Annotated in this window: 49 protein-coding genes (2 of these 49 only partly in view); 40 read left to right on the forward strand and 9 right to left on the reverse strand. The window is 57.1% G+C overall.

Annotated features, from left to right (window positions below):
- From PQR63_RS15980 to gcvH, 9 genes are all read left to right on the forward strand, one after another.
- Positions 1–414, forward strand: the 3' end of a protein-coding gene (locus PQR63_RS15980) for an ABC transporter permease (RefSeq protein ID WP_408168985.1). It extends 561 nt beyond the left edge of the window; the window shows 414 of its 975 coding nt (coding positions 562–975); its start codon lies beyond the left edge, outside the window; it ends in the stop codon at positions 412–414.
- A 29-nt stretch (positions 415–443) separates the two neighbouring features.
- Entirely contained in the window at positions 444–1,379 is a 936-nt protein-coding gene (locus PQR63_RS15985; RefSeq protein WP_408169101.1) for an ABC transporter permease, read from the forward strand.
- Positions 1,376–2,392 (forward strand): ABC transporter ATP-binding protein, encoded by a 1,017-nt coding sequence (locus PQR63_RS15990; protein ID WP_408168986.1) that lies wholly within the window; start codon positions 1,376–1,378, stop codon positions 2,390–2,392. Before PQR63_RS15985 ends, PQR63_RS15990 begins: the two co-directional genes overlap by 4 nt.
- Positions 2,385–3,389 (forward strand): ABC transporter ATP-binding protein, encoded by a 1,005-nt coding sequence (locus PQR63_RS15995; protein ID WP_408168987.1) that lies wholly within the window; start codon positions 2,385–2,387, stop codon positions 3,387–3,389. Before PQR63_RS15990 ends, PQR63_RS15995 begins: the two co-directional genes overlap by 8 nt.
- Before the next feature lie 66 nt (positions 3,390–3,455).
- On the forward strand, positions 3,456–5,033 hold the full coding sequence (locus PQR63_RS16000) for an ABC transporter substrate-binding protein (RefSeq protein ID WP_408168988.1): 1,578 nt from the start codon (positions 3,456–3,458) through the stop codon (positions 5,031–5,033).
- 25 nt (positions 5,034–5,058) lie between these two features.
- Positions 5,059–6,402, forward strand: a complete 1,344-nt coding sequence (locus PQR63_RS16005) for an acyl-CoA thioesterase/bile acid-CoA:amino acid N-acyltransferase family protein (protein WP_408168989.1) — start codon at positions 5,059–5,061, stop codon at positions 6,400–6,402.
- On the forward strand, positions 6,399–6,920 hold the full coding sequence (locus PQR63_RS16010; RefSeq protein WP_408168990.1) for a CMD domain protein: 522 nt from the start codon (positions 6,399–6,401) through the stop codon (positions 6,918–6,920). The genes PQR63_RS16005 and PQR63_RS16010 overlap by 4 nt, the downstream gene beginning before the upstream one ends.
- A 23-nt stretch (positions 6,921–6,943) precedes the next feature.
- The gene (locus tag PQR63_RS16015) at positions 6,944–7,534 is read left to right on the forward strand and encodes a peroxidase-related enzyme (protein WP_408168991.1); all 591 of its coding nucleotides are present in this window, start codon (positions 6,944–6,946) and stop codon (positions 7,532–7,534) included.
- A 28-nt stretch (positions 7,535–7,562) separates the two neighbouring features.
- Positions 7,563–7,940: a glycine cleavage system protein GcvH gene (gene gcvH / locus PQR63_RS16020; RefSeq protein ID WP_408168992.1), complete on the forward strand. Its 378-nt coding sequence runs from the start codon at positions 7,563–7,565 to the stop codon at positions 7,938–7,940.
- 99 nt (positions 7,941–8,039) lie between these two features.
- Here gcvH and PQR63_RS16025 read toward each other — a convergent pair whose 3' ends face one another.
- Positions 8,040–10,115 carry an ATP-dependent helicase gene (locus tag PQR63_RS16025; protein ID WP_408168993.1) on the reverse strand — a complete coding sequence of 692 codons (2,076 nt, stop codon included), beginning with the start codon at positions 10,113–10,115 and terminating at the stop codon, positions 8,040–8,042.
- A 461-nt stretch (positions 10,116–10,576) separates the two neighbouring features.
- Between PQR63_RS16025 and PQR63_RS16030 the strand changes: the two genes are divergently transcribed.
- Positions 10,577–10,858, forward strand: a complete 282-nt coding sequence (locus PQR63_RS16030; protein ID WP_408168994.1) for a hypothetical protein — start codon at positions 10,577–10,579, stop codon at positions 10,856–10,858.
- Between the two features lie 537 nt (positions 10,859–11,395).
- Entirely contained in the window at positions 11,396–12,955 is a 1,560-nt protein-coding gene (locus PQR63_RS16035) for a diguanylate cyclase domain-containing protein (protein WP_408168995.1), read from the forward strand.
- On the opposite strand, the gene PQR63_RS16040 is transcribed toward PQR63_RS16035, so the two are convergent.
- Positions 12,940–13,827 (reverse strand): LysR family transcriptional regulator, encoded by an 888-nt coding sequence (locus tag PQR63_RS16040; RefSeq protein WP_408168996.1) that lies wholly within the window; start codon positions 13,825–13,827, stop codon positions 12,940–12,942. The genes PQR63_RS16035 and PQR63_RS16040 overlap by 16 nt on opposite strands.
- 114 nt (positions 13,828–13,941) lie before the next feature.
- Here PQR63_RS16040 and PQR63_RS16045 point away from each other — a divergent pair, with 114 nt between their 5' ends.
- The 4 genes from PQR63_RS16045 to PQR63_RS16060 all read left to right on the forward strand — a co-directional run bounded on the left by PQR63_RS16045 (position 13,942) and on the right by PQR63_RS16060 (position 16,598).
- A complete protein-coding gene (locus tag PQR63_RS16045) occupies positions 13,942–14,448 on the forward strand; it encodes a GlcG/HbpS family heme-binding protein (RefSeq protein WP_408168997.1) in 507 nt (168 codons plus the stop codon).
- 17 nt (positions 14,449–14,465) lie between these two features.
- Positions 14,466–16,052 (forward strand): MFS transporter, encoded by a 1,587-nt coding sequence (locus PQR63_RS16050; RefSeq protein WP_408168998.1) that lies wholly within the window; start codon positions 14,466–14,468, stop codon positions 16,050–16,052.
- 15 nt (positions 16,053–16,067) lie between these two features.
- Positions 16,068–16,283 (forward strand): DUF2970 domain-containing protein, encoded by a 216-nt coding sequence (locus PQR63_RS16055; protein WP_408168999.1) that lies wholly within the window; start codon positions 16,068–16,070, stop codon positions 16,281–16,283.
- A 102-nt stretch (positions 16,284–16,385) separates the two neighbouring features.
- The gene (locus PQR63_RS16060; RefSeq protein WP_408169000.1) at positions 16,386–16,598 is read left to right on the forward strand and encodes a hypothetical protein; all 213 of its coding nucleotides are present in this window, start codon (positions 16,386–16,388) and stop codon (positions 16,596–16,598) included.
- 30 nt (positions 16,599–16,628) lie between these two features.
- Here PQR63_RS16060 and PQR63_RS16065 read toward each other — a convergent pair whose 3' ends face one another.
- Both PQR63_RS16065 and PQR63_RS16070 read right to left on the reverse strand, forming a co-directional pair.
- On the reverse strand, positions 16,629–17,315 hold the full coding sequence (locus PQR63_RS16065; RefSeq protein WP_408169001.1) for a GntR family transcriptional regulator: 687 nt from the start codon (positions 17,313–17,315) through the stop codon (positions 16,629–16,631).
- A 95-nt stretch (positions 17,316–17,410) separates the two neighbouring features.
- Entirely contained in the window at positions 17,411–18,691 is a 1,281-nt protein-coding gene (locus PQR63_RS16070) for a C4-dicarboxylate transporter DctA (protein WP_408169002.1), read from the reverse strand.
- Positions 18,692–18,940: 249 nt separating this feature from the next.
- Between PQR63_RS16070 and PQR63_RS16075 the strand changes: the two genes are divergently transcribed.
- The 11 genes from PQR63_RS16075 to PQR63_RS16125 all read left to right on the forward strand — a co-directional run bounded on the left by PQR63_RS16075 (position 18,941) and on the right by PQR63_RS16125 (position 31,833).
- The gene (locus PQR63_RS16075) at positions 18,941–20,194 is read left to right on the forward strand and encodes an allantoate amidohydrolase (protein WP_408169003.1); all 1,254 of its coding nucleotides are present in this window, start codon (positions 18,941–18,943) and stop codon (positions 20,192–20,194) included.
- A 42-nt stretch (positions 20,195–20,236) separates the two neighbouring features.
- Positions 20,237–21,880: an HAL/PAL/TAL family ammonia-lyase gene (locus tag PQR63_RS16080; protein WP_408169004.1), complete on the forward strand. Its 1,644-nt coding sequence runs from the start codon at positions 20,237–20,239 to the stop codon at positions 21,878–21,880.
- A gap of 87 nt (positions 21,881–21,967) precedes the next feature.
- Positions 21,968–23,770 (forward strand): methyl-accepting chemotaxis protein, encoded by a 1,803-nt coding sequence (locus tag PQR63_RS16085; protein ID WP_408169005.1) that lies wholly within the window; start codon positions 21,968–21,970, stop codon positions 23,768–23,770.
- A 237-nt stretch (positions 23,771–24,007) separates the two neighbouring features.
- A complete protein-coding gene (locus tag PQR63_RS16090) occupies positions 24,008–25,096 on the forward strand; it encodes an ABC transporter substrate-binding protein (RefSeq protein WP_408169006.1) in 1,089 nt (362 codons plus the stop codon).
- A gap of 3 nt (positions 25,097–25,099) precedes the next feature.
- Positions 25,100–25,966, forward strand: coding sequence for an ABC transporter permease (locus PQR63_RS16095; RefSeq protein WP_408169007.1), 867 nt, complete (start codon positions 25,100–25,102; stop codon positions 25,964–25,966).
- Between the two features lie 12 nt (positions 25,967–25,978).
- Positions 25,979–26,776 (forward strand): ABC transporter permease, encoded by a 798-nt coding sequence (locus PQR63_RS16100; RefSeq protein WP_408169008.1) that lies wholly within the window; start codon positions 25,979–25,981, stop codon positions 26,774–26,776.
- Positions 26,777–26,785: 9 nt separating this feature from the next.
- Entirely contained in the window at positions 26,786–27,619 is an 834-nt protein-coding gene (locus PQR63_RS16105; protein WP_408169009.1) for an ABC transporter ATP-binding protein, read from the forward strand.
- Positions 27,620–27,650: 31 nt separating this feature from the next.
- Positions 27,651–28,904 carry a sulfite dehydrogenase gene (gene soxC / locus PQR63_RS16110; RefSeq protein WP_408169010.1) on the forward strand — a complete coding sequence of 418 codons (1,254 nt, stop codon included), beginning with the start codon at positions 27,651–27,653 and terminating at the stop codon, positions 28,902–28,904.
- A gap of 43 nt (positions 28,905–28,947) precedes the next feature.
- The gene (locus PQR63_RS16115) at positions 28,948–29,481 is read left to right on the forward strand and encodes a c-type cytochrome (protein WP_408169102.1); all 534 of its coding nucleotides are present in this window, start codon (positions 28,948–28,950) and stop codon (positions 29,479–29,481) included.
- A 43-nt stretch (positions 29,482–29,524) separates the two neighbouring features.
- A complete protein-coding gene (locus tag PQR63_RS16120) occupies positions 29,525–30,466 on the forward strand; it encodes a TauD/TfdA dioxygenase family protein (RefSeq protein ID WP_408169011.1) in 942 nt (313 codons plus the stop codon).
- Positions 30,463–31,833, forward strand: a complete 1,371-nt coding sequence (locus tag PQR63_RS16125) for an LLM class flavin-dependent oxidoreductase (RefSeq protein ID WP_408169012.1) — start codon at positions 30,463–30,465, stop codon at positions 31,831–31,833. Before PQR63_RS16120 ends, PQR63_RS16125 begins: the two co-directional genes overlap by 4 nt.
- A 112-nt stretch (positions 31,834–31,945) precedes the next feature.
- On the opposite strand, the gene PQR63_RS16130 is transcribed toward PQR63_RS16125, so the two are convergent.
- A complete protein-coding gene (locus PQR63_RS16130; protein WP_408169013.1) occupies positions 31,946–33,292 on the reverse strand; it encodes an MFS transporter in 1,347 nt (448 codons plus the stop codon).
- A 174-nt stretch (positions 33,293–33,466) separates the two neighbouring features.
- Here PQR63_RS16130 and cyoA point away from each other — a divergent pair, with 174 nt between their 5' ends.
- The 7 genes from cyoA (at position 33,467) to PQR63_RS16165 (ending at position 40,549) form a co-directional block, all read left to right on the forward strand.
- Positions 33,467–34,468 (forward strand): ubiquinol oxidase subunit II, encoded by a 1,002-nt coding sequence (gene cyoA / locus PQR63_RS16135; protein WP_408169014.1) that lies wholly within the window; start codon positions 33,467–33,469, stop codon positions 34,466–34,468.
- Between the two features lie 105 nt (positions 34,469–34,573).
- Positions 34,574–36,577 carry a cytochrome o ubiquinol oxidase subunit I gene (gene cyoB / locus PQR63_RS16140; protein ID WP_408169015.1) on the forward strand — a complete coding sequence of 668 codons (2,004 nt, stop codon included), beginning with the start codon at positions 34,574–34,576 and terminating at the stop codon, positions 36,575–36,577.
- Positions 36,570–37,205: a cytochrome o ubiquinol oxidase subunit III gene (cyoC, locus tag PQR63_RS16145; protein ID WP_408169016.1), complete on the forward strand. Its 636-nt coding sequence runs from the start codon at positions 36,570–36,572 to the stop codon at positions 37,203–37,205. Before cyoB ends, cyoC begins: the two co-directional genes overlap by 8 nt.
- Positions 37,202–37,672: a cytochrome o ubiquinol oxidase subunit IV gene (gene cyoD, locus PQR63_RS16150; RefSeq protein WP_408169017.1), complete on the forward strand. Its 471-nt coding sequence runs from the start codon at positions 37,202–37,204 to the stop codon at positions 37,670–37,672. The genes cyoC and cyoD overlap by 4 nt, the downstream gene beginning before the upstream one ends.
- A gap of 148 nt (positions 37,673–37,820) precedes the next feature.
- Entirely contained in the window at positions 37,821–38,567 is a 747-nt protein-coding gene (locus PQR63_RS16155; protein ID WP_408169018.1) for an SURF1 family protein, read from the forward strand.
- A 55-nt stretch (positions 38,568–38,622) separates the two neighbouring features.
- The gene (locus PQR63_RS16160; protein WP_408169103.1) at positions 38,623–40,023 is read left to right on the forward strand and encodes an ATP-binding protein; all 1,401 of its coding nucleotides are present in this window, start codon (positions 38,623–38,625) and stop codon (positions 40,021–40,023) included.
- Positions 40,013–40,549 carry a response regulator transcription factor gene (locus PQR63_RS16165; protein ID WP_408169019.1) on the forward strand — a complete coding sequence of 179 codons (537 nt, stop codon included), beginning with the start codon at positions 40,013–40,015 and terminating at the stop codon, positions 40,547–40,549. The genes PQR63_RS16160 and PQR63_RS16165 overlap by 11 nt, the downstream gene beginning before the upstream one ends.
- 26 nt (positions 40,550–40,575) lie before the next feature.
- Here the strand turns inward: PQR63_RS16165 and PQR63_RS16170 are convergent, their stop codons facing one another.
- The gene (locus tag PQR63_RS16170; RefSeq protein WP_408169020.1) at positions 40,576–42,684 is read right to left on the reverse strand and encodes a hybrid sensor histidine kinase/response regulator; all 2,109 of its coding nucleotides are present in this window, start codon (positions 42,682–42,684) and stop codon (positions 40,576–40,578) included.
- Positions 42,674–44,191 (reverse strand): ATPase domain-containing protein, encoded by a 1,518-nt coding sequence (locus PQR63_RS16175; protein ID WP_408169021.1) that lies wholly within the window; start codon positions 44,189–44,191, stop codon positions 42,674–42,676. Before PQR63_RS16175 ends, PQR63_RS16170 begins: the two co-directional genes overlap by 11 nt.
- Before the next feature lie 357 nt (positions 44,192–44,548).
- Between PQR63_RS16175 and PQR63_RS16180 the strand changes: the two genes are divergently transcribed.
- Entirely contained in the window at positions 44,549–44,983 is a 435-nt protein-coding gene (locus tag PQR63_RS16180; protein ID WP_408169022.1) for a response regulator, read from the forward strand.
- Positions 44,984–45,140: 157 nt separating this feature from the next.
- Entirely contained in the window at positions 45,141–46,247 is a 1,107-nt protein-coding gene (locus PQR63_RS16185) for an ATP-binding protein (protein ID WP_408169023.1), read from the forward strand.
- 34 nt (positions 46,248–46,281) lie between these two features.
- Here the strand turns inward: PQR63_RS16185 and PQR63_RS16190 are convergent, their stop codons facing one another.
- Both PQR63_RS16190 and PQR63_RS16195 read right to left on the reverse strand, forming a co-directional pair.
- A complete protein-coding gene (locus PQR63_RS16190) occupies positions 46,282–46,527 on the reverse strand; it encodes a hypothetical protein (protein WP_408169024.1) in 246 nt (81 codons plus the stop codon).
- Between the two features lie 144 nt (positions 46,528–46,671).
- Positions 46,672–46,869: a hypothetical protein gene (locus PQR63_RS16195; RefSeq protein ID WP_408169025.1), complete on the reverse strand. Its 198-nt coding sequence runs from the start codon at positions 46,867–46,869 to the stop codon at positions 46,672–46,674.
- A 292-nt stretch (positions 46,870–47,161) separates the two neighbouring features.
- On the opposite strand from PQR63_RS16195, the gene PQR63_RS16200 reads away from it, so the two are divergent.
- The 5 genes from PQR63_RS16200 to glgB form a co-directional block, all read left to right on the forward strand.
- Positions 47,162–47,389 (forward strand): dodecin, encoded by a 228-nt coding sequence (locus PQR63_RS16200; protein ID WP_408169026.1) that lies wholly within the window; start codon positions 47,162–47,164, stop codon positions 47,387–47,389.
- Positions 47,390–47,767: 378 nt separating this feature from the next.
- Positions 47,768–49,333 carry a glycogen synthase GlgA gene (gene glgA / locus PQR63_RS16205; protein WP_408169027.1) on the forward strand — a complete coding sequence of 522 codons (1,566 nt, stop codon included), beginning with the start codon at positions 47,768–47,770 and terminating at the stop codon, positions 49,331–49,333.
- 24 nt (positions 49,334–49,357) lie between these two features.
- The gene (locus PQR63_RS16210; RefSeq protein WP_408169028.1) at positions 49,358–52,879 is read left to right on the forward strand and encodes an alpha-1,4-glucan--maltose-1-phosphate maltosyltransferase; all 3,522 of its coding nucleotides are present in this window, start codon (positions 49,358–49,360) and stop codon (positions 52,877–52,879) included.
- 1 nt (position 52,880) lies between these two features.
- Positions 52,881–56,351 carry a maltose alpha-D-glucosyltransferase gene (gene treS / locus PQR63_RS16215; RefSeq protein ID WP_408169029.1) on the forward strand — a complete coding sequence of 1,157 codons (3,471 nt, stop codon included), beginning with the start codon at positions 52,881–52,883 and terminating at the stop codon, positions 56,349–56,351.
- 44 nt (positions 56,352–56,395) lie between these two features.
- On the forward strand, positions 56,396–57,671 hold the 5' portion of the coding sequence (gene glgB / locus PQR63_RS16220) for a 1,4-alpha-glucan branching protein GlgB (RefSeq protein WP_408169104.1). It continues 1,058 nt past the right edge of the window; only the first 1,276 of its 2,334 coding nucleotides appear in the window; it begins with the start codon at positions 56,396–56,398; the stop codon falls past the right edge of the window.

A 57,671-nucleotide genomic window follows, 5' to 3' on the forward strand; every position in this document is an offset into this window, starting at 1 on the left:
CTGATCTTGCCGGCGCTGAATTTGTCGCTGTTCAAGATTTCACTGGTGATTCGCCTCACGCGCGCCAATGTGCGTGAAGTACTGCCGATGGATTTCGTCAAGTTTGCGCGCGCCAAAGGCCTGGCGCCGCTACGCGTGGTAATGATGTACGTACTGCGCAATACGCTGATTCCGCTGGTAACGATTCTCGGTCTGGAGTTCGGCTCGACCATCGCCTTCGCTGTCGTGACGGAAAGCATCTTTGCCTGGCCCGGTGCCGGCAAGCTGATCCTCGATAGCATCAATGCGCTGGATCGTCCGGTGATTGTGGCGTACATGATGGTGATCGTGTGCCTGTTCGTGACACTGAACCTGATCGTCGACGTGTTGTATAAAGTACTGGATCCGCGCGTGCGGGTGGAGGTCAAGGCATGAGCGAGATTTCAGCTCCGAAAGCTACGCCGATGACGCAGGAGGAAGTCCGCGCCAAAGTGGCCGCCCTGTCGGCATTCCAGACGCCGCGCCGCGAGTCGCCATGGCGACGCGTGATGCGTGGTTTCCTGGCGTCGAAGACGGCCATGTTCGGTTTGGCGGTCGCTGTTTTGCTGATGATCGCCGCGCTGGCGGCACCTTGGCTGACGCCGCAAAATCCCTATGATCTGATGCAACTGGACGTGCTTGATGCGCGCTTGCATCCGGGCAGCGCTAACGGTCTTGGCACATTTACCTATTGGCTGGGCACGGACGGGCAGGGGCGCGATTTGTATTCCGCGATTCTCTATGGCCTGCGCATCAGCGTCGGTATCGGCGTCGGCTCTGCATTGCTGGCGGGTGTGATCGGGACGCTGATCGGTTTGCTCGCAGCGTATGCAGGTGGCAAGGTTGATGCGCTCCTGATGCGGTTCGCTGATCTGGTGCTGTCCTTCCCGTCGATTCTGGTATCGATGCTGATCCTCGCCTATCTGGGCAAGGGTATCTTCAACGTCATGGCGACGCTGGTGGTGCTGGAGTGGGCTTATTACGCCCGCACCGCCCGCGGTCAGGCGCTGGTCGAACGGCAGAAAGAATACGTTGAGGCTGCGCGTGGATTGGGCGTATCGGGCTGGCGCATCATGGTGCGGCATATTCTGCCGAACTGCCTGCCGCCTTTGATCGTCATCGGTACCTTGCAGATCGCGCGCGCCATCACGCTGGAGGCGACCTTGAGCTTTCTAGGCCTCGGCGTGCCGATCACGGAGCCGTCGTTGGGCCTGCTGATTTCCAACGGTTATCAATACATGCTGTCCGGCGAATACTGGATCAGTTTTTATCCCGGCATCGCCTTGCTGGTCGTAATCGTGGCGATCAATATGGTCGGCGATCGTCTGCGCGATGTCATGAATCCAAGGTGGCAGAAATGAGTGCATCCAACTCTGTGCCGACGCTTGAGGTACGTAATCTTCGTACGCACTTTTTTACTCCCGGCGGCGTTTTGCCGGCGGTCGACGATGTCTCATTGAAGCTGGAGCGCGGTCGCATTCTCGGCCTGGTGGGTGAATCAGGATCCGGTAAGACCGTGACCGGTTTTTCCATTCTCGGTTTGCTGGATGCCCCGGGACGTATTGTCGGTGGACAGATTCTGTTCAAGGGACAGGATCTGGTGACGCTGGACAAAAAGTCGCTGCGCAGTCTGCAGGGTAATCGCATCGCTATGATCTTCCAGGATCCGATGATGACCCTGAATCCGGTTCTGCGTGTCGAAGCGCAGATGATCGACGCCGTACTCGCGCACAGTAAGGTCAGCCGCGACCAGGCACGCCAACTGGCGCGCGATACCCTGGGCATGATGGGTATCGCCAGCCCGGATGAGCGATTGCAGGCTTATCCGCACCAATTGTCCGGCGGCATGCGTCAGCGCGTGGCCATCGCCATCGCCATGCTGCACAAGCCCGACCTGATCATCGCCGACGAACCGACCACAGCATTGGACGTGACGATCCAGGCGCAGATTCTGTCGGAAGTGCAAAAGCTGGCGCGCCAGCATGGCACTGCGCTGATCTGGATCACACACGATCTCTCGGTGGTGGCGGGGCTGGCGGACGATGTCGCCGTCATGTATTCCGGCCGTATCGTCGAGCAAGGCAAAGTGTCCGACGTGCTCGACCAGCCGCTGCATCCTTACACGCAAGGTCTGATCGGCAGCCTGCCGAGCAACAACCGCCGTGGCGAACGCCTGCGCCAGATCCCTGGCCTGACGCCGAATTTGCTGCACCTGCCGCCGACTTGCGCATTTGCCGCACGTTGCGAACGCGTCAGCGAACAATGCCTCACGCGTCCGGAAATCACGGAGCCGCTGAAGGCGCATTTCGCGCGCTGCTTCCATCCGGCGGTGCCGCTGGATGCTGCCAATACAGTGGAGCTACGCCATGGATAAAGTAATCCCTTTGGTGGAAGCGCACCAGGTCGGAAAACGTTTCGGAGAACGCAAGCCACGGCCGTTTGAATCACAACTGATCGCACGCGGCTGGATGCGTCCGGCTGCGGTCACGCAAGCACTCGACACGGTCGACCTGCACGTTATGCCCGGCGAGGTAGTCGGTCTGGTAGGGGAGTCCGGTTGCGGCAAGTCGACGCTGGGCCGCATCGTCAGTGGGCTGCTGTCGCCGTCGTCCGGGCAGGTGCTGGTTGATGGCGTTGATCGCAATCAACTCAGCGCACGCGAACAGCACGCCACGCGCCGCAAGGTGCAGATGATTTTTCAGAATCCCTACGCCAGCCTCAATCCGCGCCTGCGCGTCGATGAAATCGTCGGCGAAGCTGCGCTGATCCACGGCATGACCGACAAGGCCGGACTCGACGATTACGTCAGTGCGCAACTGCTGCGTGCCGGGCTTGATCCTGAACTGCGTGATCGCTATCCGCATCAGTTCAGCGGCGGCCAGCGTCAGCGTATCGGTATTGCGCGCGCGCTGGCGGTACAGCCTCAGATGCTGGTGGCAGACGAGGCAGTGGCGGCGTTGGATGTATCGATTCAGGCGCAAATCCTCAATCTGTTCAGCGACTTGCGTGAACAGCTTGGATTAACCTACCTGTTCATCAGTCACGATCTCGGCGTGGTCGAGCACGTCTCCGACCGCGTGGTCATCATGTATCTGGGCCGTATCGTCGAGAGCGCCGCCGTCGACGAGCTGTTTGCGCGACCGAATCACCCGTACACCCAGGCATTGCTGGCGGAAGTGCCGCGTTTGCAGTCACGCAACAAGTCGTTCACGGCAATCAAGGGCGAGATCCCGAGTCCTTTGAATCCACCGCAGGGCTGCCATTTCCATCCGCGCTGTCCGCATGCCATGCCGCGCTGCCGACAGGAGGCACCGGCGCTGAAAGAAGTCGCGCCGGGACACTTGAGCGCATGTCATTTGAACGATCAGTAAAGCATTGCAGCAAGCAACATCGATAACAAGCTTATTCCATATCCACCACTACCGAGGATGATGAACATGAAGAAAACCGTACTTTCCAGCCTGCTGGCCGTCGCGCTTCTGGGAACCGCAGCCGTCAATTCAGCCAGCGCACAAACGCTGAACATCGCATTCGCCGATCCGCTGTCCTCGCTCGATCCACAACTGAACAACCACGCCGGTGACCGCTCCGTCGACCTGCACTTTTGGGATTTGCTGGTCGAGAACAATTACAACAAGCTGCAACCAGGCCTGGCTGTCAGCTGGAAAAACATTGATCCGAAAACCTGGGAATTCAAGTTGCGTCCCAACGTCAAGTGGCAGGACGGCAAGCCGTTCACCGCAGATGACGTAATCTTCTCCTATCAACGCGCACGCGCCGTTCCGGGTAGCGTGGCGACTTTCGCCGGCTATCTGCGCACTGTGGAATCGGTGACCGCCAAAGATCCGCTGACCTTGATCATCAAGACCAATATTGCCAATCCAGACCTGCCGCTGAACCTGGCATCCGTGCATATCGTCAGCAAGCACGTTGGAGAGAAGTCGCAAACCGAGAACTACAACAGCGGCGCCGCCATGGTTGGCAGCGGCCCGTACAAGTATGTTTCCTATACGCCGGGCGACCGCGTCATCATGGAACGCAACAATGACTACTGGGGCCAGAAGCAAATCTGGGAAAAGGTTAATTACCGCTACATCAACAACGCCGCTGCACGTACCGCCGCGCTGCTGTCGGGTGACGTCGATGTGATCGACAAAGTATCGGTGTCGGATCTGGCCAAGTTGAAGCAATCGCCGAACGTCAAGGTGTTCCCATACAACGGCCTGCGCGTGTTGTTGCTGCAACCAAGTTTCCATGAGGGCCCGAGCCCGTACATTACCGACAACAACGGCAAGCAGCTGGACAAGAATCCATTGCTGGATGCCCGTGTGCGCAAAGCATTGTCGCTGGCGATCAATCGTAAGGCGCTGGTTGACCGCATCCTGCAAGGCGCAGCGACCGAAGCCAATCAATGGATGCCGGCTGATACCTTTGGCTACAATCCTGACATCAAGAACATCCCGAACGATGTGAACCAAGCCAAGAAGCTGCTGGCTGATGCCGGCTTCCCGCAAGGCTTCAAGCTGACCATCCACGTACCGAACGACCGCTATCCGCAAGCACCTGAGACCATGCAAGCCGTGGCGCAATTCTGGACTCGCATCGGTGTGAAGACACAAGTAGAAGTATTGCCATGGGCCTCGTACTCAGCACGTGCCAACAAGAATGAGTTTGCCGTCAGCGTGCTGGCATGGGGCAACGGCACCGGTGAAGCCAGCTATGCGCTGGTGAACGTGTTGGCGACTGTCGACGCCAAGAAGGGTCTGGGCGCTTCCAACTGGAATCATTACAGCAATCCGGCTATCGACAAGGCGCTGGCCGATTCGACTGCAGAATTCGATGCAGCCAAGCGTGAAGCGATCCTGCGCAATGCAGCCAAGATCGTCTCCGACGACGCCGGCGTCATTCCGCTGTATCACTATCAAAACATCTGGGCGGCAAAGAAAGGCTTGAAGGTCACACCGGCCAGCAGCGATCGCACCACCGCGATGATGGTGACGCAGGACAAGAAGTAATTTTTGCAATCGAGGAAGTAACAGTATGGCTACCTTGAATGTTTCCGTTACGCCCGCCGATGACCTGATCGATGTGCCGCGCCGCATCGTCGTCACCGGCGCGGTGCCGGGCGAGCTGGTGCAGGTTTCCAGCAGCACCTTGCGTGCCGGCGCCAACTGGCAGAGCAGCGCGCGCTTTGTCGCCGATGCGGCAGGTCACGTCGATCTGTCGCTGGCGCCGGCGGTGGAAGGCAGCTATGCCGGAATTTCGGCGATGGGCTTGCTGTGGTCACAACAGCCGGAGCAAGAGGGCAAGCGCGAGCAGTTTCATCCGGACGTGCAACAGCCGTTGATGACGACTGTGCATGCCAGCGCCGCCTGCGGAGAGGCCGACACCGTTCTGGTGCAGCGTCTTTGCGCCGACGGCGTGACACGCAGGGAAGTGCGCGAGCAGGGGCTGGTGGGCACGCTGTTTATGCCACCAGTATCGGCCGGTTCGGGACCTCATCCAGCCGTCATGATCCTTAATGGTTCGGGCGGCGGCATCAACGAGCCGCGTGCTGCTTTGTATGCGTCGCGTGGCTATGCGGCTTTTGCGCTGGCATATTTCAAGGCTCCGGGATTGTCGGACTACATCTCCAATACGCCGCTGGAATATTTTGAAAAAGGCCTGGACTGGCTGCGTACCACCGTCAAGCCTCTGCACGATTTCGTCGCCATCAGCGGCCAGTCGCGCGGCGGCGAGCTGGTGCTGTTGCTGGGTGCTACCTTCCCGGAAAAGGTCTCGGCTGTGCTGGCGTATGTTCCTAGTGCGCTAGTGCACAGCGGCCAGAACGCCTGCGATCCGGCCGTCGGACGGGAAGGCCCGACCTGGCTCTTGAACGGCAAGCCACTGACTCACCAATGGGAAAACAACCGTCACGCCAGTTGGGTGCCGTTTGACGAAGGCCCGCCGCCGCATCGTCATGCACTGGCCATGCTGACTGCCTTGCAGGACAAAGATGCAGTGGCGAAGGCGCGCATCCATGTGGAAAACATCCAGTCTCCGGTGTTGCTGTTCTCAGCGACCGACGACGGCTCATGGCCGTCCAGCGTGTATGCGCGGATGGTCAGCGACAAGCTGGTGGAAGTCGCACATCCGCATGCGGTGGAGTGGCACGATTATCAGGACGCAGGTCATGCGATTCTGTTTCCGTATGTGCCGACGACGCAGATCAGCTACGCCCATCCGGTTTCCAAACGCATCAGCACCGGCGGCGGATTGCCTGCCGCCAACGCGCATGCCGACCATCACTCATGGCAGCACGCGCAGCAATTTTTACGGAATGCCATTGCTCAGAAAAAACTGAAACAAGAGCGGGCATCCCTCACTCGAAAGGAAGTTTCATGACAACGCAAGTGGAATACAACATCGACAACGATGTCATCGACAAGCTGGTCGGCTTGCAAGCCGGCAGCAATCTTCACGCCTTGCGTCACCAGCGCGAGAAAGTTGCAGTGGCAACCCAAGGCAGCTACGACACACTGTTTGATCCGGCGCTGGAAGGTATTGGTCTCGACGAACGCCTGCTGGTTGCGCTGTATGCCTGCCGTCTGGCCGGTGCGACGGATGTGGCGGCGCATTACCGTGCGCGTCTGGAAGCGCTGCCTGCGGATGCCGCACAACTGGCCGTCGCCGCCTCCGGTGAACCGGAGCAATTACCGGCAGGTCGTCTGCGCGCGATGTTGATCTTTACTCGCGCCTTGACCGAACGCCCGGTCGAAGGCGACAAAGCCGCGCTGCATACCTTGCCTGCCGCAGGCATCAGCACGCCCGCAGTAGTGGCCTTGTCGCAACTGATCGCCTTCGTCTCCTATCAGATCCGCGTTGTCGCCGGTCTGAAGGCGATGAAATTGGCAAGTAACTGAGCTGCACTGAGATCGGAGAAACCATGAGCACCATCATCAAATCGCACGGCTTCACCAACGAAGTACTTGAGTGGGACGCCTGGCTCGATGTCATTGATATCGAAAAAGCGACCGAAGACCAGATCAAGGTTCTGGAAGAAAGCCATCCCAAGGCCAAGACGTCGGATTACTACCTGTTCCTTGGCCATCAGCCGGAAATCCTGCGCCAGCGTTCTGCCGCGTTCAACGCCATCATGTACGCGCCGGGCGGCATGTCGCGCGCCGAGCGTGAACTTGGCTCCATGGTCGTGTCGCGCATCAACGGCTGCGTCTACTGCGCATCGGTGCATGCCCAACGCTTTGAGCAGCTGGCCAAACGCAACGACACTGTGCAGCAGGTATTCGACGATCCGTACACGGCAGGCGTCGATGCCCGTGAAAAAGCCATCTCGCAGTTTTCCATCGATCTGACCAAGTACCCCAACGACATCAATCCCGCCAACATCCAGGCGCTCAAGGACGTCGGTCTGAACGAGCAGGAAATCCTCGACCTGATTCATTCGGTTGCGATCTTTGCCTGGGCCAACCGCCTGATGTTGAATCTGGGTGAGCCGGTTTTTCCGGCTTCGGAATAAGCGAAGCACATCACAACAGGAGACAAACATGTTGATACCCGACAATCTGGTTTACGCCGACACGCACGAATGGATCAGACAGGAAGAAGACGGCTCGCTGACGATCGGCATCACCGATTTCGGCCAGGACCAGTTGGGGCCGCTGGTGTATGTGCAGACGCCGGATGTCGGCAGCGTGCTTAAGCGCGGCGCCGATGCCGGTGTGGTCGAATCCAACAAAACCGCATCTGATGTCCATGCGCCGGTGGAGGGCGAAGTGCTTGCCGTCAATACGGTACTGGCCAATACGCCGGAGGCGATTAACGAAGCGCCTTACGAGCAGTGGATCTTCAAGCTGCGGCCGTTGACGGCGTTCGATGAGTCGGCGTTTTTGGATGCTGCGGCGTATACGAAGATGATCGGCTGATTTTTTCAGCGTCACAAAAAACCGTAGTTTGCAGTCGGCATGCAGTGTGTTCTTGAGTGTTGATGTCGTTGGTATAAATGCGTGCTGGTCTTTTACATTCTATTTCCACATGCCGCGCATGCGTGCCGCCACATCGACGCGCATTTGCTTTGCATCGGGACGCCCGCTTGGGCCAACGGCGACCACCGGCCATGCGCTGCTGGAAAAATGCGGCAGTATTCCAGGGGGAATGAAGCGAGTGCGTGATGCGTACACATGGCGATCGCCTTGGGCATGCTGGCCGCCGGTGAAGAACTTTTGCGGCACCATCAGATGCAAGTCATCTTTGGCGCGTGTCATGGCGACATAGAGAAGCCGGCGTTCTTCTTCGATCTCGTCGGTGCTGCCGGTGGCAAGATCGGCGGGGATACAGCCATCGACTACGTTGAGAACATAGACCGATTTCCATTCCTGTCCTTTGGAGGAATGGATGGTCGACAGGATCAGATAGTCTTCATCGAGCAAGGGAATGCCAGATTGATCGCTGGTCGCGTCCGGAGGATCCAGCGTCAGTTCGGTGAGAAAACGTTCGCGAGACGGGTAGCCGGAGGCGATCTGTTCCAGTTGCAGCAAGTCGGCCTGGCGCGTGGTGGCGTCTTCGTGATGACGTTCCAGATGCGGCGCATACCAGCTGCGTGCATGCCCGATTTCAGCGGGCCAGCCGGTCTTACCTTGCGCCATGAATTGCAGCACGTTGACGAAGGTGCTCCAGTCATCGCCGGCGCGCGGCGGTGCGGGCAGGGTGGACAAGGCGGCAATCGGATCAGCATGCGTCGACATGGCGTCGAGTACTTTTTGCGCCGAGCCGGGGCCGACACCCGGCAGCAATTGCATCAGGCGAAAGCCTGCTACGCGGTCGCGGGGATTCTGCACGAAGCGCAGCATCGCCAGCATATCCTTGACATGGGCACTGTCGAGAAACTTGAGTCCGCCGAATTTGACGAAGGGGATGTTACGACGTACCAGTTCGATTTCCAGCGGGCCGCTGTGATCGGAGGCGCGAAACAGCACAGCTTGTTCTTTGAGCGTGCTGCCGGCTTCGCGATTTTCCAGCACGCGCTCGACGATGTAACGCGCCTGATCGGCTTCATCGCGCACAGATACCAGATGTGGCTTGTCGTCGGAAGTGCGTTCGGTCCAGAGATTCTTTGTGAAGCGTTCGAGCGCCTTGTCGATGACGCTGTTGGCGGCGGCAAGAATGGGTTGCGTTGAACGATAGTTGCGGTCGAGCGTGACGATGTCGGCCGGTGGGTCAAAAGCGCGCGGGAAGTCGAGGATGTTGCGTACTGTGGCCGCGCGGAAAGAATAGATTGCCTGGGCGTCATCGCCGACCACGGTCAGACCGCGGCCATCGGGCTTCAGCGCCAGCAGGATGGAGGATTGCAGTCGATTGGTATCCTGATATTCATCCACCAGCACATGATCGAAGCGGGCGCCGATGTCGTCGGCCAGCATGCGGTCTTCGATGGTCTGGGCCCAGTACAGCAGCAGGTCGTCGTAGTCGAGTACGTTATGCGCTTGCTTGGCTTCGACGTAGGTGCCGAAGAGCGTACGTAATTGCGTTTCCCATTCGGCACACCATGGGAAGACCTTGTGCAGGATACTGTCGAGCGGAGCCTCAGAGTTGACCACACGTGAGTAAATGGCGAGGCAGGTGGCTTTGAGCGGGAAGCGTTTTTCTGTCTTGGACAAGCCCAGTTCGTGCCGCACCAGATTCATCAGATCGGCAGAATCCTCGCGGTCATGGATGGAGAAATTGGGATCAAGACCGATCTGGTCAGCATATTGGCGCAACAATTGCGCACCAATGCCGTGGAAGGTGCCGGCCCACGACAGTGCATCGGCCATGATGCGGCCGTTGGCACCCATTGCTTCACCGCAAATGCGCTGCACGCGGCGGGTCATTTCGGCGGCGGCACGGCGTGAAAAGGTCATGAGCAAAATGCGGCGCGGATCGGCGCCGTTGACGATCAGATGCGCGACGCGATGCGCCAGCGTGTTGGTCTTGCCGGATCCGGCGCCGGCAATTACCAGCAAAGGGCGGGCAGGTATTACATCGCGTTGTCCGGGCGTGATACCGAATTCCACCGCCTGACGTTGTTCGGCATTGAGCTTTTCCAAATAATCGACGTTCATCTTTGCTTGTCTTGGCGCGCGTGAGTAATTCATTGGTTCATGATGCGGACCCGCAGCACAAGAGGCGTTGCTACGAAACGTGTGATCAAGCAGCATGCAGGAGAGGCGCTTATTTTACTGTTGTTTTATACAGTTGTGGCGCTCGTTACATATTCGTGTGGCCGATATGGCGTTGCAGCTAAGAACGCCGTTTCAAATACATTTGAGGTCGATGAAAAACCGACAATGGATTTTTGGGGACAGCTGTCTATACTGCGATGATCCCTGATGACAACTGTATAAAGCGAAATCATCTTCTGCTGCAACGCCATATAGGATAAAGGTTTGCGAGATAACAGCAACCTACCCCGCAGAGTTGAAATTAGTTCGATTTTATTCGTGAAAGTGGTGTTGGGCGCTTGTCTTCGGCGATGATCTTTGAGTAAAATTTCCTTTCGACAACTCCATGAAGAGGTGTGGCTATGAACAAGACTCTCGCTTTGCTCGACTGTTTGGCCCAACTCAAGGAGGCGCAGAATTGCGCAGATGCCTTGCTCTCCGATATCGTCGCCGATGCGGTTCGTGCGAACAAAGGTAAGGGAAATGTTCCCAAGCCGGCTACTTTGAAAGCATTTCGCAGTGCGCTGAAATCCGCGAACACGCATTGCTATCAGGCAGAATTGATTCTTGCTGAGTTTGATGCTTTGCAGACAGTCATGCCGATCGGCAAACAGCATCTTCCTTCCATTAATTACAGCATCTGATCTGCGTGTTCGCTACGAACAGTCCGTGCCTCGACGAATGCGGCGCGGGCTGCTTAGGCACACAGACAATCTTCTTTTCCATTTTTCGCGCGCACTAAAACATGCAGCGCGGTTTCCACGCGGACGAACTTTGTGCACCAATCTGTCAATCTGGCGCAGATACTGCGCATCTTTTTATTGTTGAGCAGAAATGAAAATCAGTTTGTTTACTCTCGGTAGAACCCCAAAAAGCGTACTCTCGTTAAAGCGGGCCTCATAACTAGAAATTCATATCGACAATTGAGGAACATTGTTGCTGTATGGCACTCATAAACGCACGTCGTAGCGCATTTGCGCGACAGACCCTGCATAACTTTGTGTCTACAATAGACCCGGCAAACATATTGCTTATGCAATGAATGCTATGCAGTCGCATCGGTCTGCGACCTGTGAGCAATGTGTGTGCTACCTCAGCAGTATGCGAAGAGCGTGTGAGCACATGTTCCAGGATGTTCATCCCCCTGTTTCCAGGGAGTTAAATTGCGATCCGGATTTTCATTGAAAGCAAAATGGCCCCGCGCCCTGATCCAGGATGGCTGGGGCTTGTCCGTCTGTTTTGTCTTGTTATCTTCGCTGGTGCTGGTGGTGATCTGGGGTATCACCATGATGCACGTCTCCAGCGAAAAGAAGATGGCTATGGAGAGCGCTTCCGGCGAAAGCAAGAACATGGCCGCAATCATGGCATCCAATCTCAATGACCGGTTGGATCGGGCGATGCTCTATGGGAGCGTTGCTAACAAAGTATTGGATGGCGACGCAACAGCAGCCGAATATTTAAACTTACTCTTCAACGGCGACACCGCCTATGTCCGTTCTGCAGTCTTCGACGCAGAAATGAAACTGCGCTATTCATCAAGCGGCTCCCCGACCGAGGGTGGCTTCGCAGATCTGATCCGGCAAATGCATCCTGCAACATCGAGTGATTCCGATGATGCCGCTCCCAAAGTCGGCACCATTGTGCTGGGCAAAGCCGAAGGTTATGCGTGGCGTGTTCCGTTGCTGATCTCGTTGAACAGCCCCAGGAACAACGTGCGTGGTTTCTTTGTGGCGGTGCTTGATCTGGGGCGTTTCCTTACCGATTATCAAAAAATTGGCGATGGCTATCGCATATCGGTGGATGGCGCGTCAGGGCTTCCACTGGTGACGCTGAGCGACGGCAAGCTGATTGGCAACAATAGCGAAGGTATCGTCAACAAATTCAGCAGTAACGAAAATACACGCAGCTTACCGGGCGTAAGCAACTATCAAAAGGTCGCGGGTTATCCGTTGACGATCACTGTCAGCATGGATCCGGATTTTATCGTTGCAGATCTGAGGCAGTCGCATTATGAATATATTCGTTATGCCATCGTCATTTCAATTGCGGTCGTGACGCTGACACTGATTCTGATCTGGATCTCTTATCATCGGAAAAGACTTTACCAGCGGCTTGAGCGCTCCGAGCGAGAAAAAATCTGTCTCATCGAACAGCTGGAAAAAGAGAAGACCCGCGCATATCAACTTGCCTCGCATGATTATCTGACGGGTATCCCTAACCGCATGCTGTTCAACGAACTCGCCGCAGCGGAGTTGTCTCGCGCCAAGCGCAGTCCCAATCTGTACGCCTTGTTCTTCATTGATCTGGATGGTTTCAAACCGATCAACGACACACTCGGTCACGCCGTCGGCGATATCTTGCTGCAATCGGTGGCGCAGCGTCTGTGTGCAAGTCTGCGAGAGTACGATCTGGTGGCGCGACTGGGCGGCGATGAGTTTGTTGTTCTGTTGTCGGATATTAAATACCAGAGCCAGATCGCAGACATCGCCGACAAACTGGTCAAGACGGTCGGCGCGCCGTTTGTCAATATTGCGGGACACGAAGTGTGTACCAGCCTGAGCATCGGCATCGCACTGTTTCCCGATGATGGTCATACGGTCGACGAGCTGCTCTCCAAAGCCGACACGGCCATGTATGCGGCCAAAAAGGCAGGCAAGGGCGCTTATCGGTTTCATGACTCCGGCATGCGCGGCGCGCATGTCGGCCGTCTGCCGACAGGCACGCGCTATTTGTCCGCCTGAGTTTCCTGCCGCGATTTCAACTGTTTGAGAAATGCCCGCACGACGGGCGATTTTTCATGGCGGCGTGACGCCAGCGCGATTGCGCCGGGGATGCTTTTTCCTTCAATTTTCCGATACACCACGCCCGGCATATGTACGCGCTGCATCACGGAAACTGGCACGATCGCCACCCCTTGTCCTAGTGATACCAAGGTAATGACGGCGACGAGACCACCCGGATTGGTAATCGTGCGAGGCACGAAACGGCCACGCCGGGCGACTTCCATTGTTCCGGAGGCCTGTTCGGGGAGAATGAATTGCTCCGTGGCGAGGTCGGCCGCCAGCAAAGTGTCCTTTTGTGCCAGCGGTGAATCTTCCGGCAGCGCCGCCACAAAGTCATCATAGATCAGTGTCATGAAGGTAACGTCCGGCGGGCATGGCACCGGCGGGCGAATGAACGCCAGATCAATGCCGCCATTGCTCACCATAACGGGAAGGCCGTCCATGGGCGCCTCGACCAGGTTCAGTTTGACCTGCGGATAAGCACTGCGAAAGCGCGCGACCTCCGTTTGCAGCAAGCCCGAATAGGCGGCCGAAGCAATGTAGCCAATTTCAATGCGTCCGATTTCTCCGCGGCCTGCCCGCCGCGCGGCTTCTTCGGCCAGAGCCGCCTGATGCAGCGTGCGAATTACTTCTTCACGAAACACTTCCCCCGCCGAAGTCAGATGCACAGAACGCTTGGTGCGTTGAAACAAGCGGACATCGAGCAGGCGTTCTATCTCTTGAATTTGCTTGGTTAAAGCCGGGGGCGAAATGCCGAGTTGTTCCGCCGCCCGGGCGAAATGCAAGGTCTCGGCAGCTGCAGCAAAACAGCGGAAGTGACGTAGTTCCATGGGAATTCCAATAATTAACTACAGAGAAATTAAATTGCAGTTTGTATGTAATAAAGATAATTATAGGCAGGATTAGAATGGCTCGCATCCCCCCTGACAATATGAGGAATCTCCATGCATCTGAATCGCGCGTTTACCACACTCTCTTTGTGCCTGCTGGGTGCAATGTCGACGAGCTTCAGTGTCACCGCTTTTGCGCAGCAAAAGGAGGGCGCTGCTATCAGCAAGCGTGTGCTGACATTGGAGATGGCAAAGTCCATCGTTGCCGCAGCACATGACGAGGCACGCAAGAACGGTTGGCCCGGTGGGATTGCAGTCGTGGATGACGGTGGTTGGTTGATCGCAGCAGAACGTATGGACAATGCCGCCACCGCGATCGGCCCCTCAGTAGCGATGGAAAAAGCACGTACCGCGGCTTTGTTCAAACGCCCATCCGCCGATCTGGAAAACGCCGTCAACAATGGTCGACCGGCAGCCATTACCGCAGGCTTGGTCATGATGGAAGGCGGAGTGCCGATCGTGATCGATGGCCAGATCGTTGGCGCTATCGGTGTGAGCGCAGATACTAAAGTGCACGATAGCCAGATTGCCCGCGCCGGTCTCGCGGCATTAAAACCATAAATAGATAAGCAGCCGACATGCAAACCGACATCAACAAGGAGCCGGCTGCTAACCCTGCACAGCCCGACAGAGCGCGTCGCAAGGGTCGCAACATTCTCCTGATCTGTTCCAGTGTCTGTGCATTGATCGTGCTGGACACCAACATCGTGGCAGTGTCACTGCCTTCGGTGGCGCGCTCGCTGCATGCGGATTTCAGCGATATCGAATGGGTGGTCAGCGCATACATGCTGGCGTTTGCGTCGCTGTTGTTACCTGCGGGCAGCCTGGCGGATCGCTTTGGACGCAAGCGCATGATGCTGCTCGGACTCAGTCTGTTCAGTATCGCCTCACTGGGATGCGGACTGGCGTGGTCGGTGGAAGTTCTGCAACTTGCGCGTGCGCTCAAAGGCGTCGGGGCGGCAATGCTGTTGACGTCGGCGTTGGCAGTGATCGGCCATGTTTTCCACACTGAGAAGGATCGTACGCACGCCTGGGCGGTATGGGGCGCATGCATGGGCGTATCGATGACGGTCGCGCCTTTGCTCGGCGGCGTCATCACGGAGCTGTTCGGCTGGCGTTGGATTTTTCTCTTGAATTTGCCTGTATGTCTGTGCCTGGGAACCTTGGTCTATCGCGAGGTCAGCGAATCGGGAGACGCAAACGCTGCACGTCTGGACCCTTGGGGAAGCTTGTTGCTGAGTAGCGGTTTGTCTTTTCTGATTTGGGGATTGATCAACGCCAATTCATCGGGATGGATCAGTCAAGCCACCATCTTGCGCGTCGCAGGCGGGTTGCTGTTACTGGCTTTGTTCATTCCGGTTGAGCTGATGCAGAAACGACCGATGATCGACTTGCGGTTGTTCCGCAGGGCGCCGTTCATCGGTGCAGTGCTGGCGATGTTTGGCTACGCTGCCGCCGCGCAGGTGATGATGACGTTTCTTCCTTTGTATTTACAGAATGCGTTTTCGTATTCTGCCGTCGCTGCCGGATTGGCAATGCTGCCGTTCGCGTTAGCCATGATGGTTTTTCCGCGTGTAGGTGTGGCGCTGGCACAGCGGATGTCCTTGCATGGTTTGATGGGCCTTGGTATGGCGCTGGTATGCGCCGGCAATGTGGTGGTAGCAATCGCAGCTTATGTCAGCACTTATTGGATGGTGCTAGTCGGCATGATTATTACGGGGAGTGGCGCAGGGCTGCTTAACGGCAACACGCAGAAAGCCATCATGCATTGCGTGCCGCGCGAACGTACCGGTATGGCCTCTGGCATCAGCACCACGACACGTTTTTCCGCCATCGTGCTGGCGATCGCCTGTCTAGGTTGCGTGCTGACGGTACGCACTGGCAGTTACCTGAAAGAGGGATTGCTCGGCGCCAATCTACCGTTGCCGACGCAGATCAACGACGTGGTTGAGCGCATCGTCGCCGGCGACAGCGCAGCTGCTTTGCCGGCCTTGCACCACAATGCGCAGGCACTGCAACTGGCACAGACAGGTTTTGCCCATGCGTTCTCGATATTGATGCTGGCTGCGGCTGCCATCGCTGCCGTATCGGGCGTGCTGCTGTTCCATCTGATGGGTCGTGATGGCAATAGCAAGACTGCATCGGTCGATACCGTGACAGTCTGACCAGGAGAAACAAACATGAAGCCGATACAGTCCGACACGATACAGAAGCGTTCTTTTCTTGCCACGCTGGCGGCGGTATTCTGGTCTTTCGTCGGGCTGCGCCGGCGTGCCGACTATGAAAAGGATGCGACATCCCTCGATCCTTTTTATGTGATCGGTGCTGGCTTGATTGCTGTCGCTATCTTTATCGCTGCTTTAATTGTCGTTGTGCGTTTGGTCGTCGGTGCCTAGAACTGGCGTAAATGTGCCCATGCTCGGATCGGGCATGAATGTTGCACAGTTGTGTATTCGGTTGCCGATGATGTCCGTTGTCTTCTTGATAGGAGTATTGCAATGGCTACCAATAACTTGCAGCAGTTTTTGCGGACCTATGGAAGATATCGCCCGGATGGTGCGCATCATCAGCAACGCGCCGGCATCTTCATTTTCGCGGTCTTGCTGGTGTTCTCATTTTCTGCACATCGGGAGGAGCTTGATGCCGGGATGACGCACCTGCTGGCTGATCTTGGCTCGAATTGCACCTGGTGCTCAATTACGCCTTATTGATTCGTAGTATGGGCCGAATTGATGCAGGAGTTACAGCAGCAGCTCTTTCGCCAGATCCCTCTTTGGATCGCTTTGCGTGTCGAACTTCAACGCCTGTTCTACATGGTGCAGGTGGTGCAGCATCAGATCGACCGCTTCGTCGGCCTTGCCTGCCTTGGCGGCAGCGATGAAGGCAGAATGTTCTTCCGTCGAGCAAATCGCGTCGCGTGTGGATTGATACAGCATGGTGATCAATGAGCTGCGACCGGCCAGCTTGACGAGGATGTCGGTCAACACTTCATTGCCGACAATATCGGCCAGCAGGATATGAAAGTCGCTGAGCAGCGTTGATCGGACCTGGGGATTGTTTTCTTCGATGGCGCGGCGTTCTTCACGCAAGTGCGCTTCCAGCCGCGCATAATCTTCAGGAGTCGCGCGTCCAACAAATTCCCTTACCATGGCTGCTTCAAGCGTGCGGCGCACAAAGAAGATGTTGCGCGTTTCTTCCACGGTCGGTTTGCTGACGAAAGCACCTTTGTCCGGAATCAGGTCAATCAGCTTGTCCTTGGCCAGCATTACCAGCGCCGCGCGGATCTTGGTGCGGCTGACCTGGTAGACGCGTGCCAGCGCTTCTTCGCGGAGTTTTGCCCCGGGCGGAAGACGCTGTTCTGCGATGGCGATGGTGATGTCGCGCGCAATCGCTTCTGAACTATCGGAGGGAAGTGCTACTTCAGTCATAGGATGGATAGACGTTGGTGTATAGGGTGGTTTTTAGTAGACATTGAATTGTAACCCTGTATTTTGCGCTATCCATCCAGAACTTGTGTCAGTTCTTATTCGAAGGTCGCCGCAGGCATTTCGCCGTTCAGCACGGCGCGGGCACGGTTCTTATCAATGTCCTTTTCCCAGGTGGCGACTACTACGGTAGCGACGCAGTTGCCAAGCAGATTGCCCAGTGCGCGGGCGATGCCGACGAACCAGTCGATTGACAGCACCAGCACCAGGCCGACCACGGGAATCGCCGGAATCGTCGTCAGCGTTGCTGCCAGAATCACAATGGCGGAACCCGGCACACCATGCGCTCCCTTGGACGTGATCAGTGCAATCGCCAGAATCATCAACAGGTCGCCCATGGCCAGATGCGTGTTGGTGGCTTGCGCGATGAAGACCGCCGCCATGGTGAGGTAGATGGAAAACGCATCGAGGTTGAATGAGTAGCCAGTTGGAATCACCAGGCCGACGGTCGACTTCTTGATGCCCATGTGTTCAAGCTTCTTCATGATCTGAGGCAGCACGCTGTCGGACGAGGCGGTCGCCAGTACCACAATCAGTTCTTCACGCAGATAAGCCATCAGCTTAAAGATGCTCAGCCCGGAAGTACGCAGGATCGTACCCAGCACCACCACCACAAAGAAAATTACCGCACCGTAGAACAACAGCACCAGCATGCCCAGTTGCTTGAGCGAGCCGATACCGTAGCGGCCGACCGTAAAAGCGATCGCGCCGAAGACGCCCAGCGGCGCCAGGCGGATGATGAATGACATGCATTTGAAGAAGGCTTCCGACAGCGAAGAAATCAGCGCCACCGTCGGCTTGCCTTTGTCGCCGATCAGCAGCAGGGCGCAGCCGAAGATGACCGAAATCAGCAAGACCTGCAGCACGTCGCCGGAGGTGAACGCGCTCACAACAGTGCCGGGGATCAGCTTCATGATGAAGTCAGCAAAGCTGGTGCCTTTGACCTTGCTGGCAGTCTCGACATAGCTGGACAAGCCGCTCGGATCGAGATTGGTGGGGTCGATATTCATGCCTGCGCCGGGCTGAAACACGAAGGCCAGCACCAGGCCGAGCACCAGGGCAATGGTCGTAACGACTTCAAAATAAATGATGGCTTTGACGCCGACGCTACCGACTTTCTTCAGATCACTGGCGCCGCAGATGCCTTGCACCACGACACAAAACACAATCACCGGAATGATCATCTTGATCAGCTTGATGAAGCCGTCGCCGAGCGGTTTAAGGCTTTGGGCAAAATCTGGATAAAACAGTCCGACGACGATGCCGGCAATAAGGGCGATGACAACTTGCCCGAACAATGATTTGAAAAATCGATTCACCTTGGTCTCCTGATGTTGTTCTGGATGGGCGCGTCATAGGGATGTCGCATCCGCTGGGTATAGTCTTTATTTCAGTTTTTTAGGTTGTTGCGGTCGCTCCTCCGACCGTTGTTCCAGACGTTGCTTTATTGATAATTACTGCGTCATTTCAACAAATTCTTTTGACGTGCTGGAACAAGCTCACTATATTGCATACAATTTGTGAATACAATAAAAATATGCAATCCTGACGAGACCAAGGAGACTGCCGTGAAAAATGTTCCAGAGCAATACCTGCGTTGCGGGCAAGAGATCATGCAGCGCGCCGACGCGCTTGCCGTCCATACAGAAGCCGACGGTATGCTGACGCGCACCTATCTGACGCCTATGCATCATGCCGCCGCGCAACAACTCAGCGAGTGGATGGCTGCGGCCGGCATGCAGGTGCGGCGCGACAATGCAGGCAACGTGATCGGTCGTTATGAAGCCGCGCCAGAGCATACCGATGCGGCTGCGCTGGTTACCGGCTCGCACTTCGATACAGTGCGCAATGGCGGCAAGTACGACGGCAATCTGGGCATCCTGTTGCCGGTGTCGTGCATTGCCGAATGGCATCGCGAAGGAAGGCGTTTTCCCTTTCCCATTGATGTGATCGGTTTTGCGGAAGAAGAGGGTGTGCGTTTCAAAGCCACGTTACTTGGCAGCCGGGCAGTCGCCGGGACTTTCGACAAGACCGTGCTGGACAACCTCGACGAGCAGGGCAACAGCATGCGCGATGTCATGCGTGCTGCCGGTTTTAATCCGGATCAGCTGGATGCGTTGGCATGGCCGGCTGCAGCGGTCGCCGCCTTTATCGAGGTGCATATTGAACAAGGGCCGCTGCTGCTCAACGAGGCGTTGCCGGTCGGCGTGGTGACGGCGATTTCCGGCGCGACGCGCTTCATGGGCGAGCTGCAGGGATTGGCCGGACATGCCGGCACGGTACCGATGCATATGCGCCGCGATGCTGCGATGACGGCGGCCGAGATCGGTTTGTATATCGAGCAGCGTTGCAGCGGTAGACCCGGCTTGGTCGGCACCATGGGCATCATGGAAGTGCCAAACGGTGCGGCCAATGTCGTGCCCGGCAGTGCACGGTTTTCCATTGATATTCGCGCCGAGCAGGACCAGATCCGGCTGGACGCAGTAGAAGACGTGATTGCGGAAATCGACCGTATCTGCGCACGCCGCAATGTCGGCGTCACGTTACGTAAAACCCATGAAGCCGGCAGCGTACCGTGCGCTGCTCATCTGCAAAAGCAACTGGCAAGCGCCATCGAAGCATGCGGTTTGCCTCCGCGTCATTTGCCGTCAGGCGCCGGACATGACGCCATGGCAATCGCTGCCATCGCCGACGTTTCCATGTTGTTTGTCCGTTGCGGCAACGGCGGCATCAGCCATCACCCGGACGAAATCATGACCGAAGAGGATGCTGCGATTGCCGCACAGGTGTTCAGCCGCTTCGTTGAAAACTTCACGGCCTGACGACGAGTCCGCCGCTTCTCCATCCCATTGCAAGGAAATCCCATGACCACCATCACCATCGACGGTTTCAATCTCAACGCGGAGCAAGTTGTCAGCGTCGCGCGCGCAAAGAACGGCACCTACGCCAAAGTCGCCTTGGCGGATTCCTCCCGCGCCGCACTGAAGCAAAGCCGCGACTTCATCGAATCCACCTGGATGCACGATGAAGCGCCCATGATGTACAGCTTCAACACCGGCGTCGGCTTGCTCAAAGACACCCGCATCAAGGTCGAACACATCGAGCTGTTTCAGACCCAGCTGATCAAGGCCCACAGCGCCGGCATCGGCGAGCCCTTCTCGGAAGAAGTCAGCCGCGCCACCATGCTGTTGCGCGCCAATGCCTTCGCCAGCAATTACTCCGCGCCGCGCGTGGAAGTGGTCGATCGTCTGCTGGCCTTCATCAATGCCGGCATCCATCCAATCATGCCGCAGAAGGGTTCCGTCGGCGCTTCCGGCGATCTGGCACCTTTGGCCTATCTGGCGGCTGCCATCGTCGGCTTCGACGAAGCCGAAGTGATGTACCAAGGCAAGCGCATGAGCGCGCCGGAAGCGATCACCAAGGCAGACATCGGCCCGGTCAAGTTTGACCTCAAAGCCAAGGATGCTTCCGCGCTGATCAATGGTTGTACGGCTTCGCTGGCCGTGGCCGTGCTGGCGGCACACGATTCACGCAACCTGCTGACCGACGCCTGCGTATCGCTGGGCCTGACGCTGGAAGCCATGCGTGCAGAGATGTCCGCCTTCGATCCACGCATCCAGCAAGCGCGTCCGCATGCAGGCCAGATCAAGACAGCGGCGGTTGTCCGCACCTTGCTCAAAGGATCGACCCGTACTACGCACGAAGCGCGCTCGGTGCAATTGCCGGATGAACTGCGTCGTACCGATATTCCGTATTCGTCGCGCATCCAGGACGTCTACTCGCTGCGCTGCGCACCGCAAGTCTACGGCCCCGTGTTCGATGCGCTGGACTACATCGACACCATCGTCGACAAGGAAATCAATTCCGCCACCGACAACCCGCTGATTTTCAGTAAAGACGACGCAGAAGGCGGCGGTTTTGAAATCATCTCCGGCGGTAACTTCCACGGCCAGTACCTGGCGCAGGCGATGGACTTGCTCGCCATGACCATCACTGATCTGGGCAGCATCTGCGAACGCCGTATCGCCCGTCTGATCGATCCGACGTTGTCGTGGGGCTTGCCTCGCAATCTGATGAGCGGTGTGCGTGGCGTCAATACCGGTTATCCGGTGGTGCAGTGCTCGATGAGTTCGCTCGTGATGGAAAACCGCACCCTGTCCATGCCGGGCAGCGTCGACAGTATCCCTGCCAAGGGCAATAGCGAAGATCACGTTTCCAACTCGACCTGGTGTGCACGCAAGGCCGCTACCGTCGTCGCCAACACGCAATACATCGTCGGCGTGGAAATGCTGTTGGCAGCGCAAGGTCTGACCATGACGGAAGAGCTGCTCAAGGACTTCGTGCTGGGCGAGGGTACGCAAGCGGCGTACGAAGAGATCCGCAAGCAGATCCCGGCGTGTCTGGACGGCGATCGCTGGTTCCACAATGACATTCAGGTGGCGCATTCCTTCATCACCAGCGGATCGGTTCGTGAAGCGGTGGTCGGACGGATCGGCAAGTTCGTCTGAAACGTTTGTATCGGGTAGTTCAGTAAACGCGTCACTAAAGTAAGTCAATAAAGCAGCTCAACAACAATAGCCAGGGAAGGTTCAGCCATGTTTACCTCTATCAGAACGCGTATTCTGTTCTTCAGTATCGCCTTGCTCATTGCGAGTCTGGGGTTGGTCGGTGCAGTGTCGTACGTGATCGTCAAAACGGATAACGACCTCGCCATCGATCAGAGTTCGCGCTCCATCGCCGATGGCTATGCCTCGGCGATCAACGAGTGGGTGGCGGCCAAGGCCAGCATGGCGGCTGCAGCGGCTGATGGGGTGTTGCAGGCGGATCCGGTATTTGTCATCAAGCAGTTGCAGAAGAGCGGCGGTTTTTACGTCACCACCTTCGGCAAGGAAGACAAGACTGCTTTTACTTCAGCGGCAGAAGGATTGCCGCCCGGCTATGATCCGACCGGGCGTTCGTGGTATCAGCAATCGGTTAAGGCCGGCAAGGCAGTGGTGACCAAGCCGTATACCGATGTCGTTACCAAGAAACCGATGGTGTCTTTTACCGCGCAGGTGAAGAAGGATGGCGTCTTGCAGGGCGTGGTGGCCGCAGCGGTATTTCTTGACGGCGTCAGCAATGTGGTTAAAGCGGTGCATCCGACGCCGGCCAGCTTTGCCTTCCTGGTCGATCGCGACGGCATGATGCTGGCGCATCCCGATGCTCAGTGGATCAACAAGCCGGTCAAGGATTGGAATCCGGAGCTGACGGCTGAGCGTCTCAATGCTTTTGCGGGTGATGACGCCAAAAAGGAAATCGTGCTCAACGGCGCCGCCAAGCTGGTGCAGGCGATTCCAGTGAAGGACACCGAATGGACCTTGCTGGTGGCAATCGACAAGGCAGACGTCAATGCCGGTATGCGTCACGCAACGCAGTCGTCGCTGATTGCCATAGTGCTGGTCGCGGCATTGGCGGCGCTGATTCTCGGCATGATTACCAAGGCGGTATTCAAACGCCTGTCGCAGGTACGCAATGCCATGGACAGCATCGGCTCCGGCGACGGCGACCTGACCATGCGCCTGCCGGAAGACGGCAAGGACGAAGTCAGCCAGATCGCACGCTCATTCAATGTCTTTGTGCAAAAAATCACGATGATCTTGCAGGAGATCCGGCGCACCAGCGACGCCGTCAAAGTGTCGTCGTCCGAGATCGCCAGCGGCAATCTGGATTTGTCGGGTCGCACCGAGCAGCAAGCCGGCGCGTTAGAAGAAACTGCTTCCGCCATGGAAGAGCTGACGTCCACCGTCAAGCAGAACTCTGACAATGCGCGTCAAGCCAACGAACTGGCATTGGCGGCATCGGCTATTGCAGCAGAGGGTGGAGAAGTGGTCGGCAATGTTGTTGCGACTATGGAAGCGATCAACCAATCATCGCGCCAGATCGTCGATATTATCGGCGTGATTGACGGCATCGCCTTCCAGACCAATATCCTTGCATTGAATGCTGCCGTTGAAGCCGCGCGTGCCGGCGAGCAAGGTCGTGGCTTTGCGGTGGTCGCCAGTGAAGTGCGCAGCCTTGCGCAACGTAGCGCACAGGCTGCCAAAGAGATCAAGGTGTTGATCGATTCATCCGTGTCGAAGGTGACTGACGGCGGCCATCTGGTCGAAAAGGCAGGGCAGACGATGGTCGAGATCGTGACCAGCGTCAAGAATGTCAGCGCCATCGTCAGCGAGATCGCCAACGCCAGTTCCGAGCAAAGTACCGGCATTGAAGAAATCAATCGCGCCATCACCCATATGGACGAGGGCACGCAACAGAACGCTGCATTGGTAGAGCAGGCAGCTGCAGCGGCGCAATCCTTGCAGGATCAGGCGACGCGTTTGGCGGCCATCGTTGGCGGCTTCAAGATGGATCGCTGATCGCATATCGATATATGCCTGATATGTCATTTTCAAGGCTTATCGGAGATGTCCGTATTCACCTGCGGAAGCGCAACGTATCGCTGAGACCATGAGAAAAAGTTTCGCATAAGGACATACGAATTCATTCGTTTGTCACCGGTTTTCCCTTACCTATACTTGATCACAGATTTTCGCTCCGCTATCGCGGCGGTCTGTTTGAACAAAGTAAGCAAACAAGTAAGAGGAAGGGAAACCATGACTGTAGACCGCAGAACTGTACTCAAACATCTTGCTGCCGGGGGCGTTGGCGCAGGTGCTGCATTGTTGGGGCTGCAGGCCCGTGCAGAGAGTCTCCCTGCGACCATCAGGATCGGCGTAGCGCAGCCGGGCATCGGCAATCCGCCACAGTTCTCAGGCAGCTCCGCCGCCGTCGCCAATGCCAAGGGGTGGGTGGAGGAAGAGTTCAAGGCGGATGGCATCAAGGTCGATTGGTTCTTTTTCAAAGGCGCCGGGCCTGCCGTCAATGAGGCACTGACTAACAAGCAGTTGGACTTTGCGTTTCAAGGTGATCTGCCGTCCATCGTGGCCAAGTCGGCAGGATTAAAAACCAAGCTGGTGCTAGCCACCGGCGTGCGCTCCAATATTTATCTGGCGGTGCCACCCGATTCGCCGATACAGTCTGTCAAGGATCTGCGCGGCAAGCGCGTCGCCATCTTCAAGGGGACTAATGCTCAGTTGCCGATCAATCGCGTGCTGGAAGCCAACGGTCTGCAAGAACGCGATCTGCGCGCCATCAATCTGGATCAAGCGACGACACTCGCGGCGTTGAGCACCAAGGATATCGACGCTGCATTCGGCAATATCAACCTGCTGCGCCTGCGTGATAAAAGCGCGGCGCGCATCGTCTATAGCAGCAAGGGCGGCTCACCGATTTTCACGACGCAATCGCATGTGCTGGTCACGGAAGAGTTTGCGCAGAAATACCCCACGATCACCACACGCGTGGTCAAAACCTTCGTGAAGACTTCGAAGTGGGCCTCCGACGAAGTCAACCGCGAAGAGGTGCTGCGTCTGTGGGCCAAGGCGGGTACGCCCTACGAGAATTGGCGGGAAGACTACGATGGCGAGCCGCTGCGCGTACGCATCAATCCCAATTTCGATCCCTTCCTGGTTGCACGCTACAAGGACTCGGTGGAACAGGCATATCGGCTCAAGCTGAGCCGCGCCAAGTTCGACGTGGATCAGTGGATCGACCAGAGCTATCTGAAGGCCGCGCTCAAGGATTTGCATCTGGAAACGTATTGGCCGGTTTTCCAGGTCAACGGCAAGATTCTGGGGACCTGATCGATGAGTACGCAGCAGGCAGCGCTGGAGTTATCGCCAGCCACACAATCTGCATCGCCCAAATCGACTCATGTTGTCGCGGCAGCGGTAACACCACAGCTGCGTTTCTACGATAAGTGGTCGCCGCGCTGGCTGGCTTTGCCGTTTCCTCTATTTCTCTTGTTGCTGTGGTACGTCGCGGCCCGGTTTGAATGGGTCGCACCGCAAGTGTTGCCGTCACCGCAAGCGGTATCGCAGACCTTCATCGACCTGGTGGCTTCAGGGGAGATGTTCGACAACCTCAAGATCAGTTTGCTGCGGGTATTGCTCGGTTTTGGCGTTGGCTTGGTTGGCGGCTTGCTGCTTGGCGTGGCGATGGGGCTGTCGCCGGTATTCAAGGACTATGTCTATCCGCTGTTCAAGGCGTTCAGCCAGGTTCCAGTATTGGGCTGGTTGCCGCTGCTGATGCTGCTGGTCGGCATTGATGAGGCGCTCAAGATCATCCTGATTTCCAAGGCGGCGCTGGTTCCCATTGCGCTCAACACCTACAAAGGCATCGAAAACGTGCCTGCCCGTTATGTGGAAGTGGCGCGCGTGTTGAAGTTCTCCCGTTGGCAACTGTTGTGGCGCGTTATTTTTCCTGCAGCGTTGCCACCGATCTGGAACGGTGTCCGTTACGGTTTTACACACGCATGGCTGGCACTGGTGGTGGTCGAACTGCTGGCGTCGTCGGAAGGTCTGGGATACATGATCGTCTTCGGCCGTCAGTTGTTTCAGCTCGATGTCGTCATGGCGGCGGTGGTCGTTGTTGGTGCGGTTGGCTACACGCTGGATCAAGTGCTGGCACGGGTTGAAGTGGTCTTGCTCGGCTGGCGCCGCAGCGGATTCTGACAGGAGATGGCCATGTCGTTTCTTCATCCTGAAGACAAGCATCCCGTGCCAAAGGTACTGCGAGGCTGGGTGTTGCCGGTCTTGCTGCTGGCGTTGTGGTGGCTGGCTGCGCGTTTTCATTGGACAAATTCTCCTTTGCTGGTGCCGGTCGATAAGGTGTGGGATACCGCTGTCGAGCAGGTGCGCAGCGGTGAACTATGGATTGCGCTGGAAGCGAGCTTGCGACGCGATCTGATTGGTTTTGCCATCGGTGTCAGCGGCGGTCTGGCTTTCGGCATTGCGTTTGGCTTGTCGCGCTTGTTCGAACGCATGATCGGCCCGACCTTCCATACGCTCAAACAGATTTCCTTGTTTGCCTGGATTCCCTTGCTATCGGTCTGGTTCGGTCTGGGCGACGCTGCGAAGGTCGCTTTCTTGTCACTCGCAGCTTTCTTTCCGGTCGTGCTCAACACTTTTGAAGGTATCCGCAGTGTGCCGGGAGAGCTGATCGAGGCGGCACGCGTATTGAAGTTCAATCGTCGCCAGTGGTTGTTCAAGCTGATCTTGCCGGCGGCATCGCCGTCGATTCTGGCAGGCATTCATCTGGCCCTCATCTATGCGTGGCTGGCGACGCTGGGCGCGGAGTATCTGCTTGTGTCCGGCAAAGGGATCGGCAACACCATGATCGACGGCCGTGAATTGTTTTTGATGGATCTGGTGATTTTTGGCGTGATCGTCGTGGGCTTTGTCGGCTTTGCACTGAACTGGCTTGCCGCGCGTCTGGAACGTCGTCTGCTGGCATGGCGCGGCCGTTCCATCGCGCAATTTTAAGGAGTTGAGATGTCGTTGGCCGGTACGCTGGATATCCAGCATTTAAGTAAGTCCTATCCCGTCAAAAATGGGGATTTGTCGGTGCTGGAGGACGTGACGCTGACCATTGAGCCAGGAGAATTCGTCAGCATCGTCGGCTCCAGCGGCTGCGGCAAGTCGACCTTGCTGCGCCTGATCGTGGGATTGGAAGAGGATTATCAGGGGCAGGTTTTGCTGGACGGTCAGCGCATCGTCGGCACCAGCCTGCGACGCGGCATCGTGTTTCAGGAGCATCGGCTATTTCCCTGGCTGACGGTGGAAAACAATATCCAACTGGGATTGCTCAACGCTGATCTGACGCCAGGCCAAAAGCGGCAGGCGGTGCGAGAACACATCGCCTTGGTCGGCCTTGAAGGCTTCGAGAAATCTTATCCACATCAACTGTCAGGCGGCATGGCGCAACGTGTTGCGATTGCACGTGCGCTGGTCAGCAAGCCGGAGATCTTGTTGCTGGATGAACCATTCGGTGCGCTGGACGCGCTGACGCGCGCTTATCTGCAGCAAGAGTTGCATCGTATCTGGCAGGCCGAGGGCATTACGATGATTCTGGTCACGCATGATGTGGAAGAGGCGATCTATCTAGGCGACAAGGTCGTCGTCATGGAACCGCGCCCTGGACGCATCCGGCGAATCGTGCCGGTGGATCTGGCGCACCCACGTGAGCGCGCGGCAACCGCGTTTGCCGAGGTCAAGCAAGAGGTATTGAAGGAATTCTCGGGCGACAGCGCCAGCCTGGCGGAGCCGCCTTTGCGCACGGATGCTGTCGATCCGAATCAAATTCGCCAGTGGCAGTTCGCCATCTGAATAAAAAGAACGAAGAGAGACGGCGTCGACAATGAGTAGTAAGAAAAATCCCGAAGCAGGACGCAGACGTTTTCTGCGCGGTGGCGCTGGACTGGGTGGTGCGTTGGTGGGCGCCTCCTTGACCACAGGCGCACGCGCGGAGCCATTGACGGTCGCTCCGTGGAGCAAAACCCCGGGAGAGCCGGTGCTATGGCATCCGTATGGCCAGCCATCGCCCTACGAGAAAAATGTGGTGCGCCGCTCGCGTGGAGCAACGCCAATTCCCGGCGCGAATTCCTCCATGACGCCGTTGCAGAATTTGCACGGCATCATCACGCCGACTGGCCTGGTGTTCGAACGGCATCATGCCGGTATCCCGCAAATCGATCCAGAGCAACATCGGCTTGCGGTACATGGATTGGTGGCGCGTCCGACGATTTTCACCATGGAAGATCTGGTGCGTCTGCCGTCGGTTTCTCGGATCCATTTTCTCGAGTGTTCCGGCAATACCGGTCGCGAATGGAAAGGGCCGGGAACGGCTTCGCTGCAATTCAGCCACGGCTTGTTGTCGTGCTGCGAATGGACGGGCGTACCGCTATCCGTTGTGCTGGAAGAAGTTGGCATCAAACCGGAGGGGGCATGGATTCTGGCGGAAGGGGCCGATTCGGCAAGCATGACTCGCAGCATTCCGCTGAGCAAGGCGCTCGATGATGCCTTGCTGGTTTACGCGCAAAACGGCGAACGTCTGCGGCCGGAACATGGCTATCCCTTGCGTCTTTTTCTGCCGGGCTTCGAGGGCAACATGAGCGTGAAATGGCTGCGCCGTCTGAAGGTGGGGCGCGAGCCTTTCATGACACGTGAAGAGACGTCGAAGTACACCGATTCGATGCCGGACGGCACGGCGCGTCAGTTCACGTTTTTGATGGAAACCAAGTCGGTAATTACCTTTCCGGCGCCGGATCACCGACTCAAAGAAAAAGGTTTCTACGAAATATCGGGTCTGGCATGGACGGGACGCGGACGTATCAAACGTGTCGATGTATCGACGGATGGCGGCCGCAGTTGGAGCGTTGCGCAGTTGCAGGAGCCGGTACTGGATCGTGCGTTGACACGATTCCGTTTTCCCTGGCGATGGGACGGCGCTCCAACAGTATTGCAAAGCCGCGCAGTAGACGAAACCGGCTATGTGCAGCCAAAGGCAACGCAGCTGGTCGAAGCGCGAGGTGTCGAATCGAATTATCACTTTAACGCCATACAGAGCTGGAGAGTGGCAAGCGACGGAGTCATTACCAATGTTCAGGTCTAAGTCTTCCGCCATCCTCGTTGCGGCTTTCGTGGTGGCTTTGCTGATGCAACCGCTTGCACAGGCGCAGAACTACGGTATCGGCCATCCGGCCGGCGAGCGCGATCTGGCCGCCTGGAATATAGATGTTGCGGCTGACGGAGCAGGATTGCCCAAGGGACGTGGCACTCCCGAGACCGGTCGCAACATCTACGCACAGCAATGTGCCGCCTGCCACGGCGTCAAAGGCGAGGGCGGTCTTGCTGATCAGCTTGTCGGTGGCAAGGGATCGCTGGCGACGGCAAAGCCGGTGAAGACGATCGGCAGCTTCTGGCCGTATGCGACGACGGTATTTGATTTCATTAACCGGGCGATGCCTTATAACGCGCCGCAGAGTCTGAGCGCCGATGAGGTGTATTCGGTGACGGCGTATCTGCTCTATCTGAACGGGATTGTTACGGATAACGCGATCCTCGATGCGCAGTCTTTGCCAAAAGTGCGTATGCCCAATCGTGACGGCTTCGTCAACGATAGTCGTCCCGACACCTCCAATGTCGCTTGTCGCAAGAATTGCCGTCCGTCTTCTACAGCTCAACCGTAAGACGCAACTTTAGCCTGCATCATTTCAATGAAGGAGATACAAGATGTCAGAAGCATTGCTTGATTTGCATCCCGTTGCCGGTCGTATCGGCGCAGAGATCCGCGAAGTGCGCCTGTCCGGCGATCTGGGGAAAGAAACCTTTAGCGCCATTCGACAGGCCTTGCTGAAGTATAAGGTCTTGTTTTTCCGTGGGCAGCAGCATCTTGATGATGCAGGTCAGGAGGCTTTCGCCAAACTGTGGGGTAATCCCGTCGCACATCCGACGGTGCCTGTGCGGGACGGCACCGGCTATTTGCTGGAGCTGGATTCCGCGCATGGCGGGCGCGCTAATTCGTGGCATACGGACGTGACTTTTGACGTTGCCTATCCACAGTCGTCGATTCTGCGCGCGGTGGAAATACCCGCGTATGGCGGCGATACCGTCTGGGCCAATACGGCGCAGGCTTATCTGGATTTACCGCCGGCGTTGCGGCAACTGGCCGATAACCTGTGGGCGCTGCACACCAACGACTACGATTACGCATCGCGTTTTAATACCAATGAAGCGGGATTGAAGCGCTATCGGGAGGTATTTACATCAACCATCTATGAGGCTGAACATCCGGTGGTGCGCGTGCATCCGGAAACTGGTGAACGTACGTTGGTGCTTGGCCATTTCGTCAAGAAGCTGCTGGGTTATCCGACTGCCGATTCCGAGCATTTGCTGAAGCTGCTTGACAGCTATGTCACGCGATTGGAAAACACCGTACGCTGGCGCTGGTCGCCGGGAGATGTGGCGATCTGGGATAACCGTGCGACACAGCATTATGCGATCAATGACTACGGCGATCAGCGCCGCGTTGTGCGCCGGGTGACGATTGCCGGCGATGTCCCTGTCAGTGTTGACGGCCGCCGCAGTGTGGCGCGCGAGGTGCCGGAAAAAACGCGTGCTGCCGACGCAACCGGTAAGGATGCAGCAACCACAACAACGGCGGTGGCATCATGAGTACAGCACAAAAAAAGCTTAAGCTCGGGGCATTTTTGCAGGCGACAGGCCATCACGTTGCGGGTTGGCGCCATCCACGCTCGCAAGCCGATGCCGGACAGAATATCGCGCATTACCGGCAGATAGCACAGACTGCCGAGCGTGCGAAATTCGATGCGCTGTTTCTGGCGGATGGTGTGGCGATTCGTTCGCATGATGCTGAAACTTTGCATCTGACATCGCGCGCGGCGACCTTCGAGCCCTTGACGCTGCTGTCGGCATTGTCTCAGGTCACTGAGCATATCGGCTTGGTGGCGACGGTCTCGACAACCTACAACGAGCCTTATCATGTGGCGCGCAAATTTGCCTCGCTGGATCATTTGAGCAACGGCCGCGCGGGATGGAACGTGGTGACTTCATGGTCGGAGTCGGAGGCGCACAACTTCAATCTCGACAAGCATCCGGAGCATGCCGCTCGTTATGAGCGCGCTGAAGAATTTGTCGACGTGGTGCGCGGCTTGTGGGATAGCTGGGAGGATGACGCTTTCCGCTTTGATCAGGCCGAAGGCGTGCATTTCGATTTCGAAAAGCTGCATGCTATCAATCATAAGGGCAAGCACTTCTCGGTTCGCGGCCCGTTGAACGTGGCGCGGCCGGTGCAGGGCCATCCGGTGGTGGTGCAGGCTGGTTCATCAGGGCCGGGACAGGAGTTGGCGGCGCGCACGGCGGAAGTGATTTTTACGGCGCAGCAATCCCTGCAGGACGCTCAGAATTTTTATAGCGGACTGAAATCGCGTCTCGACAAATATGGCCGCAATCCGGATGAGCTGAAGATCATGCCGGGTGTGTTTCCGGTAGTCGGCCGCAGCGAAAGCGAAGCGCAAGAAAAATTTGAAGAATTACAGTCGCTGATACATCCGACTGTCGGCTTGTCGTTGCTGCAGCAGCATCTGGGCGGCATCGATTTGTCGGGCTATCCTTTGGACGGGCCGTTGCCGGAGAACCTGCAAGAGCCGAATGGCACCAAGAGCCGTTTTCAGTTGGTGACGGCATTGGCGCGCCGCGAAAATCTGAGTATTCGCCAGCTTTATCTGCGTGTAGCAACAGCGCGCGGGCATTGGTCGATTCACGGCACACCGGAGAGCATTGTTGATCGTCTGGAAGAGTGGTTTGTGAAGGGCGGTGCAGACGGCTTCAACATCATGCCGCCGACTTTGCCGGGTGGGCTGGATGACTTTGTTGAACTGGTCTTGCCCGAGTTACGTCGGCGGGGCTTGTTCCGGACCGAATATGAAGGCCGCAGCCTGCGTGAAAACCTGGGACTCGCCCGCCCGGCGCACCGGATCTATCAGCAAAGCGGCGCGGATGTATTGGGACGTGTAGCTTAAGACGCAGGAGCTTAAGAACTGGAATCGAAGCCGGAACCGGTACTAGTAGTTAACGAAAAAACGGCCTGGCATGCGAAAGCAGCCAGGCCGTTTTTCTTATACGCTTAAAAGATCAGCGAACATCCAGTGCGCGGTTCACGCTCAGCGCCGCCAGCGAGCAGACTGCACCCGACAGCAGATAAATGCTCACGTAAGCCAAGCCAAAGTGTGCCGACAATCCCAGCGCCACCAGCGGAGCAAAACCAGCGCCGACCAGCCATGCCAGATCGGACGTCAACGCCGCACCGGTGTAGCGATACTTCGCAGGGAAATTCGCAGTCACAGCACCTGCAGCCTGACCGTACGACAAACCGAGCAGGGCGAAGCCCACCAGAATGAAGATGTCCTGGCCCGTGTCGCCACCGTTGATCAGCGTCGGCACGAAGCCGCTCAATACGGCGATCAAAACCGCCAGAGCGCCCAGCGTGGTGCGGCGACCAAAGCGATCCGCAATCGGACCCGACAGAACAATACCCACCATCATCAGGACGGCGCCGAATACCTGCACCATCAGGAAGTCACTCATCGAACGCATCGAATACAGAGAAATCCAAGACAGCGGGAACACCGACACCAGATGGAACAACGCATAGCTGGCCAGAGCGGCGAGGGCGCCGATGATCAGGTTACGGCCCTGTGTACGGGTGATATCGACGACGCTGGTCGGTTCCAGTTCACGTTCAGCCAGCAGGCTCGAATATTCTTCCGAGGCGACCAGGCGCAGACGGGCAAACAACGCAACCACGTTGATGGCGAAAGCTACATAGAACGGATAGCGCCAACCCCAGTCGAGGAAGTCTTCATTGCTCAGGTTGCCGATCAGATACGCAAATACCAGGCCGGCAACGATAAAGCCGACCGGTGCGCCCAATTGGCCGAGCATGGCGTACCAGCCGCGCTTGTTCTTCGGCACGTTCATTGCCAGGAGCGACGGCAAACCATCCCATGATCCGCCCAGCGCCAGGCCTTGGCCGATACGCAGCAGCGAAAGCAGAACAATCGCGGTGAAACCAAGATGCTCATAGGTCGGGAGGAATGCGATACCGGCCGTTGACAGACCCAGCAGGAACAGCGCCAGCGTCAGTTTGACCTCTCGCCCCAGTTTTCTTTGTATTGCCATAAAGATAACGGTGCCGAACGGTCGCGCAAGAAACGCAAAGGCAAAAATGGTAAATGCATAGAGCGTGCCCTCAAGGCGTTGCTCAAAGGGGAAGAAAATTGTGGGAAAAACCAACACTGAGGCTATGGCATACACGAAGAAATCGAAGTATTCTGAAGCCCTTCCGATGACCACGCCGATTGCAATATCACCTGGCGCAATCACTGGATGATCAGATTTGGCATTATCAGAACCACCGACAGGCGTATTTGCAGAAAATTTGCCAGGATGTTCAGGGTGATGAATATGAGTGCTAGCCATGATCATTGTCTCTCTTTCTTGGTTCGGTCTGTGACGCCGCTACGTTCCGCGAAGACATTGTCGATTTTTTGTTATGTACCTGGACAGCTGGGTAGGACAAATTGTCCAATCGCCAATGCTTTACGGTAAGTGTACATTAGCATGATTTGATAGCTCCGACTGGACTTTCCCTGCATGTTTTCACATCTCATTCGCCGCGGATTCATTTTTCTGCCTGCAATTTTGTTGGCTGGCTGCAACACGGTAGTCTTGAATCCCTCGGGAGACATCGCCAGCCAACAAGGCAGGTTGATCGTCATTTCCACTATCCTGATGCTGCTCATCATCGTTCCGGTGATTGTGCTGATCGTCCTTTTTGCCTGGCGCTACCGCCAGAGCAATACGGCAGCCCGCTACGAACCTGACTGGGATCACTCGACCCAACTCGAACTGGTCATCTGGGGCGCGCCTCTGCTGATCATTATCGCGCTCGGCCTGCTTACCTGGATCAGCACCCACACGCTCGACCCGTACCGTAAGCTGTCGCGCCTCGATGCGCAGCGCCCGATCCCTGAAAACGTCAAGCCGCTGACCGTTGAAGTTGTCGCGCTGGATTGGAAGTGGCTGTTCATCTATCCGGAGCAAGGTATCGCTACCGTGAACGAACTGGCTGCACCGGTCGACCGGCCTATCGAATTCAAGATTACTGCTTCGACAGTGATGAACTCGTTTTATATCCCGGCACTGGCAGGACAAATTTACGCAATGCCGGGCATGCAGACCAAACTCAACGCCGTCATCAACAAGCCGGGAGAGTTTGAAGGCTTCTCCGCGAACTACAGCGGTGCAGGTTTCTCGGACATGCGCTTCAAGTTCCATGGCGTGAGTGATGAAGACTTCGACGCCTGGGTCAAGAAGGTCAAGTCCAGCGGCGGCGCTCTGCAACGCGCTCAATATATCGCGCTGGAAAAACCAAGCATCAAGGATCCGGTGCAGCACTTCAATGCTGTCGACGGCACACTGTTCCATGCGATCCTGAACCGTTGCGTCGCTGAAGGCCAGGCCTGCATGGATCAGCAGATGATGACCGACAAGAACGTCAAGGATGAAGGCAAGGGCGAAAAGACTGAAAAGGGCGCTGCCAAGGCAGCTCCGCAGGAAGTCGCCATGGCAGCCGGCCAGCACCACCATGAATAATCAATCGAAAGAACAGCCGGCGGCAGCGATGTACGCCATCGGCAAGTGTGTCATGCAAGCTGCAATGCATGACGCCGCGACCTTCTTTTTCAGCGGAAAGTAACGATGCTAGACCATATTGACATGACCAAGCTGATCTTCGGCCGTCTCAGCTGGGAAGCGATTCCCTTCCATGAACCCATCCTGCTGATAACCTTTATCGGCGTGCTGATCGGTGGCGCCGCCGTACTCGGTGGCATCACCTATTTCCGCCTGTGGGGCCCGTTGTGGCGCGACTGGATCACCAGTATCGATCACAAGAAAATCGGCATCATGTATGTCATCCTCGGCATCGTCATGCTGCTGCGCGGCTTCGCTGATGCGTTGATGATGCGTGCGCAACAAGCGCTGTCCTTCGGCGATTCGGCCGGCTTCCTGCCGCCGCATCACTACGACCAGGTCTTCACCGCCCACGGCGTGATCATGATCTTCTTCGTGGCGATGCCGCTGGTGACCGGTCTGATGAACTACGTTGTGCCTTTGCAAATCGGCGCACGCGACGTGGCTTTCCCGTTCCTGAACAACTTCAGCTTCTGGATGACGACATTCGGCGCCGGCCTGGTCATGGCTTCGCTGTTCGTCGGCGAATTCGCCCGTACCGGCTGGCTGGCCTATCCACCGCTGTCGGGTATCCTCGGCAGTCCTGATGTGGGGGTGGACTATTACATATGGTCATTGCAGATTGCCGGGGTAGGGACGCTGCTATCAGGGATTAATCTGATCGCCACCATCGTCAAGATGCGTGCGCCAGGCATGAACATGATGAAGATGCCCGTCTTCACATGGACTGCACTGTGCACCAACGTGCTGATCGTCGCTGCTTTCCCGATCCTGACCGCTGTTCTGGGCATGCTGTCGCTGGACCGCGTGTTCGGCACCAACTTCTTCACCAACGATCTCGGCGGCAACGCCATGATGTACGTGAACCTGATCTGGATCTGGGGTCACCCAGAGGTCTACATTCTGATTCTGCCTGCTTTCGGCATTTTCTCGGAAATCGTCTCGACCTTCAGCGGCAAGCGTCTGTTCGGCTACACCTCGATGGTGTATGCAACAGTCGTGATCACCATCCTGTCCTACCTGGTCTGGCTGCATCACTTCTTCACCATGGGTTCCGGGGCGAGCGTCAATTCGTTCTTCGGTATCACCACGATGATTATTTCGATCCCGACCGGCGCAAAGATTTTCAACTGGTTGTTCACCATGTACCGCGGCCGCATCCGTTTCGAAGTGCCAATGCTGTGGACCATCGGTTTCATGATCACCTTCGTGATCGGCGGTATGACCGGCGTGATGCTGGCTGTTCCTCCGGCCGACTTCGTGCTGCATAACAGCCTGTTCCTGATTGCTCACTTCCATAACGTGATCATCGGTGGTGTGGTGTTCGGCATGTTCGCCGGTATCAACTTCTGGTTCCCGAAGGCTTTCGGTTACAAGCTGGACGATTTCTGGGGCCGTTGCAGCTTCTGGTTCTGGTGCATCGGCTTCTGGGTTGCCTTCACACCGTTGTACGTGCTGGGCTTCATGGGCGTTACCCGTCGTATGAGCCACTTCGAAGATCCTTCGCTGCAAATCTGGTTCCAGATCGCTGCGTTCGGCGCCTTCCTGATTGCTCTGGGTATCGGCTCGTTCATCATTCAACTGGTGGTCAGCTACCTGCGCCGCGACAAGCTGCGCGACACAACCGGCGATCCATGGGGCGCCCGTACTCTGGAATGGTCGACTTCGTCGCCACCGCCGGATTACAACTTTGCGTTCACTCCACGCGTGCATGACAACGATGCGTGGGCTGACATGAAGGCCAACGGTTACACCCGTCCGCAGGAAGGTTTTGTGCCTATCCACATGCCGAAGAACACCGGTGCAGGCTTCATTATTGCCGCGTTGAGCGCAGTGATCGGCTTTGGCCTGATCTGGCAAATGTGGCTGCTGGCAGGCGCTGGTTTCATCGCCCTGATGGCTGCGATCATCACACATACCTTCAATTACAAACGCGATTACTACATTTCGGCCGACGACGTCGTCCTTACTGAAGCCAACCGCACACGCTTGCTGGATAGCCATGTCTGAGATTTCCCATAACTCCGCCGCAACCATGGACGCATCGCCTAGTTCGCGTTACTTCGTCAAGGAACATCATCCCGAAAACGGCACCTTGCTCGGTTTCTGGATGTACCTGATGAGCGACTGCCTGATCTTCGCCTGTCTGTTCGCCACTTACGCCGTGCTCGGCCGCAACTATGCGGGCGGTCCGACCGGCGCCGAGCTGTTCGATCTGCCACTGGTGGCGATCAATACTTCCTTGCTGCTGTTGTCGTCGATCACGTACGGCTTCGCCATGCTGGAAATGCAAAAGAAGAAGGTCAAGACCACGCTGATCTGGCTGGCCGTCACCGGCTTGCTGGGCGCCGGTTTTATCTATCTGGAACTGTATGAGTTCATCCATCTGATCCATGAAGGCGCAGGCCCGCAACGCAGTGGCTTCCTGACTTCGTTCTTTGCACTCGTCGCAACCCACGGTCTGCACGTCAGCTTCGGTATCGTCTGGCTGATCACGCTGATGTTCCAGATCAATAAGCATGGCCTGACACCTGAAAATGGCCGTCGCCTGATGTGCCTGTCGATGTTCTGGCACTTTTTGGACGTGGTCTGGATTGGCGTCTTCACCTTTGTTTATCTGATGGGAGTCCTGCCATGAGCGCGCCACAACATCAATCCCACCCATCGCATGCCGAGAAATACGGTCATGAGGACGGCTTTGACGTCCACCATCACGACCATACGGCAGACCACGGCAGCCTGAAGAGTTACACCATCGGCTTCGTGCTGGCGGTGATCCTGACAGCGATTCCATTCTGGCTGGTCATGGGCAACGTGATCGAGAAGTCGAGCACTGCAGGTTTTGTTCTGCTCGGCCTGGCTGTCGTTCAGATCGTCGTGCACATGATTTACTTCCTGCACATGAACTCCAAGTCCGAAGGCGGCTGGACCATTCTGGCCCTGATCTTCACGATCATGGTCGTGGTTATCATGCTGGCTGGTTCGCTGTGGGTCATGTATCACCTGAATCACAACATGATGCCAGGCATGAGCCAGGATCTGATCCAGGAAGCCGTACCGGGTTCGATGCAAAACATGCAGCACAGCATGCCTGGCATGAAGTGATCTGTAGCTGATTTGCATCTTCCCCGCATCTTCTGAGTATCGTTCAGTGACAGATAGTCAGTCTCCAGGGCGCGCCGCAGCTTCTGCAACAATGGAAGCCACGGCGCGCCCTCGGTCTTCCGGGCTGCGCATTTTCTTAGCGCTATCCATGCTAGTCGTTTTCCTCGGCTTCCTCGTACTTGGCACCTGGCAGGTCAAGCGCCTGTTCTGGAAGCTCGATCTGATCGAGCGTGTCGATCGCCGTGTTCACGCCGCGCCCGTTGCTGCACCGGGGCCGGATACCTGGCCATCGATTACCGCTGACTCCCACGAATATCTCCACGTTCACACTGCCGGCACGTATTTGTATTCGCAAACTGCGCGCGTACAGGCCGTCACTATCTACGGCAGCGGTTATTGGCTGCTCACGCCGCTACGTGCCGCCGACGGCACGATCATCCTCATCAACCGTGGCTACATCGCCACGGGAGCACGTGACGTAAAAGAGGGGGCAAACGACGGTCCCGCGGAGGTGAACGGCCTGTTGCGGATCAGCGAACGCGGTGGTGGTTTCTTGCGCCATAACGACCCTGCCGGCGACCGCTGGTTTTCACGCGACGTGCAAGCCATCGCTGATGTACGCAAGCTCAACAATGTCGCGCCTTATTTTGTTGATGCCGATGCCGCCTCCAATGGTTCCGCGCAGCAAGACGGACGCGCAACGGCTAGAGCGGCCGGCGAACCCATCGGCGGTTTGACAGTAATTGCTTTCCCCAACAACCACTTGGTTTATGCTCTCACCTGGTACGGACTGGCGTTGATGACGGCCGGTGCCGGCTTCTGGGTCATGCGCGACGAAAAACGCCGCCGCGCAGCCCGATCCGACCAGGAAAGCAATAATGGCAAGCAAGGCTGACAATACGCATTACCTCACCGATAACAACGTTCCACCGCCTCAGCATGCTGAAGTGATGGACGGCTTATTTCCACTCGGTCTGGATAAATCCTCCCGCACGCCTGACCGCGCCGCCGGCCACAAGAACATGCTGCAACTGATCCAGTTGCGCTGGATCGCCGTGTTTGGTCAGATCACCACTATTATTGTGGTGATTTTCGGCTTTGACATTCATTTGCCGCTACCGCATATGCTGGAAGTGCTGGCCTGTCTGATCGCCTTCAATATCGGCAGCCACCTGCGCTGGCATGAGCGTCCCTTCGTCACCAATCGTGAACTTTTCCTGGCCTTGCTGGTGGACGTGGCCACGCTGACGGCGCAGCTCTATCTTAGCGGTGGTGCGACCAATCCTTTTGCCTTCCTGTATTTGTTGCAAATCATCATCAGCGCCGTGCTGCTGGCCGCCTGGTCAACCTGGACCATCGTGGTCATCACCAGCCTGTGTTTTGCCGGGTTGTCGCAGTTTTCGATACCGCTGTCGCTGCCGCCGGATCATGGCAACGGCGTCTTCAGCCTGTATGTCGAGGGCATGTTGATCTGCTTCATTCTGATTGCAGCCTTGCTGGCCATCTTCATCACGCGCATCAGCAGCATCCGTCGCGCCGGCGATGCGCAGTTGGCCGCATTGCGCCAACGTGCTGCCGAAGAGGATCACATCGTTCGCATGGGCCTGCTGGCGTCGGGCGCTGCGCATGAGCTCGGCACGCCGCTGGCCACCTTGTCGGTGATTCTCGGTGACTGGCGGCGCATGCCCGAATTCAGCAGCAATCCGGAATTGCTGGAAGAAATCAGCGAAATGCAAATTCAGCTCCAGCGCTGCAAAACCATCGTCAGCGGCGTACTGCTGTCGGCAGGGGAAGCGCGCGGAGAGTCATCGGTCAAGACGACGCTCAATACCTTCCTGAGCGATATCGCAGAGGAATTCCGCACCACGCGCCCGATTGTCGCCTTCGATTTTGAGAACCATATCGGACAAGACATGCCAGTCGCCTTCGACTCGGCGCTCAAGCAAATGATTTGCAACGTGCTTGATAACGCCCTCGAAGCTTCGCCGCGCTGGTTACGCCTGACTGCCACGCGCGAGGAGGGGATATTGAACCTGATCGTCGACGATACCGGTCCCGGTTTCGTGCCCGGCATGCTGGATCAGTTGGGCAAGCCGTATCAATCCACCAAGGGCAAGACGGGTGGTGGTCTGGGATTGTTTTTTGTGGTCAATGTCGCTCGCAAACTTGGCGGTGCCGTCACTGCCCACAATCGCGAAGAAGACGGTATCATCGCGGGCGCTACGGTCAGCCTGACCCTGCCACTGTCTGCAATCAGCCTGGAAGCCGATGCACCGGCAGTGGGTGACGGCGCTGATACGCAAAAAAATCCATCAGAATCCACGAAAGAGAATTTGCAACATGTCCACTGAGCGTCTGCTGCTGATCATCGAAGACGACGCGGCATTTGCACGCACGCTGGGACGTTCGTTCGAGCGGCGCGGTTACCGCGTGCTGCTGGCCGCCAGCCAGGAACAAGCCGAAGCACTGCTCAAACAACACAATCCCGGTTACGCCGTGGTTGACCTCAAACTCAATGGCAATACCTCCGGTCTGTCCTGTGTGCAGATGTTGCACCAGCATGATGAAGCCATGCTGATTGTGGTGCTGACCGGTTTTGCCAGCATCGGCACGGCGGTCGAAGCCATCAAGTTGGGTGCCTGTCAGTACCTTGCCAAACCATCCAATACCGACGACATCGAAGCAGCCTTCGGCCATGTCGCCGGCAATACCGAGGTCGAGTTGACAAACCGTTCGACGTCAATCAAAAACCTGGAATGGGAGCGCATTCACGAGGTGCTGGTGGAGACCGATTTCAACATCTCCGAAACGGCACGCCGGCTCGGTATGCATCGGCGCACACTGGCGCGCAAGCTGGAGAAGCAGCGCGTGAAGTAAATGAGTGCAGATGATTTCGTGTCCGCTCAGGGATGTCCCAAACCAGCGGAATGCAATTGTTCTGGAGCAGGGTGAGCAAGCATGGCGCGTTTGACACTGCCGGCCAGTTCTGAAATCTGAAAAGGCTTGCGCAGTACGGCATCCAGGCTAATGACCTTTTCCACGGCCTGCATGTCCGCATAACCGGTGGCCATGAGAATAGGCAGATCAGGATGGCGTGCACGTGCAGCTGCAATGACTTCCGCGCCGTTCATACCAGGCATCAGAAAATCCACAATCAGCAGGTCGAAGCGTCCCGCCTGCAATTTTTCCAGACCGAACCAACCGTTTTCCGCCTGTTCCACCGTGTAGCCGAGAATCTCCAGGCATTCAACAATGAATTGCCGGACCTCGTCGTCATCCTCGACCACCAGAATATTGCCGCTTTCTTTGGAGACCAGTTCGTGATCGATTGACTCCGGATAATGTTCGTAAGTGGGCAGGGTTCCGGCTACAGGCAACCAGATTTCCACGGTCGTGCCTTTGCCGACGACACTTTCGATACGCGCCTGGCCACCGGACTGATCGGCGATACCATACACTTGGCTCAAACCTAAGCCGGTACCTTTGCCCACCGCCTTGGTGGTGAAGAACGGGTCGAATACTTTGCTCAGAATGTCTTGTGTGATGCCTGTACCGGAGTCCTTGACGGCAATCACGACGTACGTGCCGGCCTTGAGCACGCCGTCCCGCGTGTCACGCTGGTGCACCTCGATAGCAAGGTTTCCGCCATCCGGCATGGCGTCGCGCGCATTGATGGCCAGGTTCAGGATTGCCATTTCGATCTGGTTCGCATCGGCGATGGCGCGTGGTAATGCGGCGGGGATGTCGACCGTGATGTTGATGCCTGTACCCACCGAGACGGCAATCAGATCTTTCATGCCATCAATGACCACCTCAATATCCACCGGCTTGAGATCTAGTGTCTGGTTACGTGAGAAGGCCAGCAACTGTCCGGTCAGCTTGGCGCCGCGCTTGGTGGCATTGCGCGCCGATCCGGCCATGCGCTTGATGCGTTCGTCGGCAGACAGGCGTTCGATCAGATCGACGTTGCCGATGATGACATTGAGAAGATTGTTGAAGTCATGCGCAATACCACCGGTCAGGCGGCCAATGGCTTCCATTTTTTGTGCCTGCACCAGTGCGATCTGGGTACGTTCGCGCTCTGCCATCTCGCGCATCAGGCGATCGTTGGCCAGCGCCAGCTCGGAGGTGCGTTCTTCGATGCGCGCCTCCAGTGTTTCGTTGAACTGCTGCAGCGCGCTCTGGCTTTCCAGCAGACGATTTTCTGCTTCGCGGCGCTCACTGATATCAAGCGAGACACCCGCCATGCGCACCGGCACGCCGATCCGATTGTGCATGGTCTGGCCGCGAATTTGCACCCAATGCACCGATTGATCCGGCCAGACCACTTTGTACTCGATAGCGAAGTCCTCGTTGGACATCATGGCGGCTTCAATGACATCGAGATGGCGCTGGCGATCCTCTGCATGGATAGCTTGCAGTAGATCGTCGTAAGTGAATTCACTCTCGGGAGCGATGCCAAAATGCCGCTTGCATGTCTCAGAGACAATCAAAACTGAGGAGTCCAATTCCAGACTCCAGGAGCCAAGTCTGCCGGCATGCAATGCCAGGCTCAGGTGTTCCTCTGAGCGCGCCCGTTCGTGCAGATGACTGCGGCTGAGATATTGGCGGCGGCGTGCACGCAGTGCAGAGACGCTGGCGCGTACCAGCGTTTCGACATTGACGGGACGCTCCAGAAGAATCATGTTGATGTGTCCCTCCAGTACCTGGAGAGACGAGCGTCGTTCCGGCCCGCGCTGACGCGCGCTGAGGATCACAAAGGGAAAGTCGGACCAGGATTCCTGCGCCTCTACCCAGCGGTTGAGCGTGCTGAAATCCGCGCCGATAAGCGCTTCCTCGGTAATCAATGCCGCGCCCGCGCCCGCAGATAGCTCATGCAATAGCGTCGGGTAGTCCGGACAGACGGTACACCTTATGCGTTCATCCGACAGCGTCTGTACAATCACTTCTGCATCGCGGCCATGCGGAGCGAGGATCAGGATGCGTTCTTCAAGCGAAGAATCAAGCGGCATTGTTCAGCATGGGCGTTTTGCCACGATAGGATGGCAAGCCGCTCATGATGCCCTCAAAGTCCTGCAGCGGTTCACCGATCTGCAGACCGTGACGGGCGCTGAGACGAAACTCGTGAATCGTTCTTGCATGATGATTGGTGCGGCTCTTGATTACCGAGACGGCAGTTGAAATATCGCCATGCGCCTCGAAGAAACGGAACATCAGGATGGCATCGCTCAGATAGCTAAGATCCACATCCGAACGAATCTCACCAACCAATCCGTGTTGGCCCAACACCAGCAATGCAGTCACACCTTGCAGGCTCAGATAAGTCAGTACCTCATGCATCTGCAGCAACAGGAATTTTTCTCCCGGCATGGCTTGCAGATAGGCATTTAAACTGTCGATGGCGATAAAGCTGCGATCTTCCTGCTCGACGGCCTGACGGATTCTGCTGGCGAATTCTCCCGGGGACATTTCCGCAGGATTGATCTGGTACAGCGTCAGGCTGCCATCGGCGATATAGGATGAAATATCCATCCCCAGCGCGCGCGAGCGGATGAGCAGGGTGCCGATGCCTTCGTCGAACAGATAGTAAGCCGCACGTTCACCGCGTTGGAGAGCGCTCAATATGCAGCGAATCGTGGTGGTTGTCTTGCCGACGCCGGATGGCCCGCTCAGCAAGGTATTGGTGCCGCGTACGAGGCCGCCGCCGAGCAGGGCGTCAAGTTCGGGAACGCCGCTACTGACAACCGCGTCGTCAAAATCGATGGCGTGTTCCGACGCCACCAGTCGCGGAAACACCCGCATGCCACCAGTTTCCAGCAAAAAATCGTGATAGCCGCCGCTGAATTTGATGCCGCGCATTTTGACTACACGCAAGCGACGCCGTTCGGAGCCGAACTCCTGCGCGATCTGTTCCAGGCTGATGACGCCATGGGCAATACTGTGCAATTGCAGATCGCCGGGATCGCTGGTGCGATCGTCCAGCATCAGTACGGTACAGTTGCGCGTCGCAAAGAAATGTTTGAGTGCCAGAATCTGGCGCCGGTAGCGTAGCGGGTTCTGCGCCAGAAGACGCATCTCCGACAAACTATCGAAGATGACGCGCGATGGCCGCAGTTCATCCACGCGTGCCATCACAGCCCTGACGGTTTCGCCGAGTTCGACTTCGGATGGGTGCAGGATGGACTGTTGGTAGTCCGGATTGAGGTCTGCTTCGTTAATCATTTCGAAGAGAGACAATCCTTCCAGCGACCAGCCGTGGGACGCGGCGACGGCTTTTAGCTCGGACGCCGTTTCGGACAGGGTAATGTAGAGACCGGATTCACCCTTTGCTGCGCCCGTCAGTAGAAACTGCAGGCCGAAGGTAGTTTTTCCGGTACCGGGAGTGCCTTCAACCAGATAGAGGCGATGTGCAGTCATGCCGCCGGCGAGCACGGTATCGAGGCCGGCGATACCGGTTGCAGCGCGGTCGGAGTAGGCTGGAAGGCGACCTGAAGTGAGGTTATTTTTGTGTAGATCCATCACATGAATGTCGTTTGAGTTGACAAAATAAAACGTCTTTTTATGATGGCTTACTTTAGCAGCAAGGACTTTTCAACCCTGTAAGATGACTCCTGAAACCTTTGTAAGACAATTTGAAGTCACGGCGCAAAGCCTCGACAGTAAAGACTTTGTTGGTTTTTCGGGGGAAACGTCTTTTTGAGGACGGCACGTGAATTTGCAGCGGGGATGCTTTACTATCGAGGCTGTAAACTGCGCAGGGACAGTCGCCGTACGAGGCACATGAACACCGCAGGCCCCTTACGCACAGGCCGCATGACGGTACGGCACAAAAAGTGCGCTTCAAAAAATAATGCTGTACAGACAACACTGGCAAACATGATGACAAGTTTATCGACTCCTTTATCCACGCCGTCAGCGACCGACGACAATCCCGGTCTGCACATTCTGGTGGTGGAAGACAACCTCGACTCGCAACAGTTGGTTTGCGAACTCCTTGGCGCGCTGGGGCATCATGCTCAAGGCGTCGGTAGCGGCGAACAAGCCCTTGCCGTGCTGCAGCAGGAGTCCTTCGATGTCTTGTTCACCGATATCAGTCTGCCGGGCATGTCTGGCATTGAGTTGGCGCAGCAGATGAACGTCATGGCACCCGGTCTGAAAATCATTTTCGCCTCGGGCTATGGCGCTCAGATTAGCAAGAACGTCAGCGCTGCTTCGTTTTCACTACCCAAGCCCTACGACATTGATCAGTTGCAAAGCATCCTCGACGGCATCAGCCGAGAACTGCAAGGCACAGGCGATCTGGCGCATTGATTGCGTGGCTGTTTTGATTTCTTGATTCTTGAGTGATCACCACATCGCAACCAGTCACAACATTACCTTCAACGCATCGCAACCAATACACCGCGCTGATACTTGACAGCACCAGCGGCATCACAAGTCATCAGTCACAGGAGGCGCTATTAATACCTTGGAAGTTCTTGCGGATCTGGTCGAGCGCAATCGGGAAAATATCCTTGTCCGTTGGCGCCATCAGGTGCGCGCCTTGCCCTCGGCAAAAGATCTCAGCATCCCCACGCTCAACGATCACGTACCTGCGTTGCTGGACGAGATCTCACTTGCGTTTCGACGCAATTCCGACGAATCCATCGCCGAAGTGCTAGCTAACGGCACACCGCCCGAGCACGGATTGCAACGTCTGCACAATGGCTATCTGATCGAAGAGGTCGTTGCTGAGTACAATTTGCTGCGCGGCTGCATCCATGACCTGGCCAGTCAGCATCAGATCAACCTGCAGGGTAAGCCTTTCCATGTCATGAATCTGGTGTTTGATAGCGCGATCGGCCTTGCGGTACAGACGTTTTCCATCAACCGGGCGCTGGAAGTGCAGCGCCGCCGGGAAGAATATCTTTCCTTCGTTGCTCACGATCTGCGCACGCCATTGAATGCCGTCGCCTTGGCGTCGAAAGTGTTGGAGGCCACGTTTACCTCCGCGTTGCCCGATCATCGTGCAGCACGCATGATCAAAGTCTTGCAGCGCAATGTGCAGAGCATGTCGGCACTCGTTGCCAAGGTGATCGAAGAGAATGACAATCTGCGAACCGAAAGTGGCGTCAAGCTGGAACGCCGGGACGTCGACTTGTGGCCGCTCATCGAGAGCATGGTCTACGACCTCAATCCGGTGGCCGGTACCGGTAGTACGCGCTTGCTCAATGATGTGCCGGAAGAACTGGTCATCTATGCCGATGCCGACTTGTTACGCCGGATGATGCAAAACCTGATCGCCAATGCCATCATGCATACCCCGCAAGGTGAGGTCGTCATCGGCGCAGCGCCGACACCTGACGGTGGTGTCGAGTGCTGGGTCAGCGATAACGGCATGGGTATTTCCAAGGACAGGCTGGACTTGATTTTTGAAAAATTCGAAACCGAAACCAAGGAGATGGGCGGCCTCGGGCTAGGACTGGCGATTTTCAAAACCTTCGTCGAAGCCCATGAGGGTACGCTAACGGTCGACAGCGAAGTCGGGCGTGGCTCGCGCTTCAGCTTCATCCTGCCGGGCCGCGCTCAACGCTGAGCTTCGCAAAGTCGTCGCAAGCCGTCCGGGCTTTTTAGCCATCGCTTTGCGGCGCATTTCCCTCAAAGACATCAAAGGCCTCGTCTTCGTGCTTGGGCGGAGCCGCCGGCGCCGTGCCTTTGATGGTCTTATCCTCACTACGCTTTCCACTTTCCAGCGTCTTGCGGGGACGAGAGGCTTCCGGCTTGTCTTTCGGCAGTTCTTCCGGTCTGTCCCGCAATTCCGCCTGACGGTGATTGCGGCGGGCTTGTTCATGCTCCTGATGTGATGCGTGAGACATGTTTACTCCTTCCGAAAGTTAAAACACCGACACGCGGCGCGAGGCTGGGTGTCGGTGCAGAGTCGTTCTTCAGCCTGTTCCGCTGTCTTGCTTGTTATGCGCTGCCGGATTGTGCTGGTCAGCACGCCGTGTTCAGCAATATGCTCAGTGTTTTTCTGTCAGTGGCTTGTTGTCGTCTGTATCGAGCACGTCGGCAAAACCGTCAACCCCTTCGATCCCGGCAATGCGGATCGTCGTGCGGTGACGAGCCTGCTGAACTTCGGCTTCGGCAGCATTGGCTTGCGAGGCTTGTTGTGGCTGGGTGCCGCCAATTGTCGTGTGGTTCGAAGTAGATTTGGCCATGATGCGCTCCCTAAAATGAGTAAGAAAAATGAGAAAGACGGCTGAGAAAGACGGAAATTTCCGTTGAAGCCAGATTAAGCCTCGCGGTACTCGCACGCCATCAGCCGTCGCCGCATACCGGCGTAAGACGAACGGCAACTAATTTTCTCCTACAGGGCTTTGAGGTACTCGCTTATAGGCGTGTTCGACCTCGCTGCCTAGCCTGAAGTTACGTTGGGACAGCTGGCCGCCTTGGTGTGCTGGTATTTGCTCCCCAGTCCGAGTTCTCTCAATCCCGTTCAAGGAGTTCACCATGAATCAATCCGTCACCGGCGGCAACCATAGCTACAAGATTATCGAAGTCGTCGGCAGTTCAGAGCAGGGCAGCGATGATGCCATCCGCAACGCCATCAGAGAAGCAGGACGCACGCTCAACAATCTCGACTGGTTTGAAGTCATCGGACAGCGAGGCCATATTGACGGCGACAAGGTCGCGCATTTTCAGGTCTCACTGAAACTCGGTTTTCGTATCGAAAGCTAGGCAACGGCCGCCTGGTAAAAGACATCGGCGAAGCAGGGCAGCAAGTTCAGGTTTGCAGCTCAGTTTTCCGTATGCGGATTCCGGACGACACGCCGGTAGGAGGCATCCTACAGCGATATGCGCCGGTGTCCGATGGTTCACTGCAACATGATTGGATAACGTAAGGCCTGTAGAGAAAGGCAACGTCTGCAAACAACAACGACAACCCGGACGCTGATGCTTGGCGGTGACGTGACTCCAGAGATCGATTCAGTTGACTCATTTGACTACTCATTTGACTAAATTGATCCTGGCATCCAGACCATATAAGCATCGCGCTTTGCTTTCTGAAGATGAATTTCCAATCCATGAAGACAATCCATAAAACGGGGTGATCAATTGCAAGCACGCGTCCTCTTAGTCAGTTCCGAAGCCGTTCCCCTGGTAAAAACGGGCGGCCTTGCCGATGTCATCACTGCGCTGGCCGTCAGCCTGCGCAAGTGCAACATCGACGCTTCCATTCTCATGCCCGGCTACGCGGCAGCCATCGTCAATGCGGCGAATGCTGCCACCGAGCCATTGACGCCGATTGCCTTGCTGCGGCCATTGCCCGGCGGCCCGGCGCGCTTGCTGCAAGGGACCATGCCCGGCACCGACGTGCCGGTCTTGCTGCTCGACACCGAGCGCTTCAGCCAGCGCCGTGCTAATCCCTACATCGATCAGAGCGGGCAGGAGTTTTGCGACAACGCTATCTGTTTTGCTGATCTGGCGCATGCTGCCGTGGCGATCTGCGCCGGTGAAACCAGCTTGCCGGCACCGCATGTCGTGCACGCCAATGACTGGCATGCCGGCCTGATTCCGTTTTTGCTCAAGACAGCAGGTCTGCATCATATCGGTTCCATGCTGACGATCCACAACCTGGCTTTCCAAGGCAATTATTCATTCGATCTGGCCGCACAGCTCGGCTTGGCCAATCTGCCGGGCGACAGCATGGCAAGCCTTGAATACTGGGGCAAGATCAGCTATCTCAAAGCCGGCATCCAGCATGCCGACTGCGTCACCACGGTCAGCGAAACCTACGCCGCAGAAATCCTCACGCCGCGATTCGGCTACGGTATGGAAGGCGTGCTCAACGCGCGTCGCCACGTATTGCGCGCGATTCCGAATGGCATCGACAGCGACGTCTGGGATCCGCAAAACGATCCGCTGACGACCTCTTCATTTGAAATCGGCAAGATGCGCGGCAAGACGCTGTGCAAATGCGATCTGCAAAGCATGTTCGGCCTGCTGCCGGTTGATCCGTTTGCGCCTGTCGTGGGAATCGGCAGCCGCATGTCGCATCAAAAGATGGCCGACGTGGTGCTGGAAGCACTACCCGCCATTCTGAATCGCCATGAGCGCATGCAACTGGTCGTCCTTGGCTGCGGCGAACGCAGCTATGAAGAGGGTTTCCTCGATCTGGCACGCCGTTATCCCGGCCGCGTCGGTGTGCATATCGGCTATGACGAACGACGTGCCCACGCCTTGCATGCCGGCAGCGACATGCTGCTGCACCCCAGCCGTTTTGAACCCTTCGGCCTGACGCCTTTGTATGCGATGCGTTACGGCACCATCCCGATCGCCTCGCGCGTAGGCGGGCTGACCGACACCATTGTCGATGCCGGCATGCATGGTGCTGCGGTAGCCGGTGCGAGCGGTGTTCTGTTTGACGGTGAGCATGCGCAGGATATGGAAGCCGCCGTGGAACGTGCCTTCGATCTTCATCGGGATCGCGCCACATGGCAAACCATGCAACGCAATGCGATGGAAACCAATTTCGACTGGCCAACCTCTGCGGCAGCCTATATCGACGCGTACAAAAACATTGCAGCAGGCGAGGCCAAGGCGGCGTTCCGTACGGTGCTGCCTGCGACGACGTCGGCTGCAGCTTCCGCCGAAATGCAAGCTGATATGCAATCAGCCTAGTCTTGATACAAGTGAGAATGATCATTGGAAAACCACGTCAATGCGGAGTTTTCGCCGCGTATCTATTGCATCGATCCGACGCTGGTAGCTCGCGCCGGTTGGGCCGATTTGCTCGAACGCTGTGCCGCCATGGACTTCGATCACATTCTCCTGTGTGGCGACACACTGGTGGCAGACTTGTTTGCAGCGGGTGGCACCGCACCTGATGCGGCGTCTGGTGAAAACGGCAGCGTAACGAATCCTCTGGCCGACTTCGGCATGTGCAGCCTGGCGCAACTGGAAGATCTTGCGCAGCTTTGCACCGAATACCGTCTGCGGCTGTTGCTGGATCTGTCGCTGACGCGTATCAACGCAAACGACGAGACTTTGCAGCATCACCCTGACTGGTTCAATCCGGTCGGTGCGTCGGCAGCAGCCAGTGTTCCGGGCCGCGATGTCCTGCCGGATCCGCGTTATCCGGGTAAACAGTCGGGACCCAACACACCGCGGCTGGACGTGCCGGATGTTGCCGATTCTATGCTGGCATGGTGGCATGCACGCCTGGCGATCCTGATCGACGCTGGTGTTGCCGGTTTTTGCTGCCGTGAGCCGGCCAGTTTTCCAGCCGAATTCTGGTGCCGTCTGATCGCATCGACGCGAGAGCAACGGTCATGCAGCCATTTTCTCGCCTGGACACCAGGTTGCACACATCGTCAGTTGGACGAGATGGTGGGTTGCGGCTTCGATGCCGTTTTCTCTTCCGGTGCGTGGTGGGATTTCCGCGCGCCCTGGTATTTCCGTGAGTACGATAAGCTGGCCGCGATTGCGCCGGTGCTGGCTTTTCCTGAAGATCCTTTCGGCCCGCGGCTGGCACGCATCCATGGTTTTCGCGACAAGCAGACCCGTCGTCTGGGAGCGTTGAGGGCATTGCATTTCGCCACCGTCAGCGGTGCAGGCTGGTTGATGGCTATGGGATTTGAGTACGGTCTCACCGATGCATTGAGTGTTGCGCATCATGCCGGCAGCGCCCATCGCTTGATCAGTCCACAGGCGTATGCACAAGCGTGCGCCGATGCCGACTTTGATCTCAGCAAAGATGTTCTCGCTGCCAATCAGGCCATGGCCGAGCGCCGTATCGAAGGCGGTAGCCCGCATCTGCGGCCGCTCAGTGCGCCGGATGCGCCGTTGCTTCTCATCGAGCGCCGCGCCGCCAACGCCAGTCAACTGATCACCGTCAATCCGCAGCTTGATACCAGTGCACGTATCGGCGAGAGCGACTGGCAGCAACGCCTTGGCGGCAGCACCGTGCAATGGCATGGGGAAGGGCATCAGGTACCGCCGGGCGCCGTTCGCACGCTCGATCTGGAGACCCCGCCAGCAGTCGGCAGCGATCCCAACCGACGCAAAAAGCCGGTGCCGGACAAGGTACGCTCGACTCGCATCGCCATCGAACACGTGACACCTGCTGTGGATGATGGCCGCTTTGCGGTCAAACATACGGTCGGCGAACGTTTCATCGTCAGTGCCGATATCTTCATGGACGGCCACGATCATCTGGCCGCCTCCGTGCTGGTGCGCGCCGCTGACGAAAAACAATGGCATCGTATTCCCATGCATCACCATGACAACGACCGCTGGCAAGCAACCTTGTCACTGTCCAGGCTTGGCCGTCACTATTTTTGCATTGAAGCCTGGAGCGACGTCTACGAAACATTCCGCGACGGTCTCAAAAAGAAAACCGATGCAGGCGTCGATGTGCATCTGGAACTGGAAGAAGGGCGCTTGCTCATCGCCGGACTGGTTGAACAAGGACTGGAAAACGGCGTCGACGGCGTGGTGCTCGAACGCAGCGCCGCCTTGCTCAAAGCCCTGACGCCGCCCACGGTGACGAAGCCCGAAGCAGGCAAAAATACAAGCAACGCAAAGAATGTAAAGAATGTAAAAGACAGCGATGGTGTTGATGGGCTTGCCCCCGCCTATGCAGAACGACTGGCCATGTTGAGCGCGGACGACACCGCGCAGTTGGTCGAGCAATTGACCGAACTGGCTGGAGCACGTGCGTTTCTTGCGCGCAGCGCCGTCGAATATCCGCTGGAAGCGGAGCGCGCTGCGGCCACGTATTCCAGCTGGTACGAACTGTTTCCTCGTTCGCAGAGTGGCCGCTCGGACGTACATGGCAGCTTTGACGACGTCATTGCGCGTTTGCCGGCGATACGCGCGATGGGCTTCGATACGCTGTATTTCCCGCCCATCCATCCCATCGGCCAAACCAATCGCAAGGGCAAGAACAACAGCCTGACGCCGGATGCAAACGACCCCGGCAGTCCGTACGCCATCGGCAGCGCCGAGGGTGGGCACGACGCCATCCATGCGCAGCTCGGCACGCTCGATGATTTCTTGCGGCTGCGCGATGCGGCAGCGGATCACGGACTGGAACTGGCGCTGGACTTCGCCATTCAATGTTCGCCGGATCATCCCTGGTTGCGCGAGCATCCCGGCTGGTTCGCATGGCGGCCGGACGGCTCAATGCGTTACGCCGAGAATCCACCGAAGAAGTATCAGGACATCGTCAATGTCGACTTTTACGCCGACGAGGCTATTCCCGATCTGTGGGTAGCCTTGCGTGACGTGGTGATGTATTGGGTGCAGCAGGGTGTGAATGTTTTTCGTGTCGATAATCCCCATACCAAGCCGTTTCCGTTTTGGGAATGGATGATTGCTGCGGTGCGCAGCCGTTATCCGCAGGTAATTTTTCTGTCGGAGGCGTTCACCCGGCCAAAACCCATGTATCGCCTGGCCAAACTGGGGTTTTCCCAGTCGTACACCTATTTCACCTGGCGCCACAGCAAGCAGGAGTTCATCGACTACCTGACCGAGCTGACCGCCGAAACCGGCGACAGCGCCCAGCCGCGCGATTTTTACCGGCCGCATTTTTTCGTCAATACACCGGACATCAATCCCGCGTTCTTGCAGCAATCGGGGCGTCCCGGCTTCCAGATCAGAGCCGCATTGGCTGCGACCTTGTCGGGTCTGTGGGGTGTGTATAGCGGCTTTGAATTGTGCGAGGCGCAACCGGTGCCCGGCAAGGAAGAATATCTCGACTCAGAGAAATACGAGATTCGCGCCTGGGACTGGGAGCGCCCGGGCAACATCATTGATGACGTCACACGGCTCAACCATATCCGCGCCGAGAATCCGGCCCTGCAAACGCATCTGGGTGTGCGTTTTCTGAGGGTATCGAATGACAAGATTTTGTATTTCGTCAAATCGACACGTCCGGCGACACGTCCAGCTTCGTCAACGCACGCAGGCAGCAGTCAGCCTGAGCCAACGCAATTTGGCGACAACGTTGTCTTGGTGGCGATCAATCTCGATCCGTTTCAGCCCCAACATGGCGAGATCGACTTACCTTTTGAAGGTTTCGGACTTCCCGACGATGCGCGTCTTCAGGTCGAGGACCTGCTGACGGAGCGCCGTTTCCATTGGACCGGCCGGCGTCAGTCGTTGAGCCTCGATCCCCACGTGCGCCCTTATGCCATCTGGCGTATTCGCGCAGGAGAGGCATGATATGGATATTCCCGTAAACAGTACCGTACTGCGCAATCGCGAACCGCCTGCCGGCGACAAGAAAGAACGTAGCGAGGCAAAAGACAGCAGGCAAAAGCCCAGCAAGGCCGAACGTGCGAAAGCCACGCGCGCGGGCAGGGCAGGTCTGCGTTTTACCGATGATCCGCTGTGGTACAAGGACGCGATCATTTATCAGATCCACGTCAAATCCTACTTCGACGCCAACGACGACGGCATCGGCGACTTTGCCGGGTTGATTCAAAAGCTCGACTACATTGCCGGTCTGGGCGTCAACACCATCTGGCTGTTGCCGTTCTATCCCTCGCCGCGCCGTGATGACGGCTACGACATTGCCGAATACAAGGGCGTCCATTCCGATTACGGCAACATGAGCGATGTACGCCGCTTCATCGCTGCAGCGCATGAGCACGGACTGCGCATCATCACCGAACTGGTCATCAATCACACTTCGGATCAGCATCCCTGGTTTCAGCGTGCACGGCAGGCAAGGGCCGGATCGGTGGCGCGCAATTTCTATGTCTGGTCGGACAACGACAAGAGTTACGAGGGTACGCGCATCATCTTCGTCGATACCGAAAAATCCAACTGGACCTGGGATCAGGTTGCCAAGGCTTACTTCTGGCATCGTTTCTATTCGCATCAGCCGGATCTCAATTTCGATAATCCGCAAGTGCTCAAGGCTGTGCTCAACGTCATGTCGTTCTGGCTGGATATGGGTATCGACGGCTTGCGGCTGGACGCCGTGCCGTATCTGATCGAGCGCGAAGGCACCAGCAACGAAAACCTGCCGGAAACTCACGCCATCCTCAAGCGCATCCGCGCCGAGATGGATCGCAAATATCCCGACCGCATGCTGCTGGCTGAGGCCAACATGTGGCCGGAAGATGTGCAGCAATACTTCGGTGACAGCGACGAATGTCACATGGCGTTTCACTTTCCGCTGATGCCGCGCATGTACATGGCGCTGGCCAGCCAGGATCGTTTTCCGATCACCGATATCCTGCGGCAGACGCCGGATATTCCTGCGGAATGCCAATGGGCGATTTTTCTGCGCAACCATGACGAGCTGACGCTGGAAATGGTGACCGATGCCGAACGCGATTATCTGTGGAATTTCTACGCACCGGATCGCCGGGCGCGCCTGAACCTCGGTATACGCCGCCGCCTCGCACCGCTGGTCGAACGCGACTGGCGCCGCATCCAGTTGCTCAACAGTTTTCTGTTGTCGATGCCGGGTACGCCGGTGATCTATTACGGCGACGAAATCGGCATGGGCGACAACATTCACCTGGGTGACCGCGACGGCGTGCGCACACCGATGCAATGGACGCTGGATCGCAACGGTGGCTTTTCACGCGCCGATCCTGCACGGCTGGTGTTACCACCGTTGATGGATCCGCAGTACGGCTATCAGACCATCAACGTTGAAGCGCAAAGCGATGACCGCCATTCCATGCTCAACTGGATGCGTCGCCTGCTCAGCGTGCGCAAGCAGCATCAGGCCTTCGGCCGTGGCACGCTGACGCTGATCTACCCAAGCAATCGCAAAATCCTGGCTTATCTGCGTGAGTACAGCGACCCTAAACAAGGCGGCACCACCGAGACCATTTTGTGTGTGGCGAACCTGTCGCAATCGGCGCAGGCAGTCGAGCTGGAGTTGTCAGCCTTTGCCGACCGGATTCCTATCGAGATGATGGGCGGCACGGCTTTTCCACCGATCGGCAAGTTGAATTATCTGCTGACCTTGCCGCCTTTCGGATTTTATTGGTTCTTGCTGGCGGCAGAAGCCAACATGCCATCGTGGTACGCCGCGACTCCAGAGCCACTGCCGGAATATGTGACCCTGGTCTTGCGCAACGGCGTGGAAGAGATCATGGAATCTCCTGCGCGCACCACGCTGGAACAAGAAGTGTTGCCGCACTATTTACTCAAACGGCGCTGGTATGCCGCCAAGCAAAAGACGATAGAAGCCGTATCGATGGTGGTAGCGACCACATTGCCGATGTCGAAAAACGTACCCGGCGCCTTGCCGGTGGTGCTGAGCGAAATTGAAGTCGAGACAGTCGCGCAAGGAGGCAATCAGTTACAACGATATTTGCTGCCGCTGGGCTTCATCCGCGAAGAAGACACCGTCTCGGCCTTGCCGCATCAACTGGCCTTGTCGCGTGTGCGACGCAACCGCCACGTCGGTTTTCTGACCGATGCTTTCGCCCTCGATTCTTTCATCATGACCGTTCTGGAGCTGCTGGCGGAACGCGCAGAAGTTCCGGCCGCGCAGGGACGCATGCTGTTCGCACCGACCGCCGCCTTCGATGCCTCCATCCTGAAAGCGCCGTTGCAATTACGCCGTGTCGCCCAGGAACAGTCGAATAGCTCGGTGGTCATCAATGACGCCATGGTCATGAAGGTACTGCGCCTGGTCAAGCCCGGCATCCATCCGGAAATCGAGATGGGCCGCTATCTGACTGAACACGGCTTTCCCAATGTGCCGGCGACGCTGGGTGAAGTCACCCGCATCAGCGAAGACGGCACACCGTATGCGCTGATCGTCTTGCAGCGTTATATCGACAATCAGGGTGACGCCTGGCAGTGGACCATGGATACGCTGGAGCGCGCAATCCAGAGCGACGCGTTGACCGATCCCGGCAATGCGCAACACTATCGCGACAACAGCAATATCGCATTGGCTGAGCTTGCGACCTTTGCACGTCTGCTTGGACAGCGTCTGGGCGAGATGCATACCTTGTTGGGTAAGCCCACCGACGATCCGGCTTTTTCACCGGAAACCGTGCGCACTTCCGTATCGCAATCCTGGGCGCAAGCTGCGGCAACCCAGCTCAATGCCGCCTGCGACATCCTGCGCAAGAAAAACGATTGGGTCACGGTCGACGAAGCCCGCCATGTCGGACGGTTGTTATCGCAACGCGAACCGCTGCTCAAACGCATCGAGCAATTGGCGCAGGCCGGGGAAGGTTCTTTGTGCATCCGTCTGCATGGTGACTTGCATCTGGGGCAGGTACTGATCGCGTTCAACGATGTTTTCATCATCGATTTCGAAGGCGAACCGGCACGTTCGCTGGAAGAGCGTCGCGCCAAGGGAAGCCCTTTGCGCGATGTTGCCGGTCTGATGCGCTCCTTCGATTATGCCGCCGCCTTCGGCCGCAATAGGGGCCCGGGCGATCTTGACGATGCCGCACGTGCGGGCAAGGAGCAGGTCTTGCGCCGGTTCGCACCGGAATGCCAGGCCGCTTTCCTGGAAGGCTATCGCGTCGGCAATCCGGCATTGGCGCATAGCTTGCCGCTGGCCGCGCAAAACGACTTGCTTGATTTGTTCACCCTGGAAAAAGCGGCCTACGAGATTTGCTACGAAGCGGCCAACCGGCCCGCATGGATGCATGTGCCATTGCACGGCATCTATGCCATCGCAAATCGTTTACTGGAAAAGAAATAGCACCAACGGGAGCAATGATGGCATTGCCGCAACTGAAAAACACCATGGAAACCGAACATCACTCTCTGCAGAATGAGCACGACACGCCGTATTTTCCCGGCGTGGCATTAACTGCCAGTCTGCAACACGGGCAGTTGGGCGATCCGTTTGCCTTGCTGGGGCCGCGCTATGCCAAATTGCCGCAGGATGAACAACGCCTGCGTCTGTGCTGCTACTACCCGGGCGCCAGCGCCGTGCAGGTATTCTCGCGTCCTACAGACGATGTCGATCCGCATGGTGCCTTGCTCGGCAACCTCACCCAGCTTGAAACAACGCCGGGAGGTAGCGAAACCGCTACAGGTATTTTTTACGGTGAGGTGGTGTTGCCTGCGCACGCCGCACAGCGCGAGATTCCGTATGTGCTGCATGTGGCCTGGCCCTGCGCCGATGGTGGTGAAGAAGTGCAGATCACCGAAGACGCCTATGCATTCGGCCTGTTGCTGAGTGACTTTGATCTGCACCTGTTCCGTGAGGGACGCCATCGCCAGCTCGGTCGCTGCTTCGGTGCGCAGGTGATGACGATAGATGACGTCGAAGGTGTGCGCTTTGCGGTGTGGGCGCCGAATGCCCGGCGCGTCTCTGTCATCGGTGATTTCAATCAATGGGACGGCCGCCGGCATCCCATGCGCTTGCGCCAGAGTGCGGGCGTGTGGGAGTTGTTCATCCCGCGCTTGCGTGACGGCACGCTCTACAAATACGAGATTGTCGGGCCTGATGGCACTGTGTTGCCTGCCAAGGCAGACCCTCTGGCGCGGGCGACAGAAGCACCGCCGGCCACTGCATCGCGCGTCATCGATGACCGCAGCGGCTGGCGCTGGCACGACCAAAGCTGGATGCAGCAGCGTGCGCAACGGCAGTCGACACAGTCGCCGATGTCCATTTATGAAGTCCATGCGGCGTCGTGGATGCGCATCCTTGAAGAGGACGGCCGCAATCTCGACTGGAATGAACTGGCAGAGCGCCTGATTCCTTACGTCAAAGGCATGGGATTCACCCATCTCGAACTGCTCCCCGTGATGGAGCATCCCTTCGGCGGCTCGTGGGGTTATCAACCCTTGTCGCAGTTCGCCCCCAGTGCGCGATTTGGGGCAGCAGCAGATTTTGCAGCCTTCGTCGACGCCTGCCATGGCGAAGGCATCGGTGTCATCCTCGATTGGGTGCCTGCGCATTTTCCCTCGGATCCGCACGGTCTGGCTCACTTCGACGGAACGCCGCTGTATGAGCATGGCGATCCGCGCGAAGGATTTCATCAGGACTGGAATACGCTTATCTACAACCTGG

Origin of the sequence: Herbaspirillum rhizosphaerae (assembly GCF_046025915.1) — a bacterium.
In the GTDB taxonomy this organism is placed as follows: domain Bacteria; phylum Pseudomonadota; class Gammaproteobacteria; order Burkholderiales; family Burkholderiaceae_D; genus Herbaspirillum; species Herbaspirillum rhizosphaerae_A.

Bases quoted from the DNA above. Each gene is read 5' to 3' on its own strand.
- PQR63_RS16015 (WP_408168991.1), top strand. From the start codon at position 6,944: ATGAGCACCATCATCAAATCGCACGGCTTCACCAACGAAGTACTTGAG.
- PQR63_RS16165 (WP_408169019.1), top strand. From the start codon at position 40,013: ATGTCCACTGAGCGTCTGCTGCTGATCATCGAAGACGACGCGGCATTT.
- PQR63_RS16170 (WP_408169020.1), bottom strand. From the start codon at position 42,684: ATGCCGCTTGATTCTTCGCTTGAAGAACGCATCCTGATCCTCGCTCCG.
- treS (WP_408169029.1), top strand. From the start codon at position 52,881: ATGGATATTCCCGTAAACAGTACCGTACTGCGCAATCGCGAACCGCCT.
- cyoB (WP_408169015.1), top strand. From the start codon at position 34,574: ATGCTAGACCATATTGACATGACCAAGCTGATCTTCGGCCGTCTCAGC.
- PQR63_RS16090 (WP_408169006.1), top strand. From the start codon at position 24,008: ATGACTGTAGACCGCAGAACTGTACTCAAACATCTTGCTGCCGGGGGC.
- PQR63_RS16085 (WP_408169005.1), top strand. From the start codon at position 21,968: ATGTTTACCTCTATCAGAACGCGTATTCTGTTCTTCAGTATCGCCTTG.
- PQR63_RS15995 (WP_408168987.1), top strand. From the start codon at position 2,385: ATGGATAAAGTAATCCCTTTGGTGGAAGCGCACCAGGTCGGAAAACGT.
- PQR63_RS16000 (WP_408168988.1), top strand. From the start codon at position 3,456: ATGAAGAAAACCGTACTTTCCAGCCTGCTGGCCGTCGCGCTTCTGGGA.
- PQR63_RS16095 (WP_408169007.1), top strand. From the start codon at position 25,100: ATGAGTACGCAGCAGGCAGCGCTGGAGTTATCGCCAGCCACACAATCT.
- PQR63_RS16175 (WP_408169021.1), bottom strand. From the start codon at position 44,191: ATGGATCTACACAAAAATAACCTCACTTCAGGTCGCCTTCCAGCCTAC.
- PQR63_RS16200 (WP_408169026.1), top strand. From the start codon at position 47,162: ATGAATCAATCCGTCACCGGCGGCAACCATAGCTACAAGATTATCGAA.
- PQR63_RS15990 (WP_408168986.1), top strand. From the start codon at position 1,376: ATGAGTGCATCCAACTCTGTGCCGACGCTTGAGGTACGTAATCTTCGT.
- PQR63_RS16080 (WP_408169004.1), top strand. From the start codon at position 20,237: ATGACCACCATCACCATCGACGGTTTCAATCTCAACGCGGAGCAAGTT.
- PQR63_RS16045 (WP_408168997.1), top strand. From the start codon at position 13,942: ATGCATCTGAATCGCGCGTTTACCACACTCTCTTTGTGCCTGCTGGGT.
- PQR63_RS16160 (WP_408169103.1), top strand. From the start codon at position 38,623: ATGGACGGCTTATTTCCACTCGGTCTGGATAAATCCTCCCGCACGCCT.
- PQR63_RS16025 (WP_408168993.1), bottom strand. From the start codon at position 10,115: ATGAACGTCGATTATTTGGAAAAGCTCAATGCCGAACAACGTCAGGCG.
- PQR63_RS16005 (WP_408168989.1), top strand. From the start codon at position 5,059: ATGGCTACCTTGAATGTTTCCGTTACGCCCGCCGATGACCTGATCGAT.
- PQR63_RS16010 (WP_408168990.1), top strand. From the start codon at position 6,399: ATGACAACGCAAGTGGAATACAACATCGACAACGATGTCATCGACAAG.
- PQR63_RS16040 (WP_408168996.1), bottom strand. From the start codon at position 13,827: ATGGAACTACGTCACTTCCGCTGTTTTGCTGCAGCTGCCGAGACCTTG.
- PQR63_RS16055 (WP_408168999.1), top strand. From the start codon at position 16,068: ATGAAGCCGATACAGTCCGACACGATACAGAAGCGTTCTTTTCTTGCC.
- PQR63_RS16065 (WP_408169001.1), bottom strand. From the start codon at position 17,315: ATGACTGAAGTAGCACTTCCCTCCGATAGTTCAGAAGCGATTGCGCGC.
- PQR63_RS16050 (WP_408168998.1), top strand. From the start codon at position 14,466: ATGCAAACCGACATCAACAAGGAGCCGGCTGCTAACCCTGCACAGCCC.
- PQR63_RS16060 (WP_408169000.1), top strand. From the start codon at position 16,386: ATGGCTACCAATAACTTGCAGCAGTTTTTGCGGACCTATGGAAGATAT.
- PQR63_RS16100 (WP_408169008.1), top strand. From the start codon at position 25,979: ATGTCGTTTCTTCATCCTGAAGACAAGCATCCCGTGCCAAAGGTACTG.
- PQR63_RS16120 (WP_408169011.1), top strand. From the start codon at position 29,525: ATGTCAGAAGCATTGCTTGATTTGCATCCCGTTGCCGGTCGTATCGGC.
- PQR63_RS16195 (WP_408169025.1), bottom strand. From the start codon at position 46,869: ATGGCCAAATCTACTTCGAACCACACGACAATTGGCGGCACCCAGCCA.
- PQR63_RS16125 (WP_408169012.1), top strand. From the start codon at position 30,463: ATGAGTACAGCACAAAAAAAGCTTAAGCTCGGGGCATTTTTGCAGGCG.
- PQR63_RS16180 (WP_408169022.1), top strand. From the start codon at position 44,549: ATGATGACAAGTTTATCGACTCCTTTATCCACGCCGTCAGCGACCGAC.
- PQR63_RS16105 (WP_408169009.1), top strand. From the start codon at position 26,786: ATGTCGTTGGCCGGTACGCTGGATATCCAGCATTTAAGTAAGTCCTAT.
- cyoC (WP_408169016.1), top strand. From the start codon at position 36,570: ATGTCTGAGATTTCCCATAACTCCGCCGCAACCATGGACGCATCGCCT.
- gcvH (WP_408168992.1), top strand. From the start codon at position 7,563: ATGTTGATACCCGACAATCTGGTTTACGCCGACACGCACGAATGGATC.
- PQR63_RS16155 (WP_408169018.1), top strand. From the start codon at position 37,821: ATGCTAGTCGTTTTCCTCGGCTTCCTCGTACTTGGCACCTGGCAGGTC.
- PQR63_RS16030 (WP_408168994.1), top strand. From the start codon at position 10,577: ATGAACAAGACTCTCGCTTTGCTCGACTGTTTGGCCCAACTCAAGGAG.
- cyoD (WP_408169017.1), top strand. From the start codon at position 37,202: ATGAGCGCGCCACAACATCAATCCCACCCATCGCATGCCGAGAAATAC.
- PQR63_RS16130 (WP_408169013.1), bottom strand. From the start codon at position 33,292: ATGGCTAGCACTCATATTCATCACCCTGAACATCCTGGCAAATTTTCT.
- soxC (WP_408169010.1), top strand. From the start codon at position 27,651: ATGAGTAGTAAGAAAAATCCCGAAGCAGGACGCAGACGTTTTCTGCGC.
- PQR63_RS16115 (WP_408169102.1), top strand. From the start codon at position 28,948: ATGCAACCGCTTGCACAGGCGCAGAACTACGGTATCGGCCATCCGGCC.
- cyoA (WP_408169014.1), top strand. From the start codon at position 33,467: ATGTTTTCACATCTCATTCGCCGCGGATTCATTTTTCTGCCTGCAATT.
- PQR63_RS16190 (WP_408169024.1), bottom strand. From the start codon at position 46,527: ATGTCTCACGCATCACATCAGGAGCATGAACAAGCCCGCCGCAATCAC.
- PQR63_RS15985 (WP_408169101.1), top strand. From the start codon at position 444: ATGACGCAGGAGGAAGTCCGCGCCAAAGTGGCCGCCCTGTCGGCATTC.